The sequence below is a fragment of the Hirschia maritima DSM 19733 genome, assembly GCF_000378345.1.
Taxonomy (GTDB): domain Bacteria; phylum Pseudomonadota; class Alphaproteobacteria; order Caulobacterales; family Hyphomonadaceae; genus Hirschia; species Hirschia maritima.
Genome location: NZ_KB899546.1, coordinates 189,523 through 246,908, shown reverse-complemented (window position 1 = coordinate 246,908; position 57,386 = coordinate 189,523). Strand labels below are relative to the sequence as shown.

Sequence of the window (57,386 nt, the reverse complement as noted above, 5' to 3'; positions counted from 1 at the left end):
AAAGCTGACCAAGAAATCGTTGTTGAAGAAGGTGACAACGCTCTAGATCTTTCTGGTGCAGAACGGCCTACAATAGGAAAACGGGACATAGATTGGACAGCGGCACGACAAGCGCGCATTCAGGCGATTGAGGCTGGAGAAAGTGCAGATGATGTGTTGGCTCAAGCGGCAGGCAATGCATCTCTAAGTCCTGTTCCAGTCATGTTGCCATCCGGTATTGTTATGCCTGCGAACGAAAAACAGACTGTTGCTTTTACACCTGATGGGTATTTCGCAAGTTATCCCGGTCATAAATACGATATCATTGTAAATGGTACCAAAGAGGTTTTCGACGTGTCGGCTGATAATGCCGGTAACGAGGAACTTGAAGCTATGGTTTTCAATGATATGGAAGCGGGAGCTCAGATAGCTTTTTCGCGATTTGGAGCAGATTATCTAGTCGAATTTGAATGTAATTTTCTCGATGCTTCAACAAGCTGTATAACTGAAGAAGAAGCCAAGGCTGTCGTAAATGGGCTATTTGTTGCAGTTGCGGAATAAATTGCTACATTGGATCAAGTAGATTGACGTTGTAGGAGTAGTAAATGGTAGCCTGGAAAGTAATACGTCCAATAAAGAAACTACCAAATCTGCAAATACATAGAAAGTTAACCATAATTCCGATTGTACTGTGCGTTGGGTTAAGTGGATGTGATTATTTACTTGAACCCATTGAAGAAGGCCCTCCAAGTCTGCCAACGCCAGTGGAGACTACAACTCCTGAGCCTGATGTGACTGAAACGCCTACGGTAACTGCATCGCCTGAACCTACCCCAGATGAAGTAAATCCAGAGATACCATCTGATGGAGACACTTCAAGTTCCGAAGAAATTGTTCCTGAACCTCTCCCTTCTTCAACTCCAATTCCGGAGCCAACTCCGGTTCCGCAAATTGAAGCGGTGTTTGAGTATTTTCCACCAGGAGATTTGGAACCCAATAGTGGATATGGTGCGGTGGACCCGACCATTTATGTCCCTGACATGGTTTTTCCAATTAAGTCAGCTCCAGCTTACCCTCAATCTCAAGTGTATAGATTTGGGGGAGGTATAGGAGGCGGTGATCAATGTGATGAACGCAATTTTGAAATCGCTTGGCGAGATAATTTTTGTGAGAATAGAACCCGTTCAACCACCTCACCTTATTGTCCATCGCAAGGTGTGCATGTTGGCCAAGATATTCGTGTTGGTACGCCTCAAGGATGTATGGCAGAACGGCGCTTGTTACCAGAAGAGCGATTACGTTATGAAGTCATCGCCGCTGAAGATGGATATATTTCAAACATCGGTAGATACACGGTAAATGTGCGCGCGGGAGGCCGTATCTATCGTTACATGCATATGAATATGGCTGCACTTCAGGTTACACTCGGACAGGAAGTCAAAGCAGGTGATGTTCTTGGGTATGTGTCCAATGATTTTGGTGGTACGCCCACGACATTGCACCTACATTTTGAGATCAAACACAATACTGCAGAGCATGGGTGGACTTGGGCACCACCTTATACGTCTCTTGTGAAAGCATATGAACGCCGCGAGCAAGCTCCAGGTGAGATGGTTGAGGCAAATTAAGCCTCAATTTCGGCTTATCCGAGTAAATAACAGAATGAAGCTTGCAGCCAGCCATATGGCTGATAAACCCTTTTCCAATAATTGAAGCATAAATGATATGTATGATTTGCTCACACTGTTGAGCACAAAGATGAGAAAAGGGTCGTAAAATGGCAAAATTGGTATTGATCCGTCACGGACAAAGTGAATGGAATTTGCAGAACCGTTTTACTGGATGGTGGGATGTAAACCTGACAGATAAAGGGATCGCAGAAGCTAAGAAGTCCGGTGAGATGTTGAAAGCTTCTGGTGTGGCATTTGATCAAGCTTTTGCATCCGTTCAAAAACGTGCAATTCGTACACTTTGGCTTGCACTTGAAGAAATGGAACGTACTTGGTTGCCTGTAACTAAAGATTGGCACCTGAATGAACGTCATTACGGTGGTTTGACTGGTTTGAACAAAGCTGAGACTGCTGAAAAACACGGTGACGACCAAGTGAAAATCTGGCGCCGTTCATACGATGTACCGCCTCCTGCTATGGAAAAGGGTGCTGAATTCGATCCAGCAAATGACATACGTTATGATGGTCTTGATGTACCTATGACTGAAAGTTTGAAGCTGACACTTGAGCGCGTAATGCCATATTTCAACTCAGAAATTGCACCGCTTTTGAAGGAAGACAAAAACATTCTTATAGCGGCTCACGGAAACTCATTACGAGCAATTGTTAAAGACCTTTTCGATGTTGCAGATGATGTCATTACAGGTGTTGAAATTCCAACGGGTAACCCACTTATGATTGATCTGGATGCTGATCTAAAAGTGAAATCTGCTTCTTATATGGATGCAGATCGCGCAACTGAGCTACCAGTCATATAGTAATTGCGACAAATTGAATAATTTTGAACGGGATGCTCTTGGCGTCCCGTTTTTTGTTTTTTAGGTTAGTCTATCTTTCCATAAGGTTGTCGGGGTGCGTTTTGTCAAATTTCTCATTAAAGCAGCTTGATGAGATGTATATGCAACGAGCGATAAATCTAGCTTCAGATCATTTGGGTAAAACTGCCCCTAACCCAACTGTGGGGTGTGTGATTGTAGAGAATGGCAGAGTTATCAGCGAGGCTGTGACAGGAATTGGTGGCAACCCTCATGCGGAACAAAAAGCTCTCGAACAAGTAGCCGGAAAAAACTTATCTCGCGCGGCAGTGTATGTGACTTTGGAGCCATGTTGCTCAAGAAGTAGTGGTGCGCCGGGTTGTTCTGATAGATTGATAAATTCAGGAGTCGAACGGGTCGTTATAGCGCAAGAAGACCCTCACCCCACAGCTAATGGTGGCATCGCAAAGTTAAACAAAGCGGGCATGATTGTGAGTGTGGGTATTTTGGAACAAGAAGCTGCATTCTTGACCGAAGGTTTTTTTAGGCTTCTGCGCACAGGAAAACCATTATTGAAAATTAGCAGAGACAATATTGGTTATGATGCCGAATTGCATTTGTTAGGTGGAGAGACGCCAGAGCAGGCTCTATTACGATGTGGAAAAGAAGGAAAAACACGATTATTTGTTAGGGCAGGCAGCAAATTAGCCAATGAATGTAAAATGGCAGGTTTGATAGGAGCCTAAGTCATCTTTATCCAGCCAGGAATTTTCCGGTACTTACTTTTTCCCAATCCAAGTCGGGTTGGTGTTGTTTGATAAAGTTGGTGAATTCTTCGGCGAGAGTGAGAACATCTCCCTTTAATTTTCCACGATATCGACTGCCAAATGAATGTAGACTGTTGATTGATTTACGCGGCAATTCTCTATTCATTGAAACACGTGCACCGATTGGCGAAGAGAAAGTTCTCTCAGGCCAATCTAGCTTTAAACCTTCAAGCGCTTTTTGGTGACTTTTCGAAGTTGGTATAAAGCGCGTACAAACGACAAATTGTCTTTCATCAAATGATGCACCACCTGATTTAGCTAACCAAGGCGTTTGATCAGTATGTGTCATCCAAGTGGAGAATTGGCGAAGCCCCCAAATTGATAGTGTTTCTGCTAGAGTTGGTGTGACGTAAAAATCTGCCATTTTGAGCGCGGCGCGGCAAAGTGTGGAAACGTGTGGGGGGCAGTCTATTATAATGATATCTGCTTGATTTCGTTCAAACTTTGTAGCCTGTTCAAGGCGCTCAATTAAAAGATCTCCAATATCGAACCAATCTTTTCCGGGACTTCTTTCCAAGTAAGGTTCGAGGAACCGCATTGATGGATCGGCTGCTAAAAGAGAGAGCCATCCTTGTTCTTTGTTTTTATTCTTTTTACGGACAAGTTCGTCTATGACTGTGGCGTTCCATTGTTCAACAACGATACGTAAATCTTCAATCTTTTTGTCAGTGTCAGGAACGAAAGTATCAAGGATAGCTGCTACACCGCGCTCTTGGTTTCTTTCGCGGGTAACGCCTTCGCTCGTAAGCAATAATTCAGTAAGATTGGCCTGAGCATCAAAATCGTAGACGAGAACATTCAAGCCATACTGGTAGGCAAGGCCTTCAGCTAGCATAAGCGTAGTTGTGGACTTACCAACTCCGCCTTTTAGATTGGCGACTGCTATCACAGGTGCTTTAGAAGCCATTCTTATCCTCAAAAGCCAAAATTGGCATTCTATAATCTACAAAATTCCCCAACACCAAAGACACGATAATCAGAGCTTTGTTAGTAATGCAAATTTTTGTCTGCACTATTTGTGTTTTTTCTAACAAAGCTACAAAAAATCGTGCGCTCAGTATGCGTTATTATAGTGAAAGATTTATGAGGAAGACCTGACTAATTAGCCACGAAGTTCAGCTTTTGTTGATTTTGCGACAGCGGCAACAATAGCTTTCGAAACCTTCTCAATGTCGGCATCTTTCAATTGTGTTTCACGTGGTTGAAGCGTCACTTCAATCGCAACAGACTTCTTCCCTTCAGGCATGCCTTCGCCTTCATAGACATCAAATACCCTGCTTGCAGTTATGAGTTTTTTATCTGCATTACCTGCTGCTTTTGCGATTTCTCCAGCTTGGACACTGCTGTCTGCCAGGAATGCAAAATCGCGACGAATAGGCGTTAGGTCAGCCTTTTCAAGACGTTGCTTTGTTTTGCCGCCCTTAGATTTAACCTGAGGCAAGGATTCAAGATAAATTTCAAATCCAACCATTGGGCCTTCGACGTCAAGTTTTTTCAGCACAGCTGGGTGAAGTTGACCAAAAGTTCCAACCACATTTTTAGGCCCAAGGCGCAAACTTGCTGCGCGGCCGGGGTGCCAATGATCACCTACTGGTTCGCCTATTTGGAATCGTTCTCCAGGTTGGTCTAATGCGGTTAATACAGCAAATAGATCGGCCTTTGCAGCAAATGCATCATATGCTTCGCTTGTTCCTGCCCAGTGACGTGATGGGCGCGGCTTCACCAGAGAAGTTACTGCTGTGCGTTGATCTTTTGGTCCATCGCCAAGATATATAGGTCCAACTTCAAACAATCTTACTTCTTCAGCGCCGTGATCTACATTGCGTTGCGCCGCTTGGGCTAGGTTTGCCAATGCAGTTGGACGCATGTAATTGAGATCGTTTGCAATAGGGTTGTCTACTACAAGCGCGTCATTGTCACCTCCACCAAAAGAGGTAGCAGTCGCGCGATCCATAAAGCTCCAGCTAACACCTTCTAGGAAACCACGTGCTGCTAAAACGCGGCGCGCTGTACGAACACGGTTTTGAAGTGGTGTTGTAACTTGTTTCGCAGCTCCTGCTTCGCGTGGAAGGCTGTCAGCTGGTAGCGCATCAAAGCCTTCAATCCGGATCAATTCTTCAACAATATCAGCTGATTGAAATACATCGCGGCGATAGCTTGGTACGTTGATTTTCCAGATCTCATCGTCAAGCTTTGCTTTGGCATCTACGCCAAATCCAAGCGTTTCGAGGATTTCTTTCATGCGTTTAGCCGTCATATCCACACCAGTTAAGCGTTTCATATCGACTGGTTTGAATTCAACCGCGTCTTGAGCAACTGGTTCAGAACCACCGACGACAATGTCTGATGCCTCGCCTCCGCATGTCTCAAGAATAAGCTGTGTAGCAAGGTCGAGACCTTCACGGCATGAGGCAGGGTCTATGCCGCGCTCATTACGGTAGCGCGCATCTGATACGATACCAGTTGCACGACCGGTGCGTGCTGTACGAAGGGTGTCGAAAATAGCTGCTTCGAGGAAGATGTTGACTGTCTCTTCAGAGGAAGCAGTTCCTGCGCCGCCCATGATACCACCAATACCAACTGGGCCGCTTTCATCGGCGATTACACACATGTCTTCATTCAGCTCATATGTGTTGTCATCAAGTGCATCGAGCTTTTCACCAGCTTTTGCTCGACGGGCTGTGACATTGCCTTGGATTTTGTCAGCATCATATGCGTGCAACGGACGGCAACGGTCGAAGGATACGTAATTGGTGACATCCACGAGCATGTTTTTCGGGTTGATACCGATAGCCTTTAGACGGGCTTGCATCCAATCTGGTGAAGGCCCGTTTTTTACGCCTTTGATCAGGCGGCCCATGAATACAGGGCATGCTTCAGTGTCGTCTGATGTGACTTCAATTGGGCAGGGGAATGTACCTTTAATCTCAGCGACGTCCGGAATATTCACTTCACCTAAACCAGCCGCAGCAAGATCGCGCGCGATACCAGTTACACCCAACCAATCAGGGCGGTTTGGTGTCACTTCAAAGTCGATCACAGCATCATTTAGACCGAGCACATCTGCGATTGGGTCGCCCACTTCTACATCATCTGAAAGTTCCATAATGCCATCGCTTTCAGAGCCTACCTCTAGCTCTGTTGCTGAACACATCATGCCTGAACTTTCCACGCCGCGTAGTTTGCGAGGTTTTTTATCCAAAGAGAAATCTAGACCTGGAATGTAAGTACCAAGAGGCGCATAAACGGCGGTCATACCCGTGCGAGCATTGGGCGCTCCACATACGATTTGTTTTGTGCCGTCTTTGGTTTCTACCGTACATACGCGCAATTTGTCTGCGTCAGGGTGTTGCTCTGCTTTAACAACTTTTGCTGCCGTAAATTCTTTGAGTTTCTCAGCAGGGTTTTCAACTTCTTCAACTTCAAGACCAGCGAGGATCATAGCATCGATGATGCCATTCAGATCTGCGTCTGTTTTAAGATAGTCTTTTAGCCAGGAGACTGAGAATTTCATCGGTTTCGTCTTTTCTAGGTAGAGGTATTTTCTGAGCGTTTAAATATCGGATTTAAAACAGCCCGTCATCATATGTTGTACAAGATTCAACGCGTTTTGCATGTGTGCGTTGATTGGAAGTTGAAGTCCAGCAATGGTCATAAGTGGAGCAATAACAAATTTCTAATGTCCAATCGGCGGTGCTGGAGTATGCGCGATCAACAGTTTCGCGTGGGATGACAAGTGATCGCCACGATAGAGTGAGTGCATCTTTCGATATTCCAGGAGCAATAACACGACCCGTCAATTGCTTAAATTGGATATCAGCACCAGTTGGCAAAATTGAGTTTAACTCTTCATATCCTGTGAGTGCTGTATCTGCGTCATAAAGGCGTGCGGAACGTATGAAGGCTGGGCCAACGCCAGCGTTTTCAACACTCCAGCCAAGTTGAAGGCCAGAGCCATTTTCATGAGTGTTATATGGATCAATTTGAATTGCTGGAAATACGGAAGCATGTTGTTCCACACGCATGGTTTCAGCTTGATCCCACGCAATATAAACCGCAGCCGCGGACGTAACTAACGCACCAGCCGCGATGATACCTTCTAACCAAGAAAATGTTTCTGTACTCATTTTTCCGGCTCGTTTTCCGCTTGCTTGCCTTGAGTTTTAAGAATGTATCCGATTGCAATTAGTGCAATGGCTAAACCAAAATCGTTCAACGTGAATACAATGAAATGGATATTTCCTGCTTCATCAATTTGGATAAAACTAAATGGAAGCAAGACAAAGCCAAGAGCAAAGAAAATGAAGCTGATTGTTTTAGCCATGCCAATTCTCCCTGCTTAGCTCAAACCACCCGTTAGTGTTGGCAACAACCAAGGTTTAAACCCATAATTTGAGATCCAGTCTGCATCTGCTTCAAAATATGGACGTAAGTCTGGCATGCCGTATTTAAGCATAGCCAAGCGGTCGACACCCATTCCGAAGGCAAAGCCTTGATATTCGTCAGGATCGAGGCCGCAATTTCGTAGCACATTTGGGTGCACCATGCCGGAGCCGAGAATTTCAAGCCAGCTTGTCCCTTGCCCAACTTTGATTGTGTCGCCTGAACGATCACAACGCACATCCATTTCTGCAGATGGCTCAGTGAATGGGAAGAAGTGCGGACGGAAACGCGTTTCAGCATTATCCACTTCAAAGAAAGCAGCCAAGAAATCAGTTAAACACTGCTTTAGATGACCCATATGTGTTGTCTTGTCGATTACAAGACCCTCCACTTGGTGGAACATGGGCGTGTGGGTTGCATCCCAGTCTTTTCTGTAAACGCGTCCAGGAATGATCACGCGGATAGGTGGTTTTTGGCTCATCATTGTGCGGATTTGCACAGGTGATGTGTGTGTACGTAATACTTTGCGGTTCCCATCTGCATCCGGTGCCATGAAGAATGTGTCGTGGTCTTCACGTGCAGGGTGACCTTCAGGGAAGTTCAGCGCTGTGAAATTATGAAAGTCGTCTTCAATGTCTGGACCTTCTGCGACAGCAAAACCCATATCTCCAAAGATGGATGCAACTTCTTCAAACACTTGCATGACAGGGTGAAGTGCACCTGTTGGCTCTGGACGAGGTGGCAGAGACAAGTCTTGTGTTTCATTGGCCAACTGTGCATTTAGCGCTTCTGTCTCAAGCACTTCTTTGCGAACAGCGATGGCATCATTTAAGCGGTTTTTCAGGCCGTTTAGCGCGGGACCAGCGACTTTTTTCTCCTCGGGAGACATCTTACCAAGTTCGCGCATCATCAAAGATACGCGGCCTTTTTTACCAAGCTCGGCAACGCGTAAATCCTCTAGCGCAGCTTCATTGGTAGTGGCGGTAATGGCTGTTGAAATTTCAGTTTCAATAGCGTCGAGATTGTCGAGCGTGGCCGTCATCGGCGAAGAACCTCATAGTCGGATTAGGTGCGCGAAAAATCGCACAAAAAGTGTTCCGAGTGGATTAGCGGATTGTTGAGGTAAAGTGAAGTGAGAGCGGTAATAAAGCTATGTTAAGTTAGTTTATAATCAAAAAGGATTTCTAAGAAAAAATCCATTTCTGTATAGATGGCCTCTGGTACTTCTAAAATGACGGAATATAGACAACACCCAAATTCTTCTCCGATGCGAGCTTTGATTGGAGTGTGACCCTCAAACGTGTGTTCAGCATATTGAGGTGGCGTCTGATCGGTGTTTGATTTTTTTATTTCGCTGATAAAATAAACACGTAAGCCTTCATCCAATTCCTCACCAGCATACAAGGCAAGTCTATCAAGTAGGATATTCAGATTTTCTTCTTTAATATACCCAGAAGTTTGTTTGAATTTAGTCATATTGTGCCTTTGAAATTTGTTCATAATGCATGGTAATTTGGTCAGTTCAAATGAGTTAAAAGATCATAAATTTACTCGGGTACTTTTTATGGGACAAAAAATAGCTAAAAAGCCAAAAGAGACTGACCTATATCAGCCCGTCAAATCCTTTCTTGAAGGGCAAGGGTATGAAGTGAAGGCTGAGATTGGAGCAGTGGATGCTGTGGCTGTGCGCGGAGATGAGCCGCCTGTCCTGATTGAATTGAAATTGAGTTTTACGCTCGCCTTATTGCACCAAGGGGTGGCCCGCCAAGCAATCAGTGATGATGTTTATCTTGTGATCCCCCGAGGTACTGGCAAGACGTTTCAAACGGCAATGAAAGGGCATTTGTCTTTATGTCGCCGGCTTGGGTTCGGTTTGATCACAGTGCGTCTAAAAGATGAACTCGTAGAAGTGCATTGCGATCCTGCGCCTTATAAACCTCGCAAATCTAAGGTGAGGCAGGGCAGATTGCTTAAAGAGTTTGCGCGCCGCGTGGGAGACCCCAATAAGGGCGGGCAGACGCGAGTGGGGCTTGTGACAGCTTATCGCCAAGATGCATTGTTGTGCGCAAACTATTTACACGCTGAAGGCCCAAGTAAAGGCGCAGTCGTTGCCAAAGCAACAGGCGTGGAAAAAGCCACCCGCTTAATGGCAGATGATCATTATGGGTGGTTTGAACGGGTCGAGAAGGGGATATATGCAATCACACCTAAGGGTGTTGAGGGGGTGAAGGAGTATGACTGTTAGTTTTCTAGAAAACAGAAAGGTTGGCAAGAATGAAGAGGAATGCCAAATAACCTAATATGATCGTGAAAACTGATAACACGATATTCCCGACAACAGCTCCTATTAGAAATTTGGAAAGATCGCCGGAGGGAGAGCGGGTGTGAATTTCGTGACGTTTCTTGAGTAGCTGTGTTGCTATAATTGGTAGGGCCAGCAAGACATGTAATAGTTTCCACATCGGAGATATCGATACATGTGAGGTTTCGAAACTTGTAAAAGAGAATACAATTAAAGTTGGTAATATTGTGTAGAGAGCAATTCTACTAACGAGATTCAATACTTTGTGGAGATATTGCAGTATTTTGGAAAATACTGATGACGCTGCTTTGCTGTACGAAAAGTGATCTGGTGAAGATACCGCTATACTCACAGTGCTCCAAACTACTGGTAGAGCTATGATTGGTAGCAGATAGAATAAAGTGCTTTGGTCGATTGGTGAAATAGGTGACTGGTTGTTAATGCTTGAATAGAGAAACTGCAGTGCCGCAAAAAATAGAATGGGGATAGATATGAACTTGCTGAGAAAAATCGCTTCTTCAGTGTTTTTTGAATGCGTTTTCATCTGCAACCCCTCAAAATATCAAAGTATTTACAGGTGCAACAAGCAAAAAACGCGCCAATCATAAGACTTAGCGCGTTCTTAGAATTCTTCAATGTGTCTTAGCTTACTAAGCTAGTGCAGCCATCGCTTTGTCGAACACAGCTTTGAATGCTGCTGGTTCTTTAATCGCAAGGTCTGAAAGAACTTTACGGTCAATTTCAATGCCGGCTTTAGTCGTGCCGTTGATAAAAGTTGAGTAGTTTGTGTTCGGGTCAATTGCGCGAACAGCAGCGTTAATACGCTGGATCCAAAGTGAGCGGTATGCGCGCTTCTTAACTTTACGACCTACATAAGCGTATTGACCTGCCTTCATTACGGCAGACTGAGCTGTACGGAAAGTGTTCTTACGGCGACCGTAATAACCTTTTGCAGCTTTGATTACTTTTTTGTGGCGAGCATGTGCTGGGACTTTACCGCGTGCGCGTGCCATGGGCTTCTCCTAAAAATTCGGTGTAATTATAATTGATGCAATAAGGCTTAGAGGCCGTATGGAAGGAATGCCTTCACTTTACGTGCTTCGTTATCAGCCATAACAGTTGTTCCGCGTTGTTGACGGATTTGCTTAGGTGTACGTTTGATCATGCCGTGGCGCTTGTTTGCCTGGCCTGATTTTACCTTACCTGTTGCAGTCAATTTAAAGCGCTTTTTTACACCGCTTTTAGTTTTCATTTTTGGCATTTTCATCTCCTAAATGTCGATGTTGATCCGAAGACCAACGGGACTTGATGTTCTGACTAACAAGGCATGCCTATTGGCCCAGCTAGTACACGAAAGGCGGACTTATACGCGGACTGCAAAAAGAATCAATAGAGATTCGAAAAGAGTCGTGCGCTTCATCCATAAAAAGGGGCGATCCCTAAAGAGAACCGCCCCTATATTCTGATATTGATGTCCGTTTAAATCGTTGGACAAGCAGAGTTGATTGCTGAACGAAGGAAGAAACCAAATTTCCATAGGTTTTCCATGTCTGAAATGCGCTGCCAATCTGCAGTTTCAGTTGGTTTGATCCATACATCTACAGGTGTTGGCACTTTTTGCTCTGCACAAACGTTTGCTTGTTTGTCGTCTGCAATCTTGAAGCTAGCTCCAAGCTGCATGTTGATGTTTAGTTTGTCTGCGCCATCCATTTTAGAAAGGCCTACAAAGTCAGTTCGTGTCTGATTAGCTTCAGATGTATCTGATTGCACAGTAAGCATATATGCATTTTCATTCGATACATTCGCTGGAAGGCTTTGAGATGATTGGTTTGCTTGCGAGTAATCGATCACGATCGGAGATGATTTAGCTTTACGAGATCCAAAATCAGCGCTGAAGCGAATTGACCAATCTGCAGAAGGGCGCACTCCCTCTGGAGCAATGATCAACACTCTGCCCGTTTCAAAATTGAACTCAGACAGAAAGTCCTGAACATCATTCGCCGTGGCTGTCTGTGTTGATAGGCTAAATGCTGCAATTCCTGAAGCGATAGCTGATACTGCAAGTGTTTTTATGTTTTTCAACATATTAAGCGTTCCCCGAGGTCTTCTTTTGTATTTTCGACAGTTGCAAAATGTGAGGGGCAGGTCTGCGAAAATGCGTTGTTACGTATTTGCATAGCAGTGTTGCAAGAAGCGATCCAGCAGAAAATTCCATTTGAACAAAAATATTTACAGTTCGTTAACCTTTTGTATCGGTTTGATACATAACGGCTATTTTTCTAGTTTTATGACAAGTTTTAATTATCAAAATGTAAAATATAGATGTTTTAAAATTTTGAAAATTGATCAATAAAATCTTTTTGTAGGCATGGCTTTGGGCTGATCTGGGGGAATTTTAGAAAAATCTGACACGAAGTTCAGTTAGAAAATGGAACAATGCTGATCAGTATTTTGATGAGTGTATCAAATCAATATTGCGCGACACATGAAAAAAGGCTTCTGAAAACTCAGAAGCCTTTAGAATTTAATTTATTGAAAAAGACCAATCTATCTTGGAGATAAAACCATAGTCATCTGACGGCCTTCAAGTTTAGGCTCAGCTTCAACTTTTGATGTTTCGGCGAAATCTTCTTTCACGCGTTGGAGAAGCTCCATACCAAGTTGTTGGTGCGCCATCTCACGACCACGAAACCGAAGTGTAACTTTCACCTTGTCACCAGCTTCAAAGAAGCGTGTCATGGCTTTTTTCTTCACTTCATAATCATGCGTATCGATGTTTGGACGCATTTTGATTTCTTTTAGGTCAGCAGCTTTTTGTTTCTTCTTGGCAGCAGCACGTTTCTTTTGCTCTTCAAAACGTAGCTTTCCATAATCAAGAATCTTAACAACGGTTGGCTGAGAACCGCCGGAGACTTCTACGAGGTCCAAGCCAGCTTCCCGTGCTGCATCTAAAGCAGAACCAATCGGCATTTCACCCTGCTTTTCTCCATTTTCATCAATGAGAAGAACTTTAGATGCTGTAATGTCTTGGTTGACGTTTGGGCCGGTTTTCTTTGCAGGCGCAGCTGCTTGTGGACGACGTGCTATGGCTAATCTCCTGTGGTTGCCAAAATAGAGAGATATCAATTGGCCTATTCTTGCATCAGATTCAAGATAGTAAATTGTAATATCTGCTCATTCTATAGCACATTTAAGGCTAAAATGGAGCGCCAGATATCATCGGGGGTCAGATTGTCGATATTTTCTGATGTGTTGGTGACGATATTACCACCTTTGGGGGCTAATTGCCCAAGTCGAGTATCTGGGTTCCAAATGCTGTGTGTGGCGTCAGCGTATTCTTCTGTCCACCCTTGTCTGAATATGGAAACGCCTGGCAGATTAGTAGATGCTGCAAGATATGTCGGGCCAGTTTCACCGCCAACAAAAAATGTCGCATTTTGAGCAAGTGCTATCATTTGAAAGAAATCTGCTCTGGAAATTAGATTGATAGCTTTTTCGCAAATAGCATTGATCTTTTGAGCAGTCGTGCCTTGTGTTGGATTTCCTATAATTGCGGGAATGATACCCGCTTCAGAAATTTTGCAAGCCAGTTCACCAAAGTGCTGAACATTCCAACCGATTTCAGATTCATCTAAAGGGCCGCCAGGAATAATTAGGGCATATCTGTCATGCAGGTTGAAAAATGCAGGTTTTAATCTTGGGGAGTCTCGAAATGCGGCGCGTATCCAGCTAAAATCGGGAGTAGGGCGCTGCGCATCTGCCCATCTTTCTAATGTTCCGCCATCAATTGCTGATATTCCAGCGCTAAAAAGCTGATCAGCCATGTGCCGGGTATAATGTTGGTTTGTTTCAAACGGTTGATACGGGTGCGATATACCAGTGGCAGAACTAGACTGGAATTTGATATTTAGTGTTTTTGCAAAAGCCTGACTTTCAGAGTCATTTTGAAAGTCATACACCATTTGGTATTTTGCAGATTTGAGTTTTTTTTGAACAAATGATTGGGTATGCGAATCCAAGGTCTCAATTTCATTGAAATAGGGGCACGCCTTCCCAAACTCGGAAAACCTTGGTTCTGTTAGAAGGGTGATATGCGCAGAGCGATGTGTGCGGCGAACAAAAGCACTCGCGGCAATTCCTTCCAGAAAAGTTCGCATAGGACCATATTGGATAACCAATACCTTGCGAAGTTTATCCCCTGGATTTTTGGGAGGTACGAATTCGAATGCTGTGTCCATCGTCTTTCGTGATCCTATACCTGTGCATCATCTAGTTGGGATTGAAAAACATTCGCGTAAACGCTCAATGTCGCTTGTTGTAAGTTCGCTTTCGAGAAATTTGAGCTTACATGTGATGCAGCCTTTTTTCCCATTTCTTGGCGTTCTTCAAGTGACATGTGCAGTAGCTGACGAATGGCTCGGCTAAGTGCAGCCACATCACCAACTTTGGTTCGTAAGCCAGTTTGTCCGTTAATAACAGTTTCTTTTTGTCCACCTAAGTCAGTAACTATGGTCGGAATTGATAATGCGCCTGCTTCAGCTGCAACTCTGCCAAAGGCTTCAGGTTCTTGAGAGGGGGCTAATACAAAATTGGATGTGATCATTGCTGCGGGAATATCGGAACAATGACCCACGAGTTTGATATTGTCTGTCAAATTGGCGTTGTTGATTAATGTTCTAAGCTCAGATGTATATTCGGCCCGTCCTTGATCATCTCCAGCTAGAATAAGTATCCAATCTTTTTCATTGTCATTAGCCAGTTGAATAAAGGCTTCAATGGCAATTTTTTGTCCTTTCCATCCCGTTAGGCGGCCGGGAAGGAGGAAAACAGGTTTGTCTGGCTTTATGCCTCCATACCACGACTCATAAATAGCTTCGCGACGTTCTTGAGAGATGGCATTTTCCTGGAATGCCTCAAGATCAACACCGCGTGGAATGGCGATGATTTTATTGGCAGCATCAGGGTAGGTTAGGGCGACGTGCTCAGCGATAAACGTGGAGTTAGCGATTACAATATCACCGCGCGCCATGACTGAGTTATACCACCGCTTTATAGCGGTATTTGCATTATAAGCACCATGATATGTTGTCACAAAAGGCTTTTGCGTTCCACGGCTTGCCCAATATGCGCTCCAAGCTGGCGCTCGAGACCTCGCATGGATGAGAGAAACATCCTGATGTTTTATGAGTTTTTGGAGCCACAGATTATTTCGAAAAATTCTGATCGGGTTTTTCGAGGGAAGTGTCTCATTGCGGAAAAGCTCGCCACCAACATCCCTTAGTTCAGATTCCAATCGTCCACCCGAACTAGCCACAAGTGCGCGTCCACCCGCCTGCACAATCGCTTCAGCAACTTCAACAGTTGTCCGTTCAGCACCACCTGCTGCAAGATCAGGTATGACTTGCAAAATGGCTTTGCCAGATAGATCTGGTAAAGCAAGCGCGTGTTTGGAATGACCACCTTCAATTTGCATTTGTGTACTCATCAAGTTTTGTCTCAACAAAGCTGGTGGTGGATTCGTCCGTGTATTGGATAAAAGCACGATTTGTCGTACTTCACTCGCTACCACCATATATGATTAATAGGCGGAGCGTCCAATGTCTTTTACGAAAACTGAATTTCATCAAACACCTGCGGGCAAGATAGCGTATCGAAAGACGGGTGGAAAATCAGGTAAGGTAGGCATTGTGTGGTGTGGTGGGCTTCGCTCAGACATGATGGGCGGTAAAGCCACTGAGTTACATCAGGCAGCCATGGGAGCTGATCGCTCATATTTGCGCTTTGACTATACTGGACATGGTGAGAGTGACGTTGCCTTCGAAGACACAACTATTGCCGACTGGAAACGAGATGCAATATTGGCCATTGATGAGTTGATCGATGGGCCCGTCATTTTGGTTGGGTCTTCAATGGGTGGATGGACATCTTTGCTGGCCACTATGGAGCGGCCCGAGCGAGTAAAAGGCTTGGTACTGATTGCACCGGCACCGGACTTTACTGAAAAGCTGATGTGGGTCGATTTTTCTGATGAAATTAAAAATCAGATTGAAACACAGGGTTTTTGGATGCGTCCTTCAGAATATGAAGATGATTATCCCATCACGAAGGCGCTGATAGATGCAGGACGTCGCCTGCAGATTACTGACAATCCGATTGATTTGAACAACATCCCAGTGCGGATTATTCAGGGTGTGCTGGATGACGCTGTACCGTGGACATATGCACAAAGATTAGTGGGCATTATTTCTTCGGAGGATGTGAGCTTCCATCTAGTAAAAGATGGTGATCATCGCATGTCCCGTCCACAAGATGTCGCTCATATCATTCATACCGTACTGACCTTAGCGGATCAGTTGGATGTTTCAGTTTCGGCTTGAAGTACAGCTTTTAAACCTATCTTGTAATTTGGATATCTTGGTATCCAACCAAGTTCTGATTTTGCGCGCGCATTAGATATACGCTTGCACTCGGAATAAAAACGTTGCGCCTTTATTGGTAAGTTTGCGTCCTCGAACGCGACTGATGGAGGAGGGGCGACTTTCAGTAATTTAGCGCCTTGTTCTATCAGTGTTTGTGGTGCGCAAGGTTGGTCGTCAGCAACATTGTAAATTCGACCCGGATTAGGTTTAGCAATTGAAAGAGCTAGAAGGTTTGCAATGTCTTCTACATGCGCGCGTGAAAAAATCTGACCTTCTTTGATGATGCGCCGAGATTTGCCTGATCTGATCCGGTCAAAGGTTGATCGACCTGGTCCATAAATACCGGGTAGTCTGAAGATGTGTGCGCCAACTTCTTTCCATTGCGTTTCCGCAATAGCTCGGTTTTTTGCTTCATCGCTTAACGGTTTAATTGGCGTCTCTTCAAAAGCCCATCCACCACCTAAATCGCCATAAACACCAGTAGAGGACAAAAATCCTATCCACGTTTTAGAGTCGAAATAGCCTTTGATCTTTGAAAATTCGGCAAAAACGGGGCATCCTTGTTCAGTTGGTGGAACCGAAACGAGTATCGCATCCGCCTGTGGCAATGGCGTTTCAGCGTCTGGCCATCTAAGGAGTTTGACATCTTTACCGAGTAACTTGTTTTCAGGGCAATAATTCGTTTCGGGTGTGCGTTTAGTTCCAAATATTTCACATTTCGAAAGCGAAACATGTTTCGCCAAGTATTTTGCGGTATAGCCATATCCAAAACACAATAGCGAATTAACACTCATGTCATTTGTACCTTCTTGAATACGTGTTTAAGGTCGACGTAGTAATCGCCTCAGGAGTAAGCCGTTATGGTCCCTATCGTCCAGTCAGTGCTGGTATCTATTTTTATGATGCTGGATTCCTCGAGTGAATTTGCGGCCCAAGAAATTGAAAAACTAGAAGCATGTATCGCTAAATTGGAGACTTCTCCGACTGAAGCATATGAAGATGGTCTGGCTTGGATGGCTGAAACCAATCGCGCGAAGGCACGTCATTGTGTGGCTTTGTCTTTGATTGAGTTAGGGCATTTTCAGGAGGGGGCTATTCGGCTTGAAGATCTAGCAAATGCAACAGATGGCGGAAGCATTGAAGAGCGTGCGGTTTATCTTGCTCAGGCTGGAAATGCATGGCTGGTGGCCCATCGCTATGAAGCGGCGGAATTGACATTGGGCAACGCTATTCGACTTTCAGCAGCAGACCCCGAATTGTACAAGGATCGGGCTCGCGCTCGTGTTCTGCAGAAAAAATGGTTAGGTGCGGACTCTGATGCGACCGAGGCCCTTGCGTTAAGCCCCAATGATGTGGACGCGTTGAAAATTAGGATCAAGTCACGGCTAAATCTGAAAGAACTGGACTTTGCTGAAAAAGATTTGAAAGTTGCTTTGCATTTAGCACCAAAAGATATTGATGTTCTTGTCCTGCGCGGCGAGGTGCGCGATGCCCTTCGTAAGGAAGGGCATCTGAATCGTTAGATGATAGTTTTGAGCCTAAGTGCTGAAATCTAACGCGGGTTATTTAGAAACTTTTGCTTCTTGATTTGCTTTTATTGTTGCGGCTTCTGTCTCTGCACGAGCACGATAAATATGCGCATTTGCTAGCTCTGGAGCAACACCTGTACGTATCATCACATCGTGCTCGATATTACCAATCCATCGATTATATCTAGGTCCGATCATGTTCGTTGCTTCATTGTAAGCAAATCCAGCGGTTTCAAGTCGCTCAATACTGAAACTTTCAGTATTATAATGGACTTTGATTTTCGCCATTTTTTCGCCTCTGGATACGATTGAAGCAGTTATACTGTCTTCAGTTTCAGACAGGATAGACCAATTTCTTGAAAGTAGAGATGTCTGAATTGCTCTTTTTACAATTTCCTTGGTGGAACCAACAGCAACAGGCGAATCAGAAATTGTACGGATTGAAACTAAATCTGGAGATGAAGAACAAGCCATAAGTGAGACTGACGTCAACGCAATAAACATGTGAGACAGTTTGATTTGCATAATATGATCCTAATTTGTTTTGGGTTCTTTAGTGCTTTAATCTGCAATCGGCGGGAGACCTATACCTATACGAATATCTCGGTCTAGGTTTCTAACCCAACGCTTCCAGATATGATTATCGCTGCCACCATCCATGCCTTTTGAGGATATGTAGTTAATACTATAACTGTTGTCATCGAATGTGATTTTGGCTGTTGCTGTTCGAATTTTATCTTGTGCGGCAGCTGTAATTGGGTCGCGTTTCTGTACTTTAGAAGAAGCGGTCCACTGCAGGTTTCCTACCTTGGCAATGACGTAGCCTTCGCCCTGCTCAATTGTTTTCCATTTTAGATAACGCAATGATGACTGTATCGCCGCTTCAATATCACCATTTTGTGCTTCTGGAGCGAATGTCATATGTGCTGGAGATTGGGAAGTGTTTGGTGTCCCGCAACTTGAAAGCACAATGGATGCTGATGCAATAAGGACTGCAAGTTTTAGCATTTTCTTCCCCCCTTCAATTTTTATATAATCTTATTAGTAGGTGGAAATAAAAATGGCAAGTTTTTCAGAAGTGTAGACAATAAAAAAAGCGGCTCTTTTGGGAGCCGCTTTTCGGGAGTTAAGCTAAAGAATATCAGCCCGTTTAGTTAACCTCGTTCAGCATGACCTCAAACATTAGGTCAGCTTTCTCAGGGATAACAGGAGGGCGTCCAGCTTCTCCATAAGCAAGGTCGTATGGGATATACATCAACCAACGGTCGCCAGGTTTCATTAGCTGCAAGCCTTCAACCCAACCTTTGATTAGACGTCCTGCTGGGAATTGAGCTGACTCACCGCGTTGGAATGATGAGTCGAACATCTTTCCATCAGCTGCAAGACGGCCTTCATAGTGCACGTCTACCATGTCTTCAGCTTTTGGGCTCGTTCCAGAAGGGTCACCAGATTCAAGGATGATATATTGAAGACCACTTTCGGTTTTGATGACTTCTTCAGAATCTGTTGGCCAGTTAGCGTATTTTGACCAAGCCGCTTCATCTGTTTTGGGAGAAACCAAAACATCGTTTAGGTGAAGCATGAACATAAGGTCTGCATTGGGAGGAATTGCACCACCTGCGCCTTGGTCGCCATATCCAAGTTCTGATGGCACGTAAAGCATCCACTCATCACCTGGTTTCATCAATTGCAGCGCTTCAACCCAACCCGGGATTAAACCACCCGCAGGGAAAGTTGCGGGTTCGCCGCGGTCAAATGAAGAGTCAAATTTTTCACCGTTTGAAGCCAAGCGACCATCATAATGGGCAACGACTTTATCGTTTGGAGTAGGGCTAATTCCATTTTCGTCACCTGATTTCAGGATGACATATTGAAGGCCGCTTTCAGTTTTTTGAACTTCACTGGAACCTTCCGGCCATTGTGCGTATTTTGCCCAGATTGTTTCATCCACAGCAATTGGTTTTGGTCCTTCAATCACATCTTCTAGAGATACGCGGAATACAAGGTCCGCATTTGGAGGAATGTCACCACCTGCGCCATGCTCACCATATCCTAAGTCAGACGGGATAAAAACCATCCACTCATCACCAGGTGTCATCAATTGTAGTGCCTCAACCCAACCAGGGATAAGACCACCTGCAGGGAATGTTGCCGGCGCGCCTCGGTCGTATGAAGAATCAAACTTGTTACCATTGGCAGCCAAACGCCCATCATAATGGACAACGACTTGGTCTGATGGAAGTGGTTTTACACCACCTTTATCACCAGATTTCAGAACGATGTATTGAAGGCCACTGTCTGTTTTGATGATGTCGGAATGACTTTCATCCCATGGAATGACTGTTTCGAATGGATCGGTCAAAGAAATCTCCGGTGATTTATTACCTGTACATGCCGCAACGAAAAATACGGTGATCAGGCTTAGTAAAACGCGTTTCAGCATGAAGTGCTCTTTTCCTGCTGGTTGAAATTAAATGCGTCCTAGCACTCAATCTCATTCGATAAAAGAGCGGTGTTCATTAAGCTTGTAATTGGCATGGCAATGAGTGCTTGTTACCCAAGAACCAATGCTAGTTTTGCGATCTCGGTGGGAAACCAGCTCTGGACAAAGCATCTACGATTTCCTGTGTGTGCTGTGCATCTCGAGTTTCAATTAAGATATCAAATTCGGCTCCTTTTGCAGGAACATCTAATGCTATCCGGTTATGAGAAACTTCTATTATATTGGCACCGCCTTCACCGATAATACGAGAGACGTCAGCAAGTAGACCAGGATTATCGCCGCCAACCATTCGAATTGAAGCCAGCCGTTTTTCTCTGACCAGTGAACGCGTCAGGACTGAGGCAAGGAGTCTTGTATCAATGTTTCCACCACACACGGTTATTCCCACGCGGCGACCAGTGAAACGTCCAGGGTAGGCAAGTAATGCTGCAAGTCCTGCCGCTCCAGCACCTTCAGCCACAGTTTTTTCCACAGTAGTGAGCAGAGTAATCGCGCGTTCAAGGTGTTCTTCCTCGACGGTTAGAACTTCTTCCATGAGTTCTTTACAGATCGCGGCTCCAATTGCCCCAACCTTCTTTACGGCAATCCCTTCGGCAATTGTTGCGCCTCCAACATGCGCTTCTTCATTCCGCATTTCAGCAGAAAGGGAAGGGTACATGCTTGGCTCAACACCAACTATGTTGATGTCCGGATTGATAGCTTTGGCCGCCACAGCCATTCCACCGATTAGACCAGCTCCTCCAACAGGCACGATGAGGTATTCAAGATCAGGTTGGTCTTCAAGCATTTCCAAAGCAACTGTACCTTGACCTGCAACAACTTTTTCATCGTCATAAGGGTGGATAAAAGTAAGGCCTTCTTTTTCTTCTAGTTCACGGGCATATGCATCGGATTCAGTTAGCATTTCACCGTGCAGTATCACACGAGCACCGTAATTTCGGGTATGTTCAACTTTCACAAATGGCGTGGATTTTGGCATGACAATCGTCGCGGGAATTCCCAGACGAGATGCATGATAAGCAACGCCCTGCGCGTGGTTGCCAGCAGACATTGCTATGACACCAGCTTTTTTTTCTGCTTCGGTAAGGCTTTTCAATTTATTAAGGGCACCACGTTCTTTAAATGCCGCGGTGAATTGTAGGTTCTCGAATTTAATCCAAATTTCTGCACCAGTAATCTCAGATAGAGTATGGGATTTACGCATAGGTGTGCGTTCAACTTCACCTTCAAGCTGCTTTGCAGCGGCGAGTATGTCTTCATACGAGATTGCTAATGAGTTTTTCACTGTATCCATTTCCTACAAAAAATTCTGCCGGACACTATGCGCCCTAGCGATAAGCATCAATACTCATTGGGAATGGATTTCGTAATTTTGAGAGACTTTACGCGCAATTTTACTAAAATTATTGGTATTTGACCTAAATCTAGATTTATTTTGCTTTACTGATTAGGCGTTTGTATTTTTCATACCTCGCCACACATCCATGCGGCGCATAGCTTTGGCGGGCCAATCACTTGCAGGACCCAAAGGCAAAGCTTCAATCGTTGAACGCATTTTGTATTGAAGGCTTCTTGAAAAGGTCGCTAGATTTGTAGAGCCTACAAATCCAGGGCCGGAAATTCTTGTTTGAGTCGCAAGACTGTTTTTAAACCGGTATTCTCCGCCACCCAAGTCGAGTAACTCATATCCAGCTTCTGCAATGGCTTGGAGTGTTTCTGTAAACAATATCAACCCTGGAGAGTAGGCCTCATAGTCCCTAGAATACCCCACGAACCAGGCGTGGAGAACTTTATCCAGCTTTAATGCATATAGAGCAGCAACAAGTTCACCATCTGCTTTAAGTGTAAACAACTCGCCGCCAAATCCACCATCTGATACATCAAAAGAGTCACTGATAACCTGACTGATCCATGGTTTCGTCATGACATCAATTGATTGTGTACGTTTCCATTGATCACGCTTCCACTGCATCAGAGTTTCGAAGTCCTCGCGGTTGTGGGTAAAGGCTTCAAATTTAACGTCTGGGCATTCCGCTTTCATTTTACGGAATTTTTTTCGCGTGCGTTTCAGCACGTTTGAACCGGCTTCGCGCCTGTTCTCGCGGTAAGCTTCCCAACCATTCGAAACATCAACGACCATGCCTTGATCATTTGATTTAATGTGGGGGACACAACAAGCATGACCGTCCGTTAGATTGGTGAAATCTATTCGTTTAACCCCCAAAACATCCAACGCCATTCTTGGATCAAATTGAGTATCGTTTTGAGCTATAAAACACTGGTAATCACAGATTGGACCGCCAAGTGGCATAGCGGCGATGTTATTGTTTTTTTGAACAGGTAAAAAGCCGACTGGTTGAGAATTTTTTTCGAGTATGACGACTTTGGCATTAGATTGAGATCGGCCAACGAGCTTAGCCCATCCTGGAGATAAATATGGGCTACGCAGTTTTGGTACTTCGGACAGGATGTTTTGCCATGCGTTGATGTCATCGCTGGTTAATTCATCTGGTGATACACATCGTGCTGTCACTGCTAATGGTCCTGTTTTATACCACTTCATTACACAAACTTGTCCCATACCTGTTTGGCCGGAACGGATGAGTATAGTTCAATAAAATGAGTATACTATTTACGGTAACTCAGTAAATTTAGGATACTATTAGCCCATCAGTAATGTTTTCTATAGAGTCGTGTTCTGCGACAAAGTGGTTTTTGTATATTTCTTTTAAGAGAGGGCGGTATTGGTCTTTGCTAGTTTCGCTCATTCTCGATTTTAAGAATTTCAGTTTGGATTTTTCATTTAATTGAGATGGCAAATCAAAACTGTTTAAAAGCTGTGATAGATTTTTGTTATAACTGGCGGAGTGCCTATTTTGAGTATTCAAAAAGGCCATTGAGTAGGGGTGTCGTGGACGCTGGAGTACACGATTTGTTGGACCATATTCGATTGTATGCCCAAGGTTCATGATGAGTAGGTCGTCAGTTGCTAATTCAATAGCTTTTATATCTTGGCTTATGAAAAGAATTGGAAGGTTTTTTTCAATTTGTATACGCTTTAAAATGTTGTAAAATCTTTTTAATTCAATTGACTGTAACCCATAAAATGCTTCATCGCATATTAAAATATGAGGTTCAGAAGCGATAGCTAAAGCTAAGTTGAGTTGATAAATCTCACTTGTGGATAAAGCGGTGATGGAAGATTCAGCTAGGCTTGGGTTTAGCTGCACACTTCGCAAAACAGATTCTATGTAGGGCCGATCATTTTTCCTATCAGATTGTTGTTCGATTAATTCATGTACCCTAGCGAATAAGGCTTCGTTCGAGTATTGCGGTTGAAACCAAATTTCTAATTGGGCAGGGGCTTCATTTCTAATAAGTTTACGCGTTAATTCAGAGGTGTTGCCCAACCAGCCAACTTTGTTTTGATCTAAGGGTAGTTTGTTTAAAACCGCGCGAGCAAGACTAGATTTACCGGCACCGTTTTCTCCCAGAATTCCTAAAGTTTTTCCTTTGTGCAATTTTATAGAAATATCGTTCACTGCGTGCCGTTGAACTGGTTTTCTGAATAATCCCCCGGACCCTGTAACAGGATAGGAAACATGAGTGTTTTTTGATTTCAGAAATATTTCGGGGTTGTCTAGGGAAACATTAGAAGGTGACGAACACAATTGAGATAGGTCTTTTGCTACTTCGTTGGGCCAAAGAATTGTTTCTTCGCACAATTGCTCCGCCACTTTGTTCTGGCGAGTCAGTACTAACAGGGCGGTGTTTGTTTCCCGTGTCAAAATTTTGATAGTTTCGAATAGGTGATCTTTAGAGGGAAGGTCTATAAAAGTATCGGGTTCTTCTAGGATGATGAGTTTGGGCTTAAACATGAGCGCTTTTGCAATTTTTAGACGCTGCAAAGCACCATCGGAAAGTTCGTGGGGGCGCTGTTTTAGAACCCAACTTGCATCAGATATTCTGAATTTCTCAAGCCATTCAACAGAATTTTCAGTACTGCGCTGTGCTTTAAAGTCAGAACGGCGTTTCAATATTGTACGAAGTTGGGCACCGATCGTTTGGTTTTCAACGAGGGGATATAGAGATGTAGGAGAGACGCCTATAATTTGTGGATCAGATGCTTGTTTAGAGGAGCCTTGGCCATTTGATCGAGGAGGGGTGCCAAATATTTCGATAGTGCCTTTGAATAGATTGGTCGAAGAATGGATATTCAAGCAAGCATTCAAAAACTGCTTCAGTAAATAAGGATAGTGACTTCTAATTGCGATGGATTGCCCAGGAAGAAGGTCCAGATTTAGCTTTGTATCAGAAGCTTCTTTTCCATTTCTGGTTAAGTTAGGAAAAGAGAAATCTTGAAATTTAAGTACTGGAATTAAAGACGCAGACACGAATGTTACTCAAAAAATAGCAATAAAAATTTTAACTAGTGTTCGATGCACTACATAGTGGTTGATTGGGAGTTCAATACTCTCAAATCGGGTAGTTTCGATCAATTAGACTAGAAAATGACAATATTGGACTGAACATGAATTTGAGATGAGCGATGCCGAGCAAAGCCCATTAAAATTCAATATATTACCTGAAAACATATGTGTTAAAAAAAAGAACACACAATTCAGAGACGCAGCTCGAGGTGAATTAGTTTGGCTTTGTAGTATCGATTTCTTCGTCACTGCCTAGTGTCGCTTCTCTGGCGCTTTCATCGATTTCTGTTTCTACAATTTGTTCTACTTCAGAAGAAAAGTTTTCCTTGGCCGGAGCAGGTAAAGCAATATGGGCGATTGTTTCGAGTTCTCCACCATAGGTTTCATAACGTGGGTGGATCAAATTACCTTCATCTCCAAATGTATACACAAGGCGCGTCCAGTCTTCGTTCGAGAATACAAAAGCTCGTCCATCTGGATCAATGTCTGACCAGTCGGCTTCGCGTGCCGCTGAAGAAGCTGTTCTAGACCATCTAGCTGCTTCTTCACTTTCACCGCGTCCGCCAGATATAGCTTCCATCAGTGTGCAAAGACGCGTTGTTTCACCCTCGCGTAAAATGTGACTTAAGGTTTCTATCGCATCGTCCCAATGCCCCTGAGTCATTGCCGCTTCTACCAATAGAATACGGCTTTCTCTGTGCGTCGGGTTAATGTTCGCGAGTGTTTTAAGTCGCTTAGCTCGTGCATTAGAAGCTTCATTTGGTTTAAGGTCCCGCCATAACAGGGCTAAAGCGGGGTGAGGGCGAATTCGCCACGCACCTTCTATTGTTGCTTGAGCTTTTGACGACTTTCCTGCAGCTAGCTGCAAGCGGCCTGCTATATAAGCAGCGGGTGGAAAGCTTGGTGCCATTCTAGCTGCATCTGCAGCCAGACGTTCAGCTTTTTCTGGTGCTTCTTGGCGAATACGGGAGGCTTGCGCTGTTAACAATACAGCGCGGCGGCGCCGAGCGACTTCAACATCAATTGATTTTCGTTTCTCACCAATCAATAGAGTTTCATTGGATGATTCCCAATCTGCTGCCTTGGTTTGAAGCTCAAATAAGGTGCTGAACGGCCAGCTAGCATTGGATTTGAGAGCTAATGCTTTGCGAGTGTGAGTTTCTGCGCCGCGTAAGTCACCACGTTGGATAGCTGCTGCGGTTAGGCCACGTAAACCGACAAGTTCAGCGCCTTTCTCACGGGAAAGATCACTGTATGCATGTTCAGCTTCGCTCCAATCACCATTTGCTTCTGCAGCACGCGCGGCCAGGAGAAAAGAAAGCTTTCTGTCGCTAGCATCAGATTTAGCGAGATTGGTTGATTTCTTGGCTTTCTTAAGGGCGTTGGTTGGATCTCCACCTTCTGCTGCGATTAGCCCATCTGCAAGTGCTGTGCGGGCCTTGCCAAAGCGGGCACGCTTTGCGGTGCGGTTAAGTGCAAAAGGGATACGCATGAAGATAGCGATTATGTACCATCCAACCGCTACAACTGCACTCAATACGAATAGCAATATGGCCGCTGTATATCGGGACATACCGTATTCTGCGCCATTGAATGCGATGGTCACATCATCTGGTGCGTTGAATGCAAATGCGACGGCTGCAATTGTAGCAACGACGACTGCCAGTAGTATGACTATACGCATGACTTTTATTGGCTTTCCTGCTGAGTATTCTCTTGATCGATCTCTGTGCTATCAATTTCCGCGCCAGTTTTTGTTGGCAATGGAATAACGGCACCAGATTTTTCCAAAATTTCGGATTTAAGTGCAGATAGACTTTGATCTAATGTCAATCTTCGCTTCGAATTTGTGGTCCATTCTTCCAATTCATTTGAAAGAGGTCCATCAATACCTTCAGCGTTCGCTACAACTACATCAAGTTTATTGGCATTTAGCGCGTCAGCAATGTTTTTTAACCTGCCCGCATTGTCGATGTTTTCGCCTTCTGTGCGCTTAACTGTGACGACGCCTCCAAGGGCATTTCTTGCCCAATCCCAGCCATCTTTTTTATTCGATGAGGTAGCTTTTTTTACGAGAGATTTTTCCATATCGAAAAATGCAGAAGACAGCTCTTCTGTTGAAGGCGCACCATATCGTGCGATTTCTTTTATGGCGTCTACATCTGTGTTGTTTGGGATTGCTAAAGATAGCTTATTCCATGACTGGAAAAATGGTTTGCCCCGAGATGATTTTGCTTCAACTTCAGCCAGTGCAATTGAGGCGATAGCTAAAACTTGTTCTGATTGATCAATTTCATCCAGATTTACTGGCTGTGTCGATTGGCGTGAACTTAGACTGCGCAATTCCTCAATATCTGTTTCCACGCCTTTTATTGTTTTTTGTGTTTGCGAAAGGCTAAGGGTTAGGGAACGAATTGCCTCTGAACGCGCCTGCATTGCCTGTCGCAAATTTGCTTCAGCAGCCTCTACTTTTTCCAATCGTTCCTTCAACCCAGAAACGTCACTGTCGGAAGTCAGATTAGAGGCTGGAGCTTGTTGTTCCAAAACTTCCATGCGAGCAACGAGGCTTTTAAGAGCCTCAACGCGGCTTGGAGTTTGAGATTGCGAAGGAGATGAGACAGGTTGCTCTGTATCTGGGCTATCTTCTTCCGAAATAGAAGCTTCAATAACCTCATTTGCTTCGGTTGAGGTGCCACTGTTCGCTTGGCCGTCATTGAGAATAATTTCGAGATGAGATGTCAAAAGTGTGATTTCATCTCTGATTGCCAATTCGCTCTGCAATCTCTCATCCAAAATGGCATTGAGGTCCGATATTTCAGAAGCGTGTTTAGCTTCCAATTCGGTTAGAAGTCCCCAAAATTTCTGAACCCGTTCATTCAACCCGTTTTGAAGAGTTTCAACTTTAACAATTTGGTTTTTTACTTCTGCAGGAGCAAATTTGGCTGTATCGACACCGCTTGATCCGGTCGCGACCATGGCGATTACCGCGCCGATGATTGAAGAAAATGCACCGGTGGTCATTAAGGCACCCCAACCAGGTCCTGATTTTTCAGGTGTTACGCGCGTCTCTAGCGGCGTGGTGTCTGGATCATTCAATTCATCAAAATCGACATCTATAGCTTCATCAGAAGATTGTTGTTGAGCTTCAGATGTAGAACTTTGTTCGGCTTGATCGACGGTCTCTGTCGGTTCTTTTTTATCTGAATCCGAAGTATCGCTCATTTTAACATTCTTCCTGCAATTGTCCCCAAAAAAACCCTGTCAATTAATGCGTTATTTCAACGAATTATTCAAGAGCCTTTAAGCTGTTCTAACAGACTAATTTCATTAGGTTTTGCAGCATAAAAAACCTTCTCATGAAAGAGGTTTTCTAGCGTTTTTCCCGCATCTGGGGAAATTGCAATGATTTGAGGCAGATTGACGTTAGAAAGGTCACGCCAATCATTCAAAACAAGATCTATGAAATCAGCCGCCATTGGAGAATGAACCAAAATAACGTCCAATTTAAGGTCCATCTTTAATCTGTTGCGTAGTTTGGTTTCAAACTCGGGATGCATACTTGATTTGTATACCGCCATGAACTCTGCGTCATATCCGCTGTCTTTAAGCGAGGGGACAATATCTCCACGTGGACTAGCATTAGCCATATGCAATAAAGGACCGTCACCTTTCGTCCAGTTGTCTTTGATATATTCGATGAGAGTCTGGGCATCGCCTCGCGCTGAGTGGATATTTTTAAATCCAGCCTGATGAGCGGATTGAGCGGTAGCATCCCCTACACAAAACACCTTTTTTGCATGCCTAAATGGTGCTCTAGGCGCAAATTGAATACCATTCTGACTGGTAAAGATCAGTGCACCTTCAAAGTTTTTTTGACTAAAAGTTATTGGTGCTTGAGCGAGATGAATTGCTGGGATCTTTTCAGCAAGAAAACCCATTTCCTTTAATTTACTAAATGTTTTTGAGGCACCCGGTTCAGCGCGAGTTACCAATATGGTGCGTAATGTTTCCATTAGCCCTGTGCCTCATCTGCTTTTCTTAGCAGCGCGACCTTTTCTCCCAATTGGTGGCCTAGTTTTTCGGCTTCGTCCTCGCTAGGCACAGTGTCTAAGTACATTTCACTATGCCATCTCGAACAACCATCATCCGTTAGGACTTCGCCAGAGAAGTACGTACCTTTTCCCTCAAAGCTCATATGGCCAGCAATGGGAGTTCTGCATGACCCATCAAGCCGTTTTAGAAAAGCACGTTCGGCAGTTGCAGCGATCCGAGATTTTTGAACATCAATCTTTTTGCAGACCTCTTCAAGCCAGTTGGGAGCATCCTCGCGCAGTGTTGCGCAGACAATTCCCTGTCCGCAGGCAGGTAGCATTGTGCTTTGGGGAATAATACCTGCTGCTTTGTCGATCATGCCCAAACGGTTTAAGCCTGCTGCTGCCAACAAGGTTGCGTCGGCTAGGCCTTCTTGCAGTTTTCTCAACCGAGTCTGCACATTGCCTCTAAACATGACGATTTCCAGATCGGGCCTCAATGCGAGGGCTTGTGCACCGCGCCGTAAACTTGCAGTTCCAAGCTTGGCTCCTTGGGGTAGGTCCTCAATTTTGCCAACTTCGCCGAACAGTGCATCTCTGGGGTCTTCTCTTGGCAGGTAGCAACCCATTTTTAGGCCTTCAGGCAAAACAGTTGGAACATCCTTTAGTGAATGCACAACAATATCAACGCGACCTGTCAGTTGAGCTATATCGAGTTCGCGTGTGAATAACCCTTTACCTCCTGCATCTTGTAATCGTTTGTCCAGCAATTGGTCCCCAGACGTGGTGAATGTCAGGATTTCTATCTTAACATTTTTTCCAGCAATTTCTTTAAAACGAGCTGCAAAATCTTCGGCTTGTTGCACCGCTAGGGGAGACCCACGTGCGCCTATCTTGACGATTTGAGCACCAGATAATGAATTCTCTGATGAAGAAGAAGTAGCAGACTGTGTGTTCACGGACGTGATATCTCCGGTTTTCTATGTTTTTCAACGACAATTGCCATGATTTGCTTGGTATTGTTCCTATTGAGGAGTACAAGCGCGACCAACATGACGCAAGATACACTAAAAATGCCTGAACCTTCTATAATACTTGGTCTTGAATCCAGCTGCGACGAAACAGCCGCTGCTTTAGTGCGCCGTTTGGATGATGGAAATGTTGAGGTGCTTTCTGAACGTATAGCGAGTCAAGATGACAAGCATGAGGCGTTCGGTGGGGTTGTTCCAGAAATTGCTGCGCGAGCCCATGTTGAACGCATGGACGGCCTAGTAAAAGAGGTGATGGACGAAGCAAAAGTCAGCTGGAATGAGATTGGCGGTGTCGCGGCGACTTCGGGACCAGGATTGATTGGCGGCGTTCTCGTGGGACTTATGACAGGTAAAGCAATCTCACTGGCACAAGATATTCCATTTATGGCGGTCAATCATTTAGAGGGCCACGCTTTATCTCCTCGACTTACAGGTAAGATTGAATTTCCCTATCTGCTTTTGCTTGTTTCTGGGGGGCATTGCCAATTTTTACTGGTTAAAAATCTTGGTGAGTATGAGCGCTTGGGTTCCACAATCGATGATGCTCCTGGTGAAGCTTTTGATAAGACCGCAAAGTTGATGGGATTAGGGTTTCCCGGCGGACCGGCAGTAGAACGATGGTCTGAAAAAGGTGATAAAAACGCTGTTGATCTACCGCGTCCATTGCTGAAGAAAAAAGACACATTGGATATGTCGTTTGCTGGTTTGAAAACGGCGGTCAGACGAGCTGTTGAACTTGAGCCAATAAACGATCAACGTAAAGCGGACATATGCGCAAGTTTTCAGCTGGCTGTTGCTGATATTTTAGCAAAACGATCAGAACAAGCCATGCGTTTGTATAAAGAACGCTTAGGTAGCGAAGTTTGTCAGTTTGTAGTCGCTGGGGGCGTTGCTGCAAACAAGTCTCTGCGCGCGCGATTGGAAATATCAGCAGCGCAAGAGGGCTTTACATTTGCTTCTCCTCCAATGAAATGGTGCACTGATAATGCGGCTATGATTGCGCTGGTTGGGCTAGAGAAATTTGAACGTCGTCAATTTGATGATTTGGATGTGAATGCCCGAGCCCGTTGGCCGCTAGACAGCGCCGCAGCAAGTGCTTCTCCCGCTTATGGCGGTGGGCGTCGCGGTGCAAAAGCTTAGCGTTGTGCTTTGATGCTTGCCTATGCGCCATTAAAAATCCATATGATTGAGTATGATGAATCGCACTTAATGCGCAGCGATATGAATTGGAGTGGTCGTGAGTTTTGAAACCATTGGTGTAATTGGAGTAGGTGCTTGGGGAACAGCGCTTGCAATTAATGCAAAACTGGCCGGTCGTAAGGTTGTTCTCTGGGGATTTGAGAGTGAAGTTGTGGATGCAATCAACAACACTCAAACAAACCCTAAATATCTTCCCGATGTTGATGTATCAGGTATTCGCGCGACAACTGATATGGCGGAAATTTCAAACTGTGATGCGATAATGGCGGTTACACCAGCCCAATTTATGCGTGGTAGCCTTGAAGAATTATCGAAGACTGCAAAAGACGGTGTATCCGTTATGCTTTGTTCTAAAGGGTTTGAAACGAAATCCTTGAAAATGATGACGGATGTATTGGAAGAGAGCATTCCGGGTTCAACCGCATCGGTATTGTCGGGCCCTTCATTTGCGAAAGATGTGGCACTTGGTTTACCCACCGCGGTGACTTTAGCTTCAGCAGAGCAAGAAGAAGGGGAGCGCTGGATGTCCGCAATTGGTCGTCCAGAGTTTCGTCCTTATTTATCGACTGACTTGATGGGAGCTGAAGCAGGGGGAGCCGTGAAGAATGTGCTCGCCATTGCATGTGGTATCGTAGAAGGTAAGGGTCTGGGAAAATCTGCACATGCTGCGCTTATTTCTCGTGGGTTTGCGGAGCTTACTCGTTTGGGCGTTGCTATGGGCGGGAATGCAGAGACGTTGAAAGGTCTGTGCGGCCTTGGTGATCTAGTGCTGACTTGCTCCTCCACCCAGTCTCGCAATATGAGTTTTGGTTATGCTTTAGGGCAGGGGCAGACAGTTGCAGAAGTACTTGGGTCTCGTACGGCGGTAACAGAAGGTGTGGCTACTGCGCCGGCAATCGCTCAGTTGGCAAAGAATTTAAATGTTGAAATGCCAATTTGTGAGACTGTGGCGGAGATTGTCGCTGAGCGAATAACACTTTCTCAAGGTATTGAGGCTCTTTTGAAGCGACCGTTTAAGGCCGAAGTTTAGGATTGGAGGAATTCAATGGCTTATTTTTCAATTTACGCGATGGATCGCCGTCCCGATGGCCCGACTATTCGAGCCGAAACACGTCCAGCACACTTAGAATACCTTCGTAGACTTGGCGATAAAGTGAAGATCGCTGGCCCAGTCATGGCGAATGATGGTGAAACTGTTGCGGGCACTTTGATGGTTATTGAAGTCGACAGCATAGACGATGCGCATGAAATAGTCGCAAATGATCCATATTCTAAGGCAGGATTGTTCTGTTCTTCTGATGTGCGGGCTTACAATTGGGTGTTTAACCCTCCTGCATAATCTAGTGCAATATCTATTGTTTTGAAGCAGCTGGTTCTTGTGATGGGGCGGCTGCTTTTTTATGTGTTGGCAATAATTCGGCGGCAATTGCGGTCAGAAGAATACTTGCTGTAAAACACCATGCCCCAACCTGGCTTGCTGCTGCGGCAAATCCTGATTGATGGGCGGCATAGACCCCTATGGCCAAAATCATGACATCAAGCATGGACCATTTGCCCAGTCGAGCGAGTAGCCTAGCGATGGGGGAATTGGCTTCGCTAGAAGATATGGCGATGCTCGAGAGCAAAGTTAATTTTGTAATTGGGAAAAACAAAGTAAAAACAACGAGTATTCCGGCAAGAAAATAGTCTTTTTCATTTGATAAGCCTGCTATCACAGATAACAGGGAAGGCGTTTCAGAGAAAAATTTGAGCTTGGTTAGCTTCACCAAAGGCAGAAGATATCCTGCCGCTAATAATGGCCATGCGACAAGAATGCATGTGAATGCGATGGATTTTCTAAGGGCCTTCAAAATGTTTCTGCCCTTTCAGTTAAACCTCTTTATGTACTGCGCTTAGTAAGTCAGTTTGGGCTGCTTTGATGGCTTCATCAACTGCTTGATCCCATTCTTTAGCAGTTGAGGCATTTTGCGTTGCTTCAGGAAAGGTGATGGAGCGAGACGCATTGACCAAGCCACCAACCAAGCCATTAGGACTGTTGACAAATCCTGCAACTGCCTCGCTGGCACCAGCCCCTTGTGCGCCATACCCTGGCACGAGGAAAGGACATATCGGAGCGGCTTTGCGGAGTTTTTTTGCTTCTTCAGGACCTGTGGCCCCAGCAACTAGCATAAGGCCGGACCATTGCGTGTTATTACCTTGGAGGCGTTCCGCCAGCGGGTTTAAGGATTCAGCTACTCTCATAAAGAGAGGGACACCTTCTAGATCCTTAGCTTGAAAATCTGACGAACCCGGATTTGAAGTGCGTGCAAGTACAGCAATTCCTTTGCCTTCGCGTTGAGCAACTTCTACAAATGGTTCCAGTGTATCTAAACCCATATACGGATTGACCGTGATAGCATCGGATGGAGCGTAAGCTTGGGCACCGAGATAAGCTTCCGCGTATCCGACAGCAGTGGAACCGATGTCACCGCGTTTGGCATCCATCATAACAAGAAGGTTTGCATCTTGTGCTGATTGGCAAACGCTCTCTAGCGCTGCGACGCCTTTTGATCCCCAGCGTTCAAACAACCCGGCTTGAGGCTTGACCATTGCCACCTTACCTTCACAGCGAGCGATGATCGCTTTCCCCCAATTTTTGACCGCTTCTGAGCTGTTATCGGGCCCAAACATAGAGGGAATACGTCCCCAATGAGGATCAACGCCAACACAAAGTGGGCCAAGCTGTAAGGTGGCCTTCATAAGGCGATCAGCGAAGGGGATGGGTGAATTCATTTTGGTCCTATGCGATTAGTTTGATTTTGCTTGGCAGATGACTTTTACTACAGACAGCTCTCTGCGCAGGCGATCTGCTTCTTTTCCATAAGAGCCGGTTCCTACATCAAACCCGTTTTCTGTTGAGGCCACGACCTGATTGTCATTTAGGGCACGCGCAAGGGATTCTGGTGCAGCGGTGTATATCCGGCCGCGACGCGGGCTTTCTGCAACTGTAACACCGATAATTCGGCCATTTACATCAAAAACTGGCCCGCCACTAATTCCAGCTAATGAGCCTTTTAAGCCCCTCGTGCGTCCCATTTCTGCCCATGTGAGGACGGGTTCTTCATTGCGATATCGACCACGTGTTATCAATCGCGAGCGGGATAGCAAACGTGAGGAAACCTCACCGGGAACACCTTGGGGATATCCAATATGAAAACCAGCTTGATTCAATTTTAATTTTTCAGAAGCGTTGATCGCTAGGCTTTTGGGGGCGTGTTTTGTATTGAGAATTGCAATATCTGATTCATCGGATTTGGTGACTTCTAAAACGGGCATTACCCGTCCGCCTCCATACATCAACCCAACGTTTTCACAACTATCGACGACGTGTCTCGCGGTCATCCACAGACCTTTTTGATCGATTGCGAAAGCTGTTCCAATGTTGTCAGCAGCTTCTCCTATTTGAACGAGTATTTCTTCGTCAAATGGGTGTGCTTGAGGCAATAGTGCGTCATTCGCTCCATACATTTCAGTTGGCGGCACTTCTGGCGCATCGGCTTTATCGCGTGCACCAGAAAAGAGTGCCCACAAAATGACACCCAATACTGCAAATAAAACAATCCAATCAGGAATTCGCATAATCAACTACTCTCGTGGTGCACTTTCCTTTTGAATTACAAACGAGCTACGTTTGGATCCCATAACGCTGAGGCGATAATCATTGCAGATGCGATCTTCACAGCGATTAGCAGAATTGCCGCTCCAGCTTCATCATTTTCAATTCGTTTTGGAAGATCTCTAAGGATAAGATCAACAAATCTGAATGCCAAAATCTGAATGAGTAGAGAAACTATTCCCCAGATAATCAAGTCAGCTAGAGAGACCGAAGAAGCTAGGCATGAGGCAATTGGAATTGCCAAACCAATGATTACCCCTGCCAAAGCTAGTCCTGCTGACGCATTTCCAGACTTTAGCAATGCCATTTCTTTTTGAGGGGTTAGAAGAATGTAGAATGTACAAGCAAATAGTAATAATGCGCCTGCTGTTCCAGCATAGATTAGAAAATCAGGAAAACCTGATACAAAGGATTCTATTGCAGCCTTCATGAAACCCTCTTGAATATTTTCGCTGATAGCGAAATTGAATTGAATTTTTTGTTGCGGCTAATGAAACGGTGGTACGGCCATTGGTCAAGGTTTTGTTAGCACTTGATGAGAGCTTTTTGTCTTAATTCTCAATTTAATTACAAGCTTGAAGGCTTAAATCCCCACCGCAGCGAGAAAAGCTCCTAATGTTGCAAATCCTGTTTGGATGAGAGTAAGGGCGACCGCAATTATGCGTTTGCCTTTTCGGTTTTCTCTCATGCCGGTGACGCGAGGACCTTTTCTTGGAGCCAATGTCCAGACATTTGACAGAAACCCAAGCGCTGTAATCAAACACGTCACAAAAGCAATCACTGATCCTGATAGCAATGCAAACACCGCAGCACACCCCAGAAGAATAGCTTGAAAGTTTGATGAAACGAGGAGGGACCGTCTTAACATTCTGTCGGCACGATTATAATCCAAGCCATCAAAAGCGATGTTGGAAACAATAACTGCGACTGTCCAACCCGATGCAGCTGCACCACCTGCACAAGCGGCAGCGGCTCCGCTAAATACTCCGACCAGATTCTCCATCGTGATATTTTCCTCATAAACGCGTCTGCCTACCGAGGTACACAAATCCGATTGACCCGTCACCTTTTGTCTTTTCATTGAACTGAAAATTTATGCTTAAAGCGAGTTAAGGAAAAAGAAAGGTTTCCAAAGAGCCGTGAAAATTTCCGTTCATTTAGAGTAATTATCAATTGAAAACGATTAGGCTTAAATCAAGCTAGAATATTTAAGGCAAAGAGATTTCGGGTCGCATGGCAGCTATAGAGGAGAGATTGAACATTCTAGAAAATGATTCGCGTGTGATGGATTTTTTCTAGATTTGGTTTGGTTTCTCCCCTTAGCGCTGCTTAAAAGCGTTTTTCAGGGTTAATTTTGGCCATTTCTCAACAAAAATTAATGCTTGTTAGTGATTTTTGGGTCACTGTTCATATTCTGTAAACACTTTTTAGTGTATATATATACTCAGTAGAGTATGAGTAGATTGTGATGACGGCGGGAGTTTTCTACATGAAAGCATCCGCCGTTTTTGCGTTTGGGCTACAGATTTCGATATTTGGGCGAGCGACTACGCTAACCCGCAGGGTCTTCTTTTTTCGCTAGTTTCTCTTTCAGCGCTTCACTTGCGCGCTTTTTAACACTTTCTGATTTCAACTGCCCACATGCAGCAAAAATATCCCTACCTCTTGGTGTGCGGATAGGGGCAGACAGCCCAGCTCTATTTAGGACTTCAGCAAATGCTTCAATTGTTTCCCAATCAGAGCACTTGTAGGGAGATCCAGGCCATTCATTGAATGGAATCAAATTGATTTTTGCTGGCATGCCTTTTAGCAGTTTTATCAAATCTACAGCTTCAGAAAGACTGTCATTTACACCCTTAAGCATAACGTACTCAAAGGTAACGCGTTTAGAATTACTAAGGTCAGGGTATGAACGTATCGCGTCAAATAGGCACTCAAGATTGTACTTTTTATTTATCGGTACAATTTCGTCTCGTAAGTCATCATTTGTGGCGTGTAGAGAGATTGCCAACATTGCGTTTGTGCGGGCACCAAGTTCCGGAATTTTCGGTGCAACGCCGGCTGTAGATACTGTTATGCGGCGGCGACCAATAGAGATTCCTTCACAGTCTGAAATCGTATCGATGGCTTCTACTACATTGTCGAGATTATAAAGGGGTTCACCCATTCCCATGAAGACAATGTTGGTCAGTTTTCTGTTTTCAGAAGGGGTGGGCCATTCCTGCAATGTGTCCCGAGCTACAAGAACTTGAGCTACAATTTCCTGTGCTGTCAGATTGCGCACCATTTTTTGGGTGCCGGTGTGGCAGAAAGTACAGCTGAGCGTACAACCCACTTGCGAAGACACACATAAAGCACCTGATCTTGCGACATCAGGAATAAAAACGCTTTCTGCTTCAATACCGGGTCCAAATTTGGAAAGCCATTTTTGAGTCCCATCGACAGATACTTTGTGTTCGGTGATTTCTGGTCGAGCAACTATATGATTTTGTTCGAGTTTGGCGCGCATGTCTTTGGCAATATTGGTCATGCCATCAAAATCTGTCACACCAAAATTGTGCATCCAGTGAGATATTTGTTTGGCCCGCATTTTGGCCTTCTTTTTATCAATACCAAGCTCTTCCATGCGTTCACGTAGCTTTACAAGCGACAAGCCGGAAAGGTTTACTGGGCCAGTCTCAGCAGTTTTTGCTGGACGGCGAGATAGATCAAGTTCTGTGGACATAGCGGCGCTTATAACGTGAAATTGGCCGGTCGTCACGTATTCTTAAGGTGAGGGACTGAAATGGACCTATGAAACGCCATCAAATACGCGGACGTTTTTCCAGTTATCTTTGTAAAGTTCAATGAACTTCAAGTGTTTCTCACTAGTTTGATATGCGTCGTGAGAGGCGACATCTTTGAATATTATAATGAGTGCGACATCAAAATTTTGATCATTTACGTCGCGTTTCTTATCAATGGCACGAGGTCCAACTGCAAAATATTCAATACCTTCATGTGGCTTGAGATATTTATTGCAAGCTTCTGTTAGCTCGAGAATTGAAGCTTCATCATTGTTTTCTAGCTTAAAAAATACGCTATGTGTTAGTAAAATTGAGGTGTCAGCACTGTTGATAGGCTGACTTTGACTTGTGTGAGCACATGCAGAAATTAATAAGGCAAAAGCGACTATAACAAACTTCATTTTGATTACTCACATTAGAATTATGACAACGTAATCAATATATCACTTGTCGTATGAAAAGCCAGATGGAACCCGAAAAGAATATAGCGATCATCAATGAGCTTTGAGCTGTGAAAAACCAATTTGATCTTGGAAGGTTTTCTGAGTCTGTTTCAATGCCTTCGGTTTTTACGCGATCAATTAATCTGTTTATCGCTTTTGTATCTGAAAGATTGAGTGGAATACCTAAAGATTCAATTGCTTGAGATTTTTGAGACAATGCTATCGCTAGGTCTTTGTGGGATCGGTTTAATCGAGATTTTTGTCGAATCAGAGAATGTAAAACGACTGCACTCGCTATTATAAAGTCGATTAGAAATTCGAATTTTACGGCAATTGCTTTGTAGATAGGCTCATGAATATAGCCCTGCCAATATTCCAAAGCCACGTTTAGGAATGATGGAAGCGATTGTAGTGAGCCTAGAGACGTTGCAAAGCTCGCGCTGGCCATTCCAAAAATGAGCCACGCAATGATGGTTATCAAATGTGAAATGATCATAAAATCCTCTGAATGTGGGCGTCAGCGCTTATCAGGATTGTTCAGCGAAGCTATTACACATGAGCATTTGCGCATTTTTGAGCGTAACAATCAAATTTTTTGATGTTGATACAATTTTAGCGGCAAGCTGCGGCTGCACGGTCAATCGCTGCAGATGAACCTTTAAGGGAGAAGTGGTAGGCAGTCCGCGTGTTGCGTGCCGAAACTGCTTCGACGCGTAAAGTGGATCCTCTTTTCAGCGCTCTAACGACACCATTCTCATCTTTGTCTTCTAAAAAACCTTCATTGCCGGCTGTATACATCCGCCATTTTTGACGTCCAATAATGACTTGAGGAGGCAGATCTCCACGCAATTCGTAACCAACTTTCAAGCTAGGTTGGCCTTTGCTAACGCCTGACTTCCAATTTGCTACAAAAAAATGAATGTCGCCATGCGTAACATCTTTAGGGGCTTTGTCATTTGCGGCCGTTGCTGCAAAACAAACAAGATCGCCTTCAATATTTTGGGTAAAGACTTGCCAATCCTTGAAGCTTCCAATGGCCTTTACTTGGGCTTGTGCATAATTAGGAACCATAGTTGCGGTAAGAAAAGCGAAGCTTAGTGTAAGTATTTGAAATACGGATAATTTCAATGATTGAATTACTTTATTTATAAATATCATGTCGCACTTACCCCTCAGTTGCAAATTGCCTTTTAGACTAATTTCTTTCCTTTAACCATGATAGAAATAAGGCAAGTATCTATAACAACTGTTATTTTCCAGCTGTTACCCCATAAGAGGATATGAAGCTTCTTCTTCATAGTGGCTTTGGTATTTGCCCGGGTGCGAAGAATACAGAGCGAAACGGTCGATGGTAAATTCGGGCGTTTCAAACATGGAATGGCGCTGAAGGTATTCGCTGACAGCTTCCGAAGATATGCCGTTTAGGTATGCAAGCGTCACATGAGGTGTGTAATTGTGTTTGTCATGATGCAAGTGAAGCTCACGGTTTGGGCGCTTGCATTTTTTAGCTAACCTTAAAATATTCTCATTTGGCGAAATGCCAGCCCAAAGTGTGTGAGGTTCGAAGCCGCCAAATTGGCCGACATCTTTAAGGCTCATTTTAATTGGGGCAATGTTTATATTTGCAAGGATTGCATCCAAATCATGAGCTGTATTTCCTGATACATCGCCATAATAGCTGAGTGTGAGATGAAAATTTTCTCTATTTCGCCAGTTTGCGCCACTCAATCCATTTTGCATGGATTTGAGCATATCGCATATATCTTCGGGAATCGGTAAGGCTGCAAATAATCGGTAAGACATATATGTTTCTGCACGAAAGGCAGGAGTTTAAATTTAATTCTTGGTAAATTCTATCAGGTCTAAAACCAATTTGAAATCGAATGTTGGGAAGACAAAGTAATTTTAGGTGAGAATCTCCGATTTTTCTGGAAAATTGCCTCAATCTTTCCTATATTCAGAACAATTATAAGTTTCTAACGTCTTCAACTTAGACAAAAGGTGTTCAATGTCGAACTATCAATATTCACAAAATGCAGGTGTCGGTTCTGCTGATATGTCCGTGGATGCGGGCCTGCGTAGCTTTATGCTCGGCATCTACAACAAGATGGCGCTTGGGTTGGTGCTGTCTGCAGTGATTGCATATGTTGTCGGTTCCGTAGCGCCCGTTACAGCGCTTGTGTTTGGTACACCGCTGAAATTCGTGGTTATGTTTGGCCCGATTGGAATTTTGCTTGTTTCATCATTTGTGATGCGCAATCCTTCGCCAATGGCCTCCGGGATCATCTACTGGTCCGTCGTATCACTTCTTGGTGCAAGTCTTGGTTATTGGGTTCTTGCGGCTCGCGTTGGTGCTGGCGTAGACTTCCTGACAATCGGTAAAGCATTTTTCGTAACAGCAGCAGCCTTTGGTGGGCTTAGCCTGTTTGGTTATACCACGAAAAAAGATCTCTCAGGGTTCGGAACATTTCTGATAATGGGGCTAATCGGTCTGATCATTGCGGGTGTTGTGAACATGTTTATGAAATCCAGTATGATGGAATTCATTATTTCTGTCGGTGGTGTTCTGATTTTCTCAGGCCTAACGGCGTATGACACTCAGCGTTTGAAGCACACATATTATGCCTTAGGTGGTGAATCTCGTTCGATGGCTGTTGCAACAAACTATGGTGCACTTAGCCTCTACCTAAATTTCATCAACCTGTTCCAGTTTATTCTGGCGCTTATGTCAGGTGGTGACGATTAAGTTTCCGGTTTAAACTTAATTTGAATTCGTCAAAGCCTCGGTCTTATGGATCGGGGCTTTTTCTTTTCGAAATGTAAGGTTTCAAGTTTTCGTAAAGTGAAATACTGTTGAATTAACGATCATGACATCGAATTAACCAGATAAATTCAGTTTTTACAGTTTTTTTGGCATCTCCCCCCTTTTCAAATCACATGATTCACCCCAAATTAACCATGTCGGACAGGCTGAGAAGTAAACGGTCTCGGACCCAACAGCCCCCCAGCCCCCCGTGGCCAATCGTTCCAAGTCTGCCCGACAACCTAAACCCCCCCCACAATTTGCTTTCTTTTTTAGCGCATTGAAATGATTTTTAATGTGATGTTGTGCAAGCAATTCTTTGCTTAATGCTCGACGCAATGTATCAATACATCTTCAGTGAATCGATTTGGGTTCAGCACAAAAGTCGGAGACTATCTTTGAGTTTGTTGAAGATTGATCGTCTAGCAAAAGCATATGGCGTAGGTGCGAGCAAAAAGCACGCTGTTAGAGGCATTTCGTTCACCGTTCAAAAAGGTGAGGTTGTTGCGTTTCTCGGACCAAACGGAGCTGGGAAATCTACAACAATGCGCATGGTGTCTGGATATCTTGAACCCGACAGTGGGGACGCGTTTATTGCAGGGGCATCTATTCGGCAAGAAAGAGAAAATGCGCAAATAGCGCTCGGCTATTTGGCTGAAGGAGCGCCGCTGTATGGAGATTTGACGGCGCGTGGTTTCTTGACATTTTTAGCCGGTACGCACGGACTTTCTGCTTCTCAAACCAGGTGGGCCTTAGATCGTGTCATCGCTGATGCGCGTATCGAAACAGTGATTGATCGGTCCATTGATACCTTGTCAAAAGGGTATAAGCGGCGTGTTGGGCTAGCCGGTGCAATAATTCACGATCCGCCTGTATTAGTATTGGATGAGCCAACTGATGGACTAGATCCCAATCAAAAACGAGCTGTGCGTAGCTTGATTGACCGTATGTCGAAGGAAAAGGCTATCTTGATTTCCACTCATCAATTGGATGAGGTTCAGGCGATGTGTTCACGGGCTGTCGTTATCGATGGAGGTAAGATCGTGGCTGATGATACTCCAGCGGGACTCGTGGATAATTCAGTTTCACACAATTTGGAGGATGCTTTTTCACTTTTAACGCATGAAGAAGGTGAGCAAGCATGAACATCGAAAACTCTTCCACCTCAGATACCGCAGAAGAAGTGCATGCACACATGAGCCGAAGTTCGCGGCGGCGGGCGGCAATTGCAGCTGTTTCTTCTGTTTTTGCACGCGAGTTAAGGGCTTATTTTTTTACGCCATTAGCTTACGTTTTCATTGCTGTTTTCTTATTGGCATTGGGTGCATTCACTTTTGAAATTGGCCGCTTTTTTGATACAAACCGTGCAGATTTAGCGCCGTTCTTTTTCTTTCACCCTTGGCTCTATCTTGTGTTCTTGCCAGCAGTAACAATGCGATTGTGGGCAGAGGAGATTCGGTCAGGCACTTTGGAACTATTGCTAACGCTGCCTGCGCCTATTTGGTCCCTTGCGATAGGTAAGTTTCTGGCGGCATGGAGTGTGGCTGGTATAGCGCTTTTATTGACCTTTCCGATGTGGGTAACAGTTAATTATCTCGGTTCACCGGACAATACCGCTATCATTCTGGCCTACCTTATGAGCTTTATGATGGCAGGAGGCTATATTGCGTTGAGTTCGGCAATGTCCGCTCTTGCTGGCAATCAAGTCGTCGCATTCGTGATGGCAGTGACAATCGGGTTTGTTTTTACGGCAATGGGCTTACCTTTGGTTGCGTCTGGATTGGCTGAATTATTTGGTGCTGGCGTAGCAGAAAACGCGAGGAGCTTTTCTTTCCTTACGCATTTTGAGGCAGCACAACGCGGTGTGTTAGAGCTGCGTGCGCTATTGTTCTATTCTGGGTTCATCATTTTGTGGCTGGTATTGAATACTCTCTGGATTGCTAGCCGGAGGGCCAGCTAGATGAGCACCAAAAAATTTACAATTATCATGACTGCACTGGCTGTCATCATATTTGGCGGCCTGAATATAACATCCCAAAATTGGCTATCTGGCGCGCGCCTAGATATGACCGAAAACCGTCTATTCACTCTGTCTGACGCCGCTGAGGAAGTTGCTTCTTCTCTTGCTGAGCCTGTTGAATTGCAATTCGTGTACTCACGCCGTCTAGCAGCTGATTATCCAGCCATTCGAGCTTATGGTGCCCGTGTAAGGGAATTGCTTGCGGAAATCTCTGCTCGATCAGATGGAGACGTGATTGTCAAAGAGATTGATCCTGAAGCTTTTTCTGATGAGGAAGAGCGTTTAATTGATGCGGGTGTACAATCGACACAGACGGATTCAGGTGACCCACTATACCTTGCCATTGTTGGCAGAAACTCTGTGGATGATCAGATAGTCATACCATATCTTGCGCCTGAAAGAGAGGCGCTACTTGAGTATGACTTGGTAAAACTTATCTCCCAATTGGACGATCCAACGCCTGCACGAATTGGGGTTTTAACAAGCTTAACAAGTCTAACGGGAACGGGGCAATCTCCGCGTGATTACTATGTTTTGCGTGAATTGGCCCGCAGCTTTGAAATCGTGCAAATTGAACCAGATTTTGTAGCACTACCCAAAAATTTGGATGCACTAATGATTGTGCACCCGCCCAAGCTTTCACCGCGTCAGCAATACCTTATCGAGCAAGGTTTACTTAGAATAGGGCGAGCTGTGATTGCTTTGGATCCAACTTCTAAAGCAGCTATTGCAGAGCGTGGTCGTCGCGCTCAATTGTCGTCATCATTGGGCCGAGTAGAAACTATGCTTGGGCTTTCCCCGGTCGATGAAGTTGTGATTGACCGTGAAATTGGTTTGCCAGTCGAACGTATAGAAGAGGGACGAAGGTTTGTGGAAGCACAGCCTTTGTTTATTGCACCGCCAAGATCAAACATGTCTGATGATGATCCTGTAACAGCGGATTTAACGCGTGCGATAAATTTCGGGGCAGTGGGATCTTTGGTTGTAACCCCTTCAACGGGAGTTGAGTTCACGCCTCTTATCTGGACTTCAAAAGAGTCCATGATGATCAACTCTCAATTAGCTGGTCGCGAAGTTACGCCTCGCGAGCTTCTCAATAATTACTCGGCATTGGGGACTTCTCAAATATTGGCAGGGCGATTGACAGGTGCGTTATCTTCACGTTTCACGGATCAAATTCCACCATTAGTAATTCCCAGAGATCCAGTGCTAGCTGCGCTAGCCAATGATCCAGAAACTCAATACCCCCATATTGAAAAATCGCCTCAGTCTGTTGATATCATTATGATATCTGATGCAGATATATTTGATGACTCTTTCTATGTTAGCCCAAATGGTGGAGCTCCAGTCGCTGACAATGCAGCGTTTATTCTAAATGCAATGGACAATCTTTCTGGCTCAGATGCGCTTGTAAATTTGCGTTCTCGTGCACCTTCAGCGCGGCCTATGACGCGCGTGGATGAAATGCGAGCTTCCGCTCGTGAACGCTTGTATGAAGAGCAAGAGATTTTGCAAATTCGTCTTCGTCAAACCGAATCTCGCTTAGATGAATTGCGTGCCGCTGGAGCAGGGGGAGGACTACTTTCCAACACGTCTAGTTTGGGTGATGTCGATCAGGCGGAAGCTGAGGAATTGGCACGATTCAGAGCAGAAGCTGTTGAGATACGCCGACGTTTACGAGAAATAGAACGAGAGTTCAGGATTGATATCGATCAATTAGCAGGGCGTTTGGCTTTGTTTAATGTTTGGCTTCCGCCGGTTCTAATTATGTTTATTGGATTTGGAGTTGTTGGCTGGAGAAACCGTAGCAAGGGGAGAAGTCGTTAATGTCTATCGCGAAGAAACGCTCTCGTATCTTGCTTGGTGCTAGTGCTTTAGCTGCGTTAGCAATTGGTATGTCATTTTTATCTGGAATGGATCTATCAAGAAACAAGCTCGAAGACCGAAAAGGCACCGTAGTTCTTCCTGCTTTTGAAGCTGATGTGACAGCAGCCGAAGAAATTAAAGTTACAACGCAAGAAGGTTCTTATCATTTAAGGCGTGATGGGCAGGAGTGGTTTTTAACTGAACGTGGGCGCTACCCCATACGTATCCAGGCGATAGCTAATCTTTCAGAAGCTTTGGCGTCGATGACGTTTGACCGCCAAATGACCTTAGATCCTAAAAAATTCGATAGTTTGGGATTAGGTGACCCTTATGCCGGTGGAACTGGCGCTTTGATGCAAGTTTCAAACTATGAAGACGATAAGCTAGTTGATTTGATTGTAGGGTTTAAAAATGGGTCTCCCTACATCCGAAAACCAGACGAAATGCAGACATGGGCTGTTAATGCTAGCGTGTTTCCACCTTTGCAAAACCTAACCCGTTGGCTAGACCTTGATGTCATCAATATAGGTGTCGGCGATATTGCGAAAGCCCAAGTCGAATTTGCTGACGGCACGTCTTATGCGCTTCGTGTAAAGTTAGATGCACCTGGACGATTTGAGTTAGATAAACCGTTCGAGGATGCACTTCTATTAGCAGATTACACACCTAATCCACCTGCTTTAGCTTTATCGCGTTTTGACCCGATTGATGTAGTGCCGAGAGACGAGATTGAAGGTGATCCGGTAGCGATTCACAGAACCATCACTCACCTTGGTCTTGTACTTGAGGCAGAATTGTTTCGAGATAAAGATAAATACTGGGCGGTTTTTTCAGGTGCAATTGAAGTAGAACGCGATGCAACTATAGCTCAGCTACAAGACATAGAAGATAAAGTAGCAGGGTGGGCATTTGAAATTTCTAGAATGGATTTCAATATTATGACAACCCCCATTGAAGACATTGCAATCGCTCCAAAAGACTAGCTTTCAACTATATTTATTCGCTTAAGAATTGGGGTATTTAATGGCCCCAATTACTTTTCCATGAGCAGGTTCTTGGAATACAATTGCACAATGATCTTGGCAATTTGCCTGTAAAATACCACCTGATTTCTCTACAGTCCCAGCCGATGCTAGGTCAATTGCGCGGTTGTGATATAGCATTGTTTTATTTGAATTGTTTCCACTTTTGGGTGTTTCAAATGTATCACCAGGTGTGTAGTCCACAATCCATACTTCGAGGGGTTTATCATTGCCTGCAATTGAAAGCTCTGCACCATCATATTGAACTTTGATTTCGTCGCGAGCATTGCGAGTGTCTTTTAAGCGGCGCTCCATCGGTTTCTTTTTCACCGCAGAGCAGTGTTTTTCACCATTGAATACTGCTTGAGGCGTATAAGGCCCTCGGCGGCCCATGTGTGTATTTATTGCTTTTTGGCGTGCCGTAAATTCTTCCTGAGCAAAAGTATCCTTCCAGCCCATATAATCCCAAATATCGACTGGGAAAGTTACGGCAATGATATCTTGTTCGAGAGCAAATTCTTTGAACCGTTCATTTGCTTTTGGACAACGAGGACAAGATTGACTTGTGTATAATTCTACAAACGGAGACAGAGTTTCTTCTTGAACAGAAACAGTATCTTGTTTCTCAACACTTTTATCTTCTGCAATGCTCTGTGATGCGCCAGCCAGCAAGCTGAATGACAAAGCGAGGGGGAGGAATTTTTTCATTATCATGGGCATTGTATACCGCATTGCACCAAAACTTGCCAATCAAGACAATGTGAGCACGGAGTGAGACGCAAAACGTATTACAAACTCCGTTCAGTTTAACGGAGTTTGTAATGTTGAACCAATTGTTATGCACTTGAATTATCTGATAAATTTCTCAATACATAGTGTAAAATACCACCGTGTTTGAAATATTCTAATTCATTTTCGGTATCAATGCGGACAAGGGCATCAATCGTTTTTTCAATTCCATCTGAAAATTTTATCCTTACGGGAACGGTTTCTCGTGGCTGGATTGCGGCAATGTTTTCAATGCTAACTTCTTCATCGCCTTTCATGCCCAATTCCTGCCAATTCTCACCGTCCTGGAATTGCAGTGGCAACACGCCCATTCCGATAAGGTTAGATCTGTGGATGCGTTCAAATGATTGCGTGATGACAGCTCGAACACCTAACAATGTCGTACCTTTTGCTGCCCAATCTCGTGATGATCCGTTTCCATAAAGTTCGCCAGCGAAGACCACCAATTCTCTGCCTTCTTCTTTATAACGCATGCACGCATCATAAATGTCCATTTCATCACCAGATGGGAAATGCTTGGTGACTCCACCTTCAGAGCCAGGGATCATTAGATTTTTTATACGAATGTTGGCAAATGTTCCGCGCATCATGACTTCATGGTTTCCACGACGTGAGCCATAAGAATTGAATTCTGTCACAGGAACATTCTTATCTTTAAGATAACGTCCTGCAGGACTATCGACTTTAATATTTCCTGCCGGTGAAATGTGGTCCGTTGTTATTGATCCGCCAAATAAGCCCATTACCCCTGCATTTTTAACATCTTTGGGAGCATCTGGTGTAAGTGTCATGCCGTTGAAATAGGGAGGATTTGCAACATAAGTGGATTCTGGCCAATCATATGTCTCACCACCAGAGACTTGTATTTTTTGCCATTCTTCATCGCCTTTGAAGACATTTCCATAGCGTTCATCAAACATGTCTGTAGTGACACATTCACGTACGATTTCAGCGATCTCTTTTGAGCTTGGCCAAATGTCTTTTAGGTAGACTGGTTCATTGTCATCGTCATAACCAATTGGATCCTTTGAAATATCTACATTCATCGATCCAGCTAATGCGTATGCAACGACTAATGGCGGGGAAGCTAGATAATTAGCGCGTACATCTGGGCTGATACGGCCTTCGAAATTGCGATTACCTGAGAGTACTGATGTTGCGACAAGGTTTTCAGCGTTGATCGCTTTAGAAATTTTATCAGGTAGTGGGCCTGAATTTCCGATACATGTGGTACATCCATAACCCACCAAATTGAATCCTAGTGCATCCAAATCATCCTGTAGACCAGCTTTCTCCAGATAGTCAGTCACGACCTGCGATCCGGGGGCCAGAGAAGTTTTAACCCAAGGCTGCACCTCTAGACCACGTTTAACAGCATTGCGCGCAACTAATCCGGCTGCGATAAGAACTGATGGATTTGATGTATTTGTACAAGACGTGATTGCTGCAATAACCACATCTCCGTGGCCAATGGAGTATTCTTCACCCTCTACTTTAGAACGGATGTGTGCTCGTTCCAATTCATCGAATTCTTGGTGCAGCGCAAAAGCAAAAGCATCTGAAGCTTCTTCTAGCAATATACGGTCCTGCGGGCGTTTAGGACCTGAAATAGAGGGTTGAACTGTAGAGATATCGAGCTCTAAAACATCAGTGAAATCAGGTTCAGCGCCATCTTCGCGGAACATGCCTTGAGCTTTAGTATAAGCTTCTACTAGGGCAATCTGGTCTGCATTCCGGTTGGTGGTTTTAAGATATTCTAGTGTTTCTTCGTCAACAGGGAAGAACCCGCAGGTGGCTCCATACTCCGGAGCCATGTTTGCGATAGTTGCTTCATCTTCGAGTGAGAGATTACCCAATCCTGGACCGAAGAACTCAACAAATTTTCCTACCACGCCTTTTTCGCGGAGCATCTGAACAACAGTTAGTACCAGATCAGTCGCAGTGCAGCCTTCCGGCAAAGCACCAGTTAGCCTGAAACCTATAACTTCTGGGATCAGCATGGATACAGGTTGGCCTAGCATAGCAGCTTCTGCTTCAATGCCGCCAACGCCCCAACCCAATACGGATAATCCATTTATCATTGTTGTGTGCGAGTCAGTTCCCACACACGTATCGGGGTAAGCGAGCGTTTCGCCATTCTCATCTTTGGTCCAAACAGTTTGAGCTAAATATTCCAAGTTCACCTGATGGCAAATACCTGTTCCGGGAGGAACTGCTCGGAAATTTTCAAACGCAGATTGCCCCCATTTGAGAAATTCATAACGCTCTTTATTGCGTTGGTATTCGCGTTTTACATTGTCCTCAAAAGCGTCAGATGTTCCAAAATGATCAACCATAACAGAGTGATCTATGACTAGATCTACAGGCACTTGTGGATTGATCGCTGATGGATCAGCACCAAGGTTTTTCGCAGCGTCACGCATGGCGGCTAGGTCAACGACGGCAGGAACACCAGTGAAGTCCTGCATTAAAACACGGGCAGGACGATAGGCGATTTCGTGCTTGGCTGTCCCTTTATCGGTTAACCAAGAAGCAAAGGCCTTGATGTCATCTGCTGTAACTGTTGTTCCATCTTCATTGCGAAGGAGATTTTCTAGTAAAACTTTGAGTGAGTTGGGTAGCTTGGAAACATCACCAAGACCGTTTTCCCCTGCATCAGGTAGGCTGTAGTAAGTGTATGTCTTTCCGTTTACATCAAGTTCGCGGCGTGCGTTGAAACTATTCAGAGAAACCATTTTTAAAGAGCCTTCCATTGGAGTGGAGAAAGGGTCGCGGGTGATTTTACTTTCCCGACGGTATAATGTGTATTTAAACTAACCCAGCATACAAGATATCGCAATTTGTCTGGGGCAGACATTATTGGAATGATTGGAAAAAAGTGGTTAACTTGCTAAACGTCAGCAAAATTAGCGCAAGCCGGGGCTATCGCACTCTTTTTCGGGACCTGTCTTTTTCAGCAAGCACTGGCGATATTTTGGAGCTACGCGGAGAAAATGGTTCTGGAAAGTCAACTCTCTTGCGTATTCTTGCAGGGCTGACACGCGCTGAAAGTGGTTCACTTAAGTATGAGATTGAAGGGGATGTTTCGTCATTGAAATTCCCTGTCCACTTCCTAGGCCATCAAGATGGTATCAAGGCGCAAGAAAGTGTCGAAGATCAAATGATATTTTGGGCAAGGTTTTTTCAAGCTGATAAAGCGGAAATCAGACCTGCACTGGAACGAGTTGGACTATGGAAACGACGTGATGTACCCGGGCGTGGCTTATCAGCGGGGCAGAGAAGACGACTTTCGCTCGCACGGCTTTTGATTACATATCGCCCTATATGGTTGTTGGACGAACCTTTAGCTGCGCTTGATGTCAAAGGTCAGGAAATTGTAAAAGAACTGATTGCAAAACATACCAGTGAAGGCGGAGTCGTGGTTGCAGCAATGCATGGTCATGGATTTGAGAACGCTAAAGTTATTGAAGTGAAACCATTTTCAAAAAAGATCAAAACTATTCCCACCAATTCTTTGGAAAACGCCTGATGCAGAAACAAAATATGGCTGAAGGCGTTTTACTACCTTTGTTTTTTCGCGAATTGAAGTTGGCTTGGTCTGGTGGAGGTGGAGCTGCGCTACCTGTAGGTTTTTATGCTGGTGCTGCAACATTGACTCCTCTAGCTTTGGGGCCAGCGACTGATTTGCTACAGGCAGCGGGTCCAGGTGTTCTGTTTATTTCTTTGGCTTTAGCAAGCCTTTTGCCCATGGAACGATTGTTTCAAGCCGATTTGGAGGATGGGACTCTGGATGTATTGGCGTCTTCAGGGGCAAGTATGACCGGTATTGCTTTGTCCAAAACATTGGCTCACTGGATGGCTTCAGGCTTGCCTTTGGCTTTGGTTGCACCGCTTCTATGGGTGATGCTCCAAGGGCCAGGCGAAGCAGTGTTGATCGTGCTGGGCATATCTCTGTTGGGCGGCCTTGCTTTCTTTTTTATCGGATCAATCGGAGCAGCATTGACTGCGGGGGTGAGGCGCGGTGGATTATTGATCGCACTTGTCGCATTGCCACTTTATGCTCCAGCGACAATATTCGGTGCTTCGGCTCTATATGCAGCAGCCGAAGGAAGAGATTGGACTGGATCAATGGCGCTATGTGGTGCATGTGCATTGGTGGCAATTGCATTAGGGCCTTTTGCTTCGGGTGCAGCATTGAAAACGGCATTAGATTAGGGATAACAGCAAATTATGATTTCTACATTTGCGAACCCACTTAAATTTATGAATGCGACACGGTGGGTAGGACCTGTGCTGTTGGGCTTGGCTGTTATAACCCTTGGAGTTGGCATTTATATCGGGCTCTTCATTGCGCCAGCTGATTACCGTCAAGGCGATGCAGCGCGGATCATGTTTATCCATGTGCCTGCAGCAATGATGTGTATGGGCGTTTATTCCTTTATGGTCAGCGCAAGCATCTCTTCTTTAATTTGGAAGCACGCTCTTGCAGATATTGCTGGAAAGTCCGCTGCTCCTATCGGAACTGTGTTTACGGCTATCTGTTTGATAACAGGAAGTTTATGGGGAAAGCCCATATGGGATACTTGGTGGGAATGGGATGCGCGTCTTACATCCGTGTTGATCCTGTTTTTCTTGTATCTGGGGTATATGGCTATTTGGTCTGCCTTTGAGACCCAACAGAAAGCAGCACGTGCAGCGGCAATTCTGTGCATGGTCGGGGCGGTTAATATTCCGATTATTAAATGGTCTGTCGAATGGTGGACCACATTGCATCAAAAAGCGTCGATACGATTGGCAGATGACTGGCGAGAAAAGCTCAGCAAGCCTTCGGAAATTATTCATTCGGAATTACCCGAGCCGTTCTTAAGTCCACTTCTTACGGTGTTGGTAGGATATGGACTTTTGTTTGGGGCATTGGTGATTATGAATATGCGCGCAGAAATTTATGCGCGCCGTGCTGAGGTTTTGATTCAAAGACGATATGCAGAAGAGGATGAAGACTGATGGACAAGTACGCGCCTTATGTCTGGTCAGCTTATGCGATAACTGTTTCGTTGATAGTTTTCTTAACTGCTTTCATTGCCATTCGCATGAAAAATTCAAAGAATAAACTTGAACGGCTTCAGGCTGAGGAGGACATATGAAACGGATTTTTTTCATCCTGCCCATTGTTTTGTTGGTTGGCCTAGCTGCGCTTTCTATTGTTAAACTTGGACAAGTGGGCGATGCCGACAAATCAGATCTTTTCGTTGGGAAAGTTAGGCCGGCCCCAGCAATAGAATTACCTACTCTTGAACATGCTGATTACAAATTATCGGATCATTTGGGCGAGCCGGTAATTGTCAATCTATGGGCGACGTGGTGTGCCCCATGTAAGTTGGAACACCCGCTATTGATGGAAATGTCTGAACAGGCCTCAATTGTCGGAATTGCTTATAAGGATAAGGAATCCACAATCAAATCTATGCTAGCTATAGATGGAAACCCGTTTACGACAGTCCCCTTGGATAAGGACGGAATGGTCGGTTTGGCGTTAGGAATAAATTCAGTGCCAGAGACATTTTTAATCGATGCTAAAGGGGTTATTGTGCGTCAACATCGAGGTCCCTTGTATGCCGAGGATGCCAAAGAATTTCTACAAGCATATAAGACTTTGAAGAACGAAATTGAATAGTTTGAGGTTCCTAAAATCAAATTAGGACAAAACTGCGGATGACTGTGCCATCAGTTTCGCTATTTCTTCTTCTTTACCTTGTTAGTCAGTTTTTTTTTAGACTTTTTCTTCCGGTCTTTTTTCTTGCTCTTTCCACTTTCCTTGAAAGGGTCGAAATCATCCTCATCAGCTGCTGCCGCAAGTAAGGTTAGGATTGTTAAAAATGCTTTTCGTTTATTTTTAGGGAGAGAATAGAGAAGCGCTTTGTCGACTCTCTGCATTGCTGGCATTGCGTCTTCTAGCGCGTCTTTGCCCAAAGTCGTAAGCGAAACAGATTTTGCTCTCGCATCGCCATCAGCGGCTTTTCGTTTAACTAGCCCGCGAGATTCCATGCGAGCTATCATGTCTGCAAGTGTGGATCGATCAATACCTGTAGCTATCACTAATTCTGATTGGCTAAGGCCTTCTTTTTCTGCAATAGCGGCTAACACAACAGATTGGCGAAGAGTGACGTTGTCCGCCATTCCAAGGTCAGTGAAAATTTCAGTCGCGTACTGTTGTGATCTGCGTAGCAAATGAGCGGGAGACTCACTAAGCTTAAATGCAAAGTCTTCTTCGGGTTTTACTTCTTTTTCAGACATCAGCCCCACCGTTCTGAAAGACAAGGTAAAATGAAAGTTCTTTCATCCGTTGTCTGACTACATAGTGAAAACCGAAATTGCAAATGAAGGTTTCGTGTCAGTTTTCAGAGACTTTAAATACCGCCAATACAACCAAGAACTGACTGTGGTTTTAATCTCAGTTCAACAATGACAGTGGCTTATTGTTGTGATTGATCACGCGTTCCAAGAATGTCATCGTGAGAATGTTTTACTAGATAAGGCATGTTTGCGATCATAAATAAAAATGTCGCAGGCATAACCAAAAACAATTTTGCGTTGGCCCAAAAATCTTCTGTTTGTGTGCGCCACAAAAATTCATTGAGGGCTGCAAGGAATATGTAGAATAGACCCCATCGAATAGCGAATGTTTTCCAAGCGTAATCTGGCAAATTAAACGCATGTTGGAACGCAATTTTCCAGACGTTTTTTCCTATAGCGAGACCACCAAATATCAGGCCAGCAAATAGCATATTGATGATGGTTGGTTTGTAGTAGGCAAATTCAGGGCTTTGTAAGAAGATCGTTAGCCCGCCAAAGACTGTGACTATAACACCGGATACAATCAGCATCGGTGAGAGTTTTTCTTTTTGAAAAAGAGCCCAACTTATCACACCGAGGATAGCGACCATAAACGATCCCGTACTCCAATAGATGGCTGTTTCTTTTGAAAACAAGCTGCCATCATCAGGAAAACGTCTTGAGACGTTGTAAACGACCACAAATAATAAAACAGGACCCAGTTCACGCCATATGGACGTTGGTTTTTTGGGTGTGTCTTCTGAAGGACCAGTATCGTTTTGATTTGTAATTTCAGTGTCAGTCATGTTTTGCTTTATGGCTAAAATTTACACTGATGTCATCAAATACTTTGTCTCGTCGCCAGTTAAAGGAAAGAAGGTCTATCCTTCACTTGCTGTTTCGGAGGAATATCTACCCGTAACTTGTTGAACTAAATCTCGTGCGCCACCTGCATTTAATGCAACAGCAGCGATAATATAGACGATTCCACCTACTAACGCTTTGAGAATAAGTTCTGGCAAACCACCCCATGATGGTAAAATGTGTACAACAGCCGCCATCAATAGGCACGCAAGGCTCGTTAAACCTATGGCTCTGTACGGGATTGGAAGCGGAACGAATTTCCGTCCAATTATTGCCATGATAATCACAGCAATAGCGTAAGCCGCAACAGTAGAATAAACGGCTCCCATTAGTCCAATTTTTGGCAGTAAAACTATATTCAAGATCACATTGAACACTGCGGGAATTAGCATAAGGACGGCTCTAAGTGCAGTCTTTTTTGCCAACTGAAATGATTCTGAGAAATAATAGATGATCAAACCATTGAGCAATCCTGCCACTGCAATCCATGGGATTGTGAGTTTTGCCTGATCTCTTAGTTCCTCACCAATCATGAAGTCAGCAAGTGGTTGTGCAACGAGAGCCAGTCCGGTTGCAGCTGGGAATGATATGAGTATCAACATACGAACAAGAGCGCGGCCGGGTTCCCTTACTCCTGCAATACCGTGTTTTTCAAAACCCTCCATGAGAAGAGGGGCACCAGCCATGGCTCCCCACATACACAGTAATCTTATGGACTGATCCGCAACACCATAACCGGCGGCGTAGGCACCCACAGCTGCATTGTCTAGGAAATATGCAATTAGGAATCTGTCGCCAGTACTTAGTGCAATATCAAGGAGAAGCGCCAATGCGAGCGGCATTCCATATTTGAAATAGTTCTCCGCTCTCGATTTGATAAACTTTCCACCTTTGGACAGGTTCAATAAATAAAGTCCCTGGATAATCGCAAAGATAATGCCTCCGATTGCAAACCCAATAAAAGGTCCGGAAGCTCCAGCATTTGTAAATGCAGCAAAAAAGAGACCCAGTGCAAAACTGACCAGAGTGTTTAGAATGCTAATAATTGCGTATCTAGAAACTTGTTGGCGCGCTCTGTGAATTTCCTGACTAAGTTTAACAATGGACATACATGGCAGTGACAAAGCTAGCCAAACTATCGCCATCTGCATTGTGGGATTGTTGCCTGTGAATAGCCATCCACATGCAACAATAAGCAAAGCTGGTATCAAGCTTAATCCAACTAACCCCAGAGAGGTTCTAATGTGATCATTCATTCCACCTTTTGCTTGGGCTTCTCCGGCAAACCGATAGGCAGAAGCTTCAGTCCACGTGAGGGTGAATGTGTGTGAAGCTGACATTAGCGTGAGTACGAGTGCATAGCTTCCATAACCTTCATCCCCAAGAAGGCGCGTGTAGGCAAACACTGTTCCAAAGGAGACTAATCCGTGGACAATGTTGACTGGTAGATAGCCGAAAAGGTGGCGCCAGATCATTAGATTATTACTTCGTCCTTATGGGAATTATGGGTAGCAATGGTGTTGTGCTATAGAATTTAGGAAACAAATACAATAGCTTTACCCAGCTACTTGAAATAGAATCAATCCAACGACGAGTGAAGTGGCTGCTAAAATTCTTCTAATTCCGGAGCCTTCTTTCAGCATTCGCCAGCCTATTATTGCGGCAAATACGACAGATGTTTCTCGCAGAGCTGAAACAAAAGTAACATCAGCAAAGCTAAAAGCATAAAGGGTCATTCCAAAAGAAATGACCGAGCATGCACCGGCGGTTAAGCCATATTTCCACTTTTGTTTGCAGGAATAGATGTATGACCCGCGGCGCACCCAAATTGCAGCAGCGTTTATGGGGAGTGCATCCAGTAAGAATAACCAAACAATGAAAGTGAAAGGAGAGGGTGCGGCACGTACTCCCTGAGCATCAATTATATTGTACATCGCTATACAAGCGCTGCACGCAATGGCCCATAGAAGAGCAGTTTTTCGTCTTTCTGGGTCTTGAGTAATTTTACCATCGGGAAGCGCAAAAATGATGGTTGAAATACTGGCGATAATTAGCCCTAGAATTGAGAGTGCTGTGTATTCATTTTGGAGAATAAAAAACGCAACCAAGGCAGTTATGAGAGGCGCTCCACCCCTCATTATTGGGAAAACTAACGATAAATCGCCGCGTGTTAAGGCGCGTACGAGTGTCGTTTGGTAGATCGCATGCGCAGGAATCGATAAAAGCAATATCAACCATGTCTCTTTATTGGGTAACGGCACAACAAATGCGGCAGGTAAAACGAGTAGCGCGGCTGAGGCTGACATAGTCGCACGAGACATCAGCACGTCACCAGATGCTTTTATTGATGCATTGGCTATTGCTAATGTAATCGCAGCGCCAATGCCAAGACAGACTGCTAGGAGTATCGGAGACACTATTCCCCCGTTACATCATCACTCAGACCTACCAGTGCATTGGCGAATGCATCAGCCGAGAAGGGGTGAAGGTCTTCTGCTTTTTCACCGATACCGACAAAGTGGATTGGAATTGCATGTTTATCAGCAATTGCAACGAGCACGCCCCCTTTTGCAGTCCCATCTAACTTGGTCATTACCAGACCTGTTACGCCTGCAGTGTGCTTAAAGGCTTCGACTTGCGACAGGGCATTTTGACCAACAGTTGCATCCAGAACTAAGATAACATCATGAGGAGCAGTTGGTTCAACTTTACGGATGGCGCGGACAACTTTCGCCAATTCATCCATGAGCTCTGTTCTATTTTGGAGCCTGCCTGCGGTATCGATTAAAACAAGATCTCGGTTTTCTTGTTTGGCTTGCTGAATTGCATCATAGGCGAGACCTGCTGAATCAGCTCCATCTGGGCGAGACAGGAAGCCAGAATTTGAGCGGTCAGCCCAGACCTTTAGTTGCTCAACTGCGGCAGCGCGGAATGTGTCACCGGCGGCAAGTAAAAGGTCAGCACCTTGCGCTGATAGTTTGCTGGCTATTTTACCAATCGTGGTGGTTTTGCCCGATCCATTTACACCCACAAACAAAACCACACGAGGAGAGGGACCTTCAGATAAATCCAACACTTCTTCTCGAGGCTGAAGTACTTGAGCAATTTCAGATGCTAGAGCTTGTTTGATCTCTTCACTGGATACTTCTTTATCAAAACGATCTTTGCGAATGTTGTCGCAAACCCGCATGGCAACATTTGTACCCAAGTCTGAAGAAATTAGAAGATCTTCTAGGTCTTCCAATGTATCGTCATCAAGCTTCTTCTTCGTAAAGACTGAAGTAATGCCATCAGCAAGCTTAGACGACGAGCGGCGGAGCCCTTGTGTCATCCGAGAGAAGAAACCAGTGGTTTTGGTTTCTGCTATTGGATCATCTATCTCGGTTTCCGCGATTAGTTCTTCTTCGATAGGTTCAGGAGAGGATGTTTCATCTTCCTTTGGTGCCGCCGTGTCAGCTTTTTCTTGAGCCACTTCTTCAAGTGTTTGAAATGGTAGACTTTCCACTGAGACGGCTTCATCCGATGATGATATATCTACATTTGTCGCAGAAACATCAAGGTTATCGCTGTTTTCTGTATTTTCCTGCTTGTTATTTTCACCTGAAACGATTTGCTCTTCAGGCTCAGGCTCAGGCTCAGGCTCAGGCTCAGGCTCAGGCTCAGGCTCAGGCTCAGGCTCAGGCTCA

Annotated in this window: 61 protein-coding genes (1 of these 61 running past the window's edge); 20 read left to right on the top strand and 41 right to left on the bottom strand. The window is 44.7% G+C overall.

Going from position 1 to position 57,386, the window contains the following annotated elements; translation table 11 throughout:
- From F551_RS0109455 to F551_RS0109440, 4 genes are all read left to right on the top strand, one after another.
- A protein-coding gene (locus tag F551_RS0109455; RefSeq protein WP_018997261.1) for a hypothetical protein crosses the window boundary here: on the top strand, nt 1-540 show its 3' portion. 75 nt of this gene lie to the left of the window's left edge; only the last 540 of its 615 coding nucleotides appear in the window; its start codon lies beyond the left edge, outside the window; it ends in the stop codon at nt 538-540.
- Between the two features lie 44 nt (nt 541-584).
- Nucleotides 585-1,607: a M23 family metallopeptidase gene (locus F551_RS0109450; RefSeq protein WP_018997260.1), complete on the top strand. Its 1,023-nt coding sequence runs from the start codon at nt 585-587 to the stop codon at nt 1,605-1,607.
- Nucleotides 1,608-1,756: 149 nt separating this feature from the next.
- Entirely contained in the window at nt 1,757-2,467 is a 711-nt protein-coding gene (gene gpmA / locus F551_RS0109445) for a 2,3-diphosphoglycerate-dependent phosphoglycerate mutase (RefSeq protein ID WP_018997259.1), read from the top strand.
- A 134-nt stretch (nt 2,468-2,601) separates the two neighbouring features.
- Nucleotides 2,602-3,210, top strand: a complete 609-nt coding sequence (locus F551_RS0109440) for a bifunctional diaminohydroxyphosphoribosylaminopyrimidine deaminase/5-amino-6-(5-phosphoribosylamino)uracil reductase RibD (protein ID WP_033404881.1) — start codon at nt 2,602-2,604, stop codon at nt 3,208-3,210.
- A 7-nt stretch (nt 3,211-3,217) separates the two neighbouring features.
- Here F551_RS0109440 and F551_RS0109435 read toward each other — a convergent pair whose 3' ends face one another.
- The 6 genes from F551_RS0109435 to F551_RS0109410 form a co-directional block, all read right to left on the bottom strand.
- Entirely contained in the window at nt 3,218-4,198 is a 981-nt protein-coding gene (locus F551_RS0109435; protein WP_018997257.1) for a ParA family protein, read from the bottom strand.
- Nucleotides 4,199-4,393: 195 nt separating this feature from the next.
- A complete protein-coding gene (gene pheT / locus F551_RS0109430; RefSeq protein ID WP_018997256.1) occupies nt 4,394-6,805 on the bottom strand; it encodes a phenylalanine--tRNA ligase subunit beta in 2,412 nt (803 codons plus the stop codon).
- Nucleotides 6,806-6,857: 52 nt separating this feature from the next.
- Nucleotides 6,858-7,418: a hypothetical protein gene (locus F551_RS0109425; protein ID WP_018997255.1), complete on the bottom strand. Its 561-nt coding sequence runs from the start codon at nt 7,416-7,418 to the stop codon at nt 6,858-6,860.
- Entirely contained in the window at nt 7,415-7,615 is a 201-nt protein-coding gene (locus tag F551_RS0109420) for a hypothetical protein (RefSeq protein ID WP_018997254.1), read from the bottom strand. The genes F551_RS0109425 and F551_RS0109420 overlap by 4 nt, the downstream gene beginning before the upstream one ends.
- A 15-nt stretch (nt 7,616-7,630) precedes the next feature.
- Nucleotides 7,631-8,716 (bottom strand): phenylalanine--tRNA ligase subunit alpha, encoded by a 1,086-nt coding sequence (gene pheS, locus F551_RS0109415; RefSeq protein ID WP_018997253.1) that lies wholly within the window; start codon nt 8,714-8,716, stop codon nt 7,631-7,633.
- Nucleotides 8,717-8,829: 113 nt separating this feature from the next.
- Nucleotides 8,830-9,150 carry a hypothetical protein gene (locus F551_RS0109410; RefSeq protein WP_018997252.1) on the bottom strand — a complete coding sequence of 107 codons (321 nt, stop codon included), beginning with the start codon at nt 9,148-9,150 and terminating at the stop codon, nt 8,830-8,832.
- Nucleotides 9,151-9,238: 88 nt separating this feature from the next.
- Between F551_RS0109410 and F551_RS0109405 the strand changes: the two genes are divergently transcribed.
- Nucleotides 9,239-9,919, top strand: a complete 681-nt coding sequence (locus F551_RS0109405) for a DUF2161 domain-containing phosphodiesterase (protein ID WP_026296756.1) — start codon at nt 9,239-9,241, stop codon at nt 9,917-9,919.
- Between the two features lie 4 nt (nt 9,920-9,923).
- On the opposite strand, the gene F551_RS0109400 is transcribed toward F551_RS0109405, so the two are convergent.
- The 7 genes from F551_RS0109400 to F551_RS0109370 all read right to left on the bottom strand — a co-directional run bounded on the left by F551_RS0109400 (nt 9,924) and on the right by F551_RS0109370 (nt 15,461).
- Nucleotides 9,924-10,520: a hypothetical protein gene (locus F551_RS0109400; protein WP_018997250.1), complete on the bottom strand. Its 597-nt coding sequence runs from the start codon at nt 10,518-10,520 to the stop codon at nt 9,924-9,926.
- Nucleotides 10,521-10,626: 106 nt separating this feature from the next.
- Complete coding sequence (gene rplT / locus F551_RS0109395) at nt 10,627-10,989, bottom strand: 50S ribosomal protein L20 (protein ID WP_018997249.1); 363 nt, start codon at nt 10,987-10,989, stop codon at nt 10,627-10,629.
- Between the two features lie 47 nt (nt 10,990-11,036).
- On the bottom strand, nt 11,037-11,237 hold the full coding sequence (gene rpmI, locus F551_RS0109390; RefSeq protein ID WP_018997248.1) for a 50S ribosomal protein L35: 201 nt from the start codon (nt 11,235-11,237) through the stop codon (nt 11,037-11,039).
- A gap of 218 nt (nt 11,238-11,455) precedes the next feature.
- On the bottom strand, nt 11,456-12,061 hold the full coding sequence (locus F551_RS0109385; RefSeq protein ID WP_018997247.1) for a hypothetical protein: 606 nt from the start codon (nt 12,059-12,061) through the stop codon (nt 11,456-11,458).
- Between the two features lie 462 nt (nt 12,062-12,523).
- Entirely contained in the window at nt 12,524-13,063 is a 540-nt protein-coding gene (infC, locus tag F551_RS0109380) for a translation initiation factor IF-3 (RefSeq protein WP_026296755.1), read from the bottom strand.
- Between the two features lie 92 nt (nt 13,064-13,155).
- Entirely contained in the window at nt 13,156-14,214 is a 1,059-nt protein-coding gene (locus F551_RS0109375; RefSeq protein ID WP_018997245.1) for a glycosyltransferase family 9 protein, read from the bottom strand.
- A gap of 14 nt (nt 14,215-14,228) precedes the next feature.
- Entirely contained in the window at nt 14,229-15,461 is a 1,233-nt protein-coding gene (locus tag F551_RS0109370) for a glycosyltransferase family 4 protein (protein ID WP_018997244.1), read from the bottom strand.
- 112 nt (nt 15,462-15,573) lie between these two features.
- Here F551_RS0109370 and F551_RS0109365 point away from each other — a divergent pair, with 112 nt between their 5' ends.
- A complete protein-coding gene (locus tag F551_RS0109365) occupies nt 15,574-16,353 on the top strand; it encodes an alpha/beta hydrolase (RefSeq protein ID WP_018997243.1) in 780 nt (259 codons plus the stop codon).
- Here F551_RS0109365 and F551_RS0109360 read toward each other — a convergent pair.
- A complete protein-coding gene (locus F551_RS0109360) occupies nt 16,326-17,189 on the bottom strand; it encodes a Rossmann-fold NAD(P)-binding domain-containing protein (RefSeq protein ID WP_018997242.1) in 864 nt (287 codons plus the stop codon). The genes F551_RS0109365 and F551_RS0109360 overlap by 28 nt on opposite strands.
- Before the next feature lie 66 nt (nt 17,190-17,255).
- Here F551_RS0109360 and F551_RS0109355 point away from each other — a divergent pair, with 66 nt between their 5' ends.
- The gene (locus F551_RS0109355) at nt 17,256-17,918 is read left to right on the top strand and encodes a tetratricopeptide repeat protein (protein ID WP_018997241.1); all 663 of its coding nucleotides are present in this window, start codon (nt 17,256-17,258) and stop codon (nt 17,916-17,918) included.
- A gap of 39 nt (nt 17,919-17,957) precedes the next feature.
- Here the strand turns inward: F551_RS0109355 and F551_RS0109350 are convergent, their stop codons facing one another.
- The 10 genes from F551_RS0109350 to hemC form a co-directional block, all read right to left on the bottom strand.
- Complete coding sequence (locus F551_RS0109350) at nt 17,958-18,449, bottom strand: hypothetical protein (RefSeq protein WP_018997240.1); 492 nt, start codon at nt 18,447-18,449, stop codon at nt 17,958-17,960.
- Nucleotides 18,450-18,485: 36 nt separating this feature from the next.
- Nucleotides 18,486-18,932 carry a hypothetical protein gene (locus F551_RS0109345; RefSeq protein WP_018997239.1) on the bottom strand — a complete coding sequence of 149 codons (447 nt, stop codon included), beginning with the start codon at nt 18,930-18,932 and terminating at the stop codon, nt 18,486-18,488.
- Between the two features lie 142 nt (nt 18,933-19,074).
- Nucleotides 19,075-20,367, bottom strand: a complete 1,293-nt coding sequence (locus F551_RS17155) for an FKBP-type peptidyl-prolyl cis-trans isomerase (RefSeq protein WP_018997238.1) — start codon at nt 20,365-20,367, stop codon at nt 19,075-19,077.
- Between the two features lie 127 nt (nt 20,368-20,494).
- Nucleotides 20,495-21,721 carry a threonine ammonia-lyase gene (locus tag F551_RS0109335; RefSeq protein ID WP_018997237.1) on the bottom strand — a complete coding sequence of 409 codons (1,227 nt, stop codon included), beginning with the start codon at nt 21,719-21,721 and terminating at the stop codon, nt 20,495-20,497.
- A gap of 153 nt (nt 21,722-21,874) precedes the next feature.
- Nucleotides 21,875-22,990 (bottom strand): GNAT family N-acetyltransferase, encoded by a 1,116-nt coding sequence (locus F551_RS0109330; RefSeq protein ID WP_018997236.1) that lies wholly within the window; start codon nt 22,988-22,990, stop codon nt 21,875-21,877.
- Between the two features lie 88 nt (nt 22,991-23,078).
- Nucleotides 23,079-24,821, bottom strand: a complete 1,743-nt coding sequence (locus tag F551_RS0109325) for an ATP-binding cassette domain-containing protein (RefSeq protein WP_018997235.1) — start codon at nt 24,819-24,821, stop codon at nt 23,079-23,081.
- Between the two features lie 250 nt (nt 24,822-25,071).
- Nucleotides 25,072-26,541, bottom strand: coding sequence for a heme biosynthesis protein HemY (locus F551_RS0109320; RefSeq protein ID WP_018997234.1), 1,470 nt, complete (start codon nt 26,539-26,541; stop codon nt 25,072-25,074).
- A gap of 5 nt (nt 26,542-26,546) precedes the next feature.
- Nucleotides 26,547-28,079, bottom strand: a complete 1,533-nt coding sequence (locus F551_RS0109315) for a COG4223 family protein (RefSeq protein ID WP_018997233.1) — start codon at nt 28,077-28,079, stop codon at nt 26,547-26,549.
- Nucleotides 28,080-28,147: 68 nt separating this feature from the next.
- Entirely contained in the window at nt 28,148-28,870 is a 723-nt protein-coding gene (locus F551_RS0109310) for a uroporphyrinogen-III synthase (protein ID WP_018997232.1), read from the bottom strand.
- Entirely contained in the window at nt 28,870-29,847 is a 978-nt protein-coding gene (gene hemC, locus F551_RS0109305; RefSeq protein ID WP_018997231.1) for a hydroxymethylbilane synthase, read from the bottom strand. The genes F551_RS0109310 and hemC overlap by 1 nt, the downstream gene beginning before the upstream one ends.
- A 93-nt stretch (nt 29,848-29,940) precedes the next feature.
- Here hemC and tsaD point away from each other — a divergent pair, with 93 nt between their 5' ends.
- The 3 genes from tsaD to F551_RS0109285 all read left to right on the top strand — a co-directional run bounded on the left by tsaD (nt 29,941) and on the right by F551_RS0109285 (nt 32,458).
- On the top strand, nt 29,941-31,059 hold the full coding sequence (gene tsaD, locus F551_RS0109295) for a tRNA (adenosine(37)-N6)-threonylcarbamoyltransferase complex transferase subunit TsaD (protein ID WP_018997229.1): 1,119 nt from the start codon (nt 29,941-29,943) through the stop codon (nt 31,057-31,059).
- 97 nt (nt 31,060-31,156) lie between these two features.
- The gene (locus F551_RS0109290; protein WP_018997228.1) at nt 31,157-32,149 is read left to right on the top strand and encodes an NAD(P)H-dependent glycerol-3-phosphate dehydrogenase; all 993 of its coding nucleotides are present in this window, start codon (nt 31,157-31,159) and stop codon (nt 32,147-32,149) included.
- A 15-nt stretch (nt 32,150-32,164) separates the two neighbouring features.
- Nucleotides 32,165-32,458, top strand: coding sequence for a YciI family protein (locus F551_RS0109285; RefSeq protein ID WP_018997227.1), 294 nt, complete (start codon nt 32,165-32,167; stop codon nt 32,456-32,458).
- Nucleotides 32,459-32,471: 13 nt separating this feature from the next.
- Here F551_RS0109285 and F551_RS0109280 read toward each other — a convergent pair whose 3' ends face one another.
- The 10 genes from F551_RS0109280 to thpR form a co-directional block, all read right to left on the bottom strand.
- A complete protein-coding gene (locus F551_RS0109280; protein ID WP_018997226.1) occupies nt 32,472-32,969 on the bottom strand; it encodes a paraquat-inducible protein A in 498 nt (165 codons plus the stop codon).
- 19 nt (nt 32,970-32,988) lie between these two features.
- A complete protein-coding gene (gene pyrF / locus F551_RS0109275; protein WP_026296752.1) occupies nt 32,989-33,891 on the bottom strand; it encodes an orotidine-5'-phosphate decarboxylase in 903 nt (300 codons plus the stop codon).
- A gap of 15 nt (nt 33,892-33,906) precedes the next feature.
- Complete coding sequence (locus F551_RS0109270; protein WP_018997224.1) at nt 33,907-34,737, bottom strand: S1 family peptidase; 831 nt, start codon at nt 34,735-34,737, stop codon at nt 33,907-33,909.
- Nucleotides 34,738-34,772: 35 nt separating this feature from the next.
- A complete protein-coding gene (locus F551_RS0109265) occupies nt 34,773-35,204 on the bottom strand; it encodes a DUF350 domain-containing protein (RefSeq protein ID WP_018997223.1) in 432 nt (143 codons plus the stop codon).
- 153 nt (nt 35,205-35,357) lie between these two features.
- On the bottom strand, nt 35,358-35,777 hold the full coding sequence (locus tag F551_RS0109260; RefSeq protein ID WP_018997222.1) for a hypothetical protein: 420 nt from the start codon (nt 35,775-35,777) through the stop codon (nt 35,358-35,360).
- Between the two features lie 549 nt (nt 35,778-36,326).
- Complete coding sequence (gene rlmN, locus F551_RS0109255) at nt 36,327-37,499, bottom strand: 23S rRNA (adenine(2503)-C(2))-methyltransferase RlmN (protein WP_018997221.1); 1,173 nt, start codon at nt 37,497-37,499, stop codon at nt 36,327-36,329.
- Between the two features lie 66 nt (nt 37,500-37,565).
- Nucleotides 37,566-37,961, bottom strand: coding sequence for a Dabb family protein (locus F551_RS0109250; RefSeq protein WP_018997220.1), 396 nt, complete (start codon nt 37,959-37,961; stop codon nt 37,566-37,568).
- A gap of 34 nt (nt 37,962-37,995) precedes the next feature.
- Entirely contained in the window at nt 37,996-38,499 is a 504-nt protein-coding gene (locus F551_RS0109245) for a hypothetical protein (RefSeq protein WP_018997219.1), read from the bottom strand.
- A 116-nt stretch (nt 38,500-38,615) separates the two neighbouring features.
- Nucleotides 38,616-39,161: an invasion associated locus B family protein gene (locus tag F551_RS0109235; RefSeq protein WP_018997217.1), complete on the bottom strand. Its 546-nt coding sequence runs from the start codon at nt 39,159-39,161 to the stop codon at nt 38,616-38,618.
- A 105-nt stretch (nt 39,162-39,266) separates the two neighbouring features.
- Nucleotides 39,267-39,806: an RNA 2',3'-cyclic phosphodiesterase gene (gene thpR, locus F551_RS0109230; protein WP_018997216.1), complete on the bottom strand. Its 540-nt coding sequence runs from the start codon at nt 39,804-39,806 to the stop codon at nt 39,267-39,269.
- Nucleotides 39,807-40,011: 205 nt separating this feature from the next.
- Between thpR and F551_RS0109225 the strand changes: the two genes are divergently transcribed.
- The 5 genes from F551_RS0109225 (at nt 40,012) to F551_RS0109205 (ending at nt 45,675) form a co-directional block, all read left to right on the top strand.
- Nucleotides 40,012-40,749, top strand: a complete 738-nt coding sequence (locus F551_RS0109225) for a Bax inhibitor-1/YccA family protein (RefSeq protein ID WP_018997215.1) — start codon at nt 40,012-40,014, stop codon at nt 40,747-40,749.
- Nucleotides 40,750-41,204: 455 nt separating this feature from the next.
- On the top strand, nt 41,205-41,951 hold the full coding sequence (locus tag F551_RS0109220; protein WP_155825893.1) for an ABC transporter ATP-binding protein: 747 nt from the start codon (nt 41,205-41,207) through the stop codon (nt 41,949-41,951).
- A gap of 80 nt (nt 41,952-42,031) precedes the next feature.
- The gene (locus F551_RS0109215) at nt 42,032-42,766 is read left to right on the top strand and encodes an ABC transporter permease subunit (protein ID WP_026296751.1); all 735 of its coding nucleotides are present in this window, start codon (nt 42,032-42,034) and stop codon (nt 42,764-42,766) included.
- A complete protein-coding gene (locus tag F551_RS0109210) occupies nt 42,767-44,653 on the top strand; it encodes a Gldg family protein (RefSeq protein ID WP_018997212.1) in 1,887 nt (628 codons plus the stop codon).
- Nucleotides 44,653-45,675: a DUF4340 domain-containing protein gene (locus F551_RS0109205; RefSeq protein WP_018997211.1), complete on the top strand. Its 1,023-nt coding sequence runs from the start codon at nt 44,653-44,655 to the stop codon at nt 45,673-45,675. Before F551_RS0109210 ends, F551_RS0109205 begins: the two co-directional genes overlap by 1 nt.
- A 21-nt stretch (nt 45,676-45,696) precedes the next feature.
- On the opposite strand, the gene F551_RS0109200 is transcribed toward F551_RS0109205, so the two are convergent.
- A complete protein-coding gene (locus tag F551_RS0109200) occupies nt 45,697-46,434 on the bottom strand; it encodes a DUF1223 domain-containing protein (protein ID WP_018997210.1) in 738 nt (245 codons plus the stop codon).
- 116 nt (nt 46,435-46,550) lie between these two features.
- The gene (gene acnA, locus F551_RS0109195; protein WP_018997209.1) at nt 46,551-49,238 is read right to left on the bottom strand and encodes an aconitate hydratase AcnA; all 2,688 of its coding nucleotides are present in this window, start codon (nt 49,236-49,238) and stop codon (nt 46,551-46,553) included.
- 143 nt (nt 49,239-49,381) lie between these two features.
- On the opposite strand from acnA, the gene ccmA reads away from it, so the two are divergent.
- From ccmA to F551_RS0109170, 5 genes are read left to right on the top strand one after another with little or no spacing between them, the layout of a single operon-like run.
- The gene (gene ccmA, locus F551_RS16575; protein WP_018997208.1) at nt 49,382-50,032 is read left to right on the top strand and encodes a heme ABC exporter ATP-binding protein CcmA; all 651 of its coding nucleotides are present in this window, start codon (nt 49,382-49,384) and stop codon (nt 50,030-50,032) included.
- Entirely contained in the window at nt 50,032-50,718 is a 687-nt protein-coding gene (ccmB, locus tag F551_RS0109185) for a heme exporter protein CcmB (protein ID WP_018997207.1), read from the top strand. Before ccmA ends, ccmB begins: the two co-directional genes overlap by 1 nt.
- 15 nt (nt 50,719-50,733) lie before the next feature.
- Nucleotides 50,734-51,507, top strand: coding sequence for a heme ABC transporter permease (locus F551_RS0109180; RefSeq protein ID WP_018997206.1), 774 nt, complete (start codon nt 50,734-50,736; stop codon nt 51,505-51,507).
- The gene (gene ccmD / locus F551_RS17635; RefSeq protein ID WP_018997205.1) at nt 51,507-51,647 is read left to right on the top strand and encodes a heme exporter protein CcmD; all 141 of its coding nucleotides are present in this window, start codon (nt 51,507-51,509) and stop codon (nt 51,645-51,647) included. The genes F551_RS0109180 and ccmD overlap by 1 nt, the downstream gene beginning before the upstream one ends.
- Entirely contained in the window at nt 51,644-52,177 is a 534-nt protein-coding gene (locus F551_RS0109170; protein ID WP_018997204.1) for a thiol:disulfide interchange protein, read from the top strand. Before ccmD ends, F551_RS0109170 begins: the two co-directional genes overlap by 4 nt.
- A 59-nt stretch (nt 52,178-52,236) precedes the next feature.
- On the opposite strand, the gene F551_RS0109165 is transcribed toward F551_RS0109170, so the two are convergent.
- From F551_RS0109165 to ftsY, 5 genes are all read right to left on the bottom strand, one after another.
- Nucleotides 52,237-52,797, bottom strand: a complete 561-nt coding sequence (locus F551_RS0109165) for a MarR family winged helix-turn-helix transcriptional regulator (protein WP_018997203.1) — start codon at nt 52,795-52,797, stop codon at nt 52,237-52,239.
- 179 nt (nt 52,798-52,976) lie between these two features.
- A complete protein-coding gene (locus F551_RS0109160) occupies nt 52,977-53,642 on the bottom strand; it encodes an inner membrane-spanning protein YciB (protein WP_018997202.1) in 666 nt (221 codons plus the stop codon).
- A gap of 75 nt (nt 53,643-53,717) precedes the next feature.
- Entirely contained in the window at nt 53,718-55,175 is a 1,458-nt protein-coding gene (locus tag F551_RS0109155) for an oligosaccharide flippase family protein (RefSeq protein WP_018997201.1), read from the bottom strand.
- 81 nt (nt 55,176-55,256) lie between these two features.
- The gene (locus tag F551_RS0109150; RefSeq protein WP_018997200.1) at nt 55,257-56,117 is read right to left on the bottom strand and encodes a DMT family transporter; all 861 of its coding nucleotides are present in this window, start codon (nt 56,115-56,117) and stop codon (nt 55,257-55,259) included.
- The coding region (gene ftsY, locus F551_RS16570; RefSeq protein WP_018997199.1) for a signal recognition particle-docking protein FtsY at nt 56,117-57,386 on the bottom strand (1,270 nt) is incomplete at its 5' end. The genes F551_RS0109150 and ftsY, both read right to left, overlap by 1 nt.

Coding starts and splice junctions, on each gene's coding strand:
- F551_RS0109350 (WP_018997240.1), bottom strand. CDS start 18,449: ATGCAAATCAAACTGTCTCACATGTTTATTGCGTTGACGTCAGTCTCA.
- F551_RS17155 (WP_018997238.1), bottom strand. CDS start 20,367: ATGCTGAAACGCGTTTTACTAAGCCTGATCACCGTATTTTTCGTTGCG.
- F551_RS0109370 (WP_018997244.1), bottom strand. CDS start 15,461: ATGAGTACACAAATGCAAATTGAAGGTGGTCATTCCAAACACGCGCTT.
- F551_RS0109450 (WP_018997260.1), top strand. CDS start 585: ATGGTAGCCTGGAAAGTAATACGTCCAATAAAGAAACTACCAAATCTG.
- F551_RS0109420 (WP_018997254.1), bottom strand. CDS start 7,615: ATGGCTAAAACAATCAGCTTCATTTTCTTTGCTCTTGGCTTTGTCTTG.
- F551_RS0109265 (WP_018997223.1), bottom strand. CDS start 35,204: ATGAAGGCTGCAATAGAATCCTTTGTATCAGGTTTTCCTGATTTTCTA.
- F551_RS0109435 (WP_018997257.1), bottom strand. CDS start 4,198: ATGGCTTCTAAAGCACCTGTGATAGCAGTCGCCAATCTAAAAGGCGGA.
- F551_RS0109170 (WP_018997204.1), top strand. CDS start 51,644: ATGAAACGGATTTTTTTCATCCTGCCCATTGTTTTGTTGGTTGGCCTA.
- pheT (WP_018997256.1), bottom strand. CDS start 6,805: ATGAAATTCTCAGTCTCCTGGCTAAAAGACTATCTTAAAACAGACGCA.
- F551_RS0109440 (WP_033404881.1), top strand. CDS start 2,602: ATGTATATGCAACGAGCGATAAATCTAGCTTCAGATCATTTGGGTAAA.
- F551_RS0109330 (WP_018997236.1), bottom strand. CDS start 22,990: ATGAAGTGGTATAAAACAGGACCATTAGCAGTGACAGCACGATGTGTA.
- pheS (WP_018997253.1), bottom strand. CDS start 8,716: ATGACGGCCACGCTCGACAATCTCGACGCTATTGAAACTGAAATTTCA.
- F551_RS0109335 (WP_018997237.1), bottom strand. CDS start 21,721: ATGGATACAGTGAAAAACTCATTAGCAATCTCGTATGAAGACATACTC.
- F551_RS0109160 (WP_018997202.1), bottom strand. CDS start 53,642: ATGACTGACACTGAAATTACAAATCAAAACGATACTGGTCCTTCAGAA.
- thpR (WP_018997216.1), bottom strand. CDS start 39,806: ATGTCTTACCGATTATTTGCAGCCTTACCGATTCCCGAAGATATATGC.
- F551_RS0109345 (WP_018997239.1), bottom strand. CDS start 18,932: ATGCTAAAACTTGCAGTCCTTATTGCATCAGCATCCATTGTGCTTTCA.
- F551_RS0109250 (WP_018997220.1), bottom strand. CDS start 37,961: ATGAAGTTTGTTATAGTCGCTTTTGCCTTATTAATTTCTGCATGTGCT.
- F551_RS0109225 (WP_018997215.1), top strand. CDS start 40,012: ATGTCGAACTATCAATATTCACAAAATGCAGGTGTCGGTTCTGCTGAT.
- F551_RS0109410 (WP_018997252.1), bottom strand. CDS start 9,150: ATGACTAAATTCAAACAAACTTCTGGGTATATTAAAGAAGAAAATCTG.
- F551_RS0109155 (WP_018997201.1), bottom strand. CDS start 55,175: ATGATCTGGCGCCACCTTTTCGGCTATCTACCAGTCAACATTGTCCAC.
- F551_RS0109235 (WP_018997217.1), bottom strand. CDS start 39,161: ATGATATTTATAAATAAAGTAATTCAATCATTGAAATTATCCGTATTT.
- gpmA (WP_018997259.1), top strand. CDS start 1,757: ATGGCAAAATTGGTATTGATCCGTCACGGACAAAGTGAATGGAATTTG.
- F551_RS0109385 (WP_018997247.1), bottom strand. CDS start 12,061: ATGTTGAAAAACATAAAAACACTTGCAGTATCAGCTATCGCTTCAGGA.
- F551_RS0109210 (WP_018997212.1), top strand. CDS start 42,767: ATGAGCACCAAAAAATTTACAATTATCATGACTGCACTGGCTGTCATC.
- F551_RS0109315 (WP_018997233.1), bottom strand. CDS start 28,079: ATGAGCGATACTTCGGATTCAGATAAAAAAGAACCGACAGAGACCGTC.
- rplT (WP_018997249.1), bottom strand. CDS start 10,989: ATGGCACGCGCACGCGGTAAAGTCCCAGCACATGCTCGCCACAAAAAA.
- F551_RS0109245 (WP_018997219.1), bottom strand. CDS start 38,499: ATGATCATTTCACATTTGATAACCATCATTGCGTGGCTCATTTTTGGA.
- rlmN (WP_018997221.1), bottom strand. CDS start 37,499: ATGTCCACAGAACTTGATCTATCTCGCCGTCCAGCAAAAACTGCTGAG.
- F551_RS0109320 (WP_018997234.1), bottom strand. CDS start 26,541: ATGCGTATAGTCATACTACTGGCAGTCGTCGTTGCTACAATTGCAGCC.
- rpmI (WP_018997248.1), bottom strand. CDS start 11,237: ATGCCAAAAATGAAAACTAAAAGCGGTGTAAAAAAGCGCTTTAAATTG.
- F551_RS0109425 (WP_018997255.1), bottom strand. CDS start 7,418: ATGAGTACAGAAACATTTTCTTGGTTAGAAGGTATCATCGCGGCTGGT.
- F551_RS0109360 (WP_018997242.1), bottom strand. CDS start 17,189: ATGAGTGTTAATTCGCTATTGTGTTTTGGATATGGCTATACCGCAAAA.
- F551_RS0109180 (WP_018997206.1), top strand. CDS start 50,734: ATGATTTCTACATTTGCGAACCCACTTAAATTTATGAATGCGACACGG.
- F551_RS0109285 (WP_018997227.1), top strand. CDS start 32,165: ATGGCTTATTTTTCAATTTACGCGATGGATCGCCGTCCCGATGGCCCG.
- F551_RS0109205 (WP_018997211.1), top strand. CDS start 44,653: ATGTCTATCGCGAAGAAACGCTCTCGTATCTTGCTTGGTGCTAGTGCT.
- F551_RS0109270 (WP_018997224.1), bottom strand. CDS start 34,737: ATGCGAATTCCTGATTGGATTGTTTTATTTGCAGTATTGGGTGTCATT.
- F551_RS0109200 (WP_018997210.1), bottom strand. CDS start 46,434: ATGCCCATGATAATGAAAAAATTCCTCCCCCTCGCTTTGTCATTCAGC.
- F551_RS0109405 (WP_026296756.1), top strand. CDS start 9,239: ATGGGACAAAAAATAGCTAAAAAGCCAAAAGAGACTGACCTATATCAG.
- F551_RS0109310 (WP_018997232.1), bottom strand. CDS start 28,870: ATGGAAACATTACGCACCATATTGGTAACTCGCGCTGAACCGGGTGCC.
- F551_RS0109260 (WP_018997222.1), bottom strand. CDS start 35,777: ATGGAGAATCTGGTCGGAGTATTTAGCGGAGCCGCTGCCGCTTGTGCA.
- ccmB (WP_018997207.1), top strand. CDS start 50,032: ATGCAGAAACAAAATATGGCTGAAGGCGTTTTACTACCTTTGTTTTTT.
- tsaD (WP_018997229.1), top strand. CDS start 29,941: ATGACGCAAGATACACTAAAAATGCCTGAACCTTCTATAATACTTGGT.
- F551_RS0109400 (WP_018997250.1), bottom strand. CDS start 10,520: ATGAAAACGCATTCAAAAAACACTGAAGAAGCGATTTTTCTCAGCAAG.
- pyrF (WP_026296752.1), bottom strand. CDS start 33,891: ATGAATTCACCCATCCCCTTCGCTGATCGCCTTATGAAGGCCACCTTA.
- F551_RS0109365 (WP_018997243.1), top strand. CDS start 15,574: ATGTCTTTTACGAAAACTGAATTTCATCAAACACCTGCGGGCAAGATA.
- F551_RS0109375 (WP_018997245.1), bottom strand. CDS start 14,214: ATGGACACAGCATTCGAATTCGTACCTCCCAAAAATCCAGGGGATAAA.
- F551_RS0109165 (WP_018997203.1), bottom strand. CDS start 52,797: ATGTCTGAAAAAGAAGTAAAACCCGAAGAAGACTTTGCATTTAAGCTT.
- F551_RS0109355 (WP_018997241.1), top strand. CDS start 17,256: ATGGTCCCTATCGTCCAGTCAGTGCTGGTATCTATTTTTATGATGCTG.
- ccmD (WP_018997205.1), top strand. CDS start 51,507: ATGGACAAGTACGCGCCTTATGTCTGGTCAGCTTATGCGATAACTGTT.
- acnA (WP_018997209.1), bottom strand. CDS start 49,238: ATGGTTTCTCTGAATAGTTTCAACGCACGCCGCGAACTTGATGTAAAC.